The sequence below is a fragment of the Gardnerella lacydonensis genome (genome assembly GCF_048545055.1).
In the GTDB taxonomy this organism is placed as follows: domain Bacteria; phylum Actinomycetota; class Actinomycetes; order Actinomycetales; family Bifidobacteriaceae; genus Bifidobacterium; species Bifidobacterium vaginale_C.
In genome coordinates this window covers 1-51222 of record NZ_JBKQXT010000007.1, presented here as the reverse complement: position 1 = coordinate 51222, position 51222 = coordinate 1, and the positions used below count along the sequence as shown (strand labels likewise).

General features: G+C 42.7%; 40 protein-coding genes and 1 rRNA gene. 24 read left to right on the top strand and 17 right to left on the bottom strand.

The window, feature by feature from the left end; all coding sequences use genetic code 11:
• Positions 1-2 precede the first annotated feature (2 nt).
• The 6 genes from rrf (at position 3) to ACJV45_RS06500 (ending at position 4653) form a co-directional block, all read left to right on the top strand.
• Positions 3-119 (top strand): 5S ribosomal RNA (gene rrf / locus ACJV45_RS06525).
• Between the two features lie 658 nt (positions 120-777).
• Positions 778-1680, top strand: coding sequence for an efflux RND transporter periplasmic adaptor subunit (locus ACJV45_RS06520; RefSeq protein ID WP_016824033.1), 903 nt, complete (start codon positions 778-780; stop codon positions 1678-1680).
• Complete coding sequence (locus ACJV45_RS06515) at positions 1677-2387, top strand: ABC transporter ATP-binding protein (RefSeq protein ID WP_016824030.1); 711 nt, start codon at positions 1677-1679, stop codon at positions 2385-2387. The genes ACJV45_RS06520 and ACJV45_RS06515 overlap by 4 nt, the downstream gene beginning before the upstream one ends.
• Complete coding sequence (locus ACJV45_RS06510; RefSeq protein WP_353582452.1) at positions 2371-3582, top strand: ABC transporter permease; 1212 nt, start codon at positions 2371-2373, stop codon at positions 3580-3582. The genes ACJV45_RS06515 and ACJV45_RS06510 overlap by 17 nt, the downstream gene beginning before the upstream one ends.
• A gap of 27 nt (positions 3583-3609) precedes the next feature.
• Positions 3610-4134: a hypothetical protein gene (locus ACJV45_RS06505; RefSeq protein ID WP_353582451.1), complete on the top strand. Its 525-nt coding sequence runs from the start codon at positions 3610-3612 to the stop codon at positions 4132-4134.
• Positions 4135-4251: 117 nt separating this feature from the next.
• On the top strand, positions 4252-4653 hold the full coding sequence (locus ACJV45_RS06500; RefSeq protein WP_353582450.1) for an XRE family transcriptional regulator: 402 nt from the start codon (positions 4252-4254) through the stop codon (positions 4651-4653).
• Between the two features lie 181 nt (positions 4654-4834).
• On the opposite strand, the gene ACJV45_RS06495 is transcribed toward ACJV45_RS06500, so the two are convergent.
• The 5 genes from ACJV45_RS06495 to ACJV45_RS06475 all read right to left on the bottom strand — a co-directional run bounded on the left by ACJV45_RS06495 (position 4835) and on the right by ACJV45_RS06475 (position 10478).
• Entirely contained in the window at positions 4835-5206 is a 372-nt protein-coding gene (locus ACJV45_RS06495) for a hypothetical protein (RefSeq protein ID WP_004112863.1), read from the bottom strand.
• 161 nt (positions 5207-5367) lie between these two features.
• The gene (locus ACJV45_RS06490; RefSeq protein ID WP_353582449.1) at positions 5368-6528 is read right to left on the bottom strand and encodes a histidine kinase; all 1161 of its coding nucleotides are present in this window, start codon (positions 6526-6528) and stop codon (positions 5368-5370) included.
• Complete coding sequence (locus ACJV45_RS06485; RefSeq protein ID WP_353582448.1) at positions 6525-7196, bottom strand: response regulator transcription factor; 672 nt, start codon at positions 7194-7196, stop codon at positions 6525-6527. Before ACJV45_RS06485 ends, ACJV45_RS06490 begins: the two co-directional genes overlap by 4 nt.
• Before the next feature lie 257 nt (positions 7197-7453).
• The gene (locus tag ACJV45_RS06480) at positions 7454-8716 is read right to left on the bottom strand and encodes an MFS transporter (protein WP_415685380.1); all 1263 of its coding nucleotides are present in this window, start codon (positions 8714-8716) and stop codon (positions 7454-7456) included.
• Between the two features lie 331 nt (positions 8717-9047).
• Positions 9048-10478, bottom strand: coding sequence for an ATP-binding protein (locus ACJV45_RS06475; RefSeq protein WP_004123082.1), 1431 nt, complete (start codon positions 10476-10478; stop codon positions 9048-9050).
• Positions 10479-10943: 465 nt separating this feature from the next.
• Here ACJV45_RS06475 and ACJV45_RS06470 point away from each other — a divergent pair, with 465 nt between their 5' ends.
• The 6 genes from ACJV45_RS06470 (at position 10944) to ACJV45_RS06445 (ending at position 16861) form a co-directional block, all read left to right on the top strand.
• Entirely contained in the window at positions 10944-11069 is a 126-nt protein-coding gene (locus tag ACJV45_RS06470; protein ID WP_016824020.1) for a hypothetical protein, read from the top strand.
• Between the two features lie 206 nt (positions 11070-11275).
• The gene (locus tag ACJV45_RS06465) at positions 11276-12547 is read left to right on the top strand and encodes an ABC transporter substrate-binding protein (RefSeq protein ID WP_004123085.1); all 1272 of its coding nucleotides are present in this window, start codon (positions 11276-11278) and stop codon (positions 12545-12547) included.
• 84 nt (positions 12548-12631) lie between these two features.
• Positions 12632-13537, top strand: a complete 906-nt coding sequence (locus tag ACJV45_RS06460; protein WP_004112884.1) for a carbohydrate ABC transporter permease — start codon at positions 12632-12634, stop codon at positions 13535-13537.
• Entirely contained in the window at positions 13537-14358 is an 822-nt protein-coding gene (locus ACJV45_RS06455; protein WP_004112888.1) for a carbohydrate ABC transporter permease, read from the top strand. The genes ACJV45_RS06460 and ACJV45_RS06455 overlap by 1 nt, the downstream gene beginning before the upstream one ends.
• A gap of 32 nt (positions 14359-14390) precedes the next feature.
• Positions 14391-15767 carry a glycoside hydrolase family 13 protein gene (locus ACJV45_RS06450; protein ID WP_419397923.1) on the top strand — a complete coding sequence of 459 codons (1377 nt, stop codon included), beginning with the start codon at positions 14391-14393 and terminating at the stop codon, positions 15765-15767.
• Positions 15768-15799: 32 nt separating this feature from the next.
• The gene (locus ACJV45_RS06445; RefSeq protein WP_004123088.1) at positions 15800-16861 is read left to right on the top strand and encodes a LacI family DNA-binding transcriptional regulator; all 1062 of its coding nucleotides are present in this window, start codon (positions 15800-15802) and stop codon (positions 16859-16861) included.
• Positions 16862-17007: 146 nt separating this feature from the next.
• On the opposite strand, the gene ACJV45_RS06440 is transcribed toward ACJV45_RS06445, so the two are convergent.
• The gene (locus ACJV45_RS06440; protein ID WP_419397922.1) at positions 17008-18534 is read right to left on the bottom strand and encodes an aminotransferase class I/II-fold pyridoxal phosphate-dependent enzyme; all 1527 of its coding nucleotides are present in this window, start codon (positions 18532-18534) and stop codon (positions 17008-17010) included.
• Between the two features lie 483 nt (positions 18535-19017).
• Here ACJV45_RS06440 and ACJV45_RS06435 point away from each other — a divergent pair, with 483 nt between their 5' ends.
• A complete protein-coding gene (locus tag ACJV45_RS06435) occupies positions 19018-19284 on the top strand; it encodes a hypothetical protein (RefSeq protein WP_415685976.1) in 267 nt (88 codons plus the stop codon).
• Positions 19285-19331: 47 nt separating this feature from the next.
• Here ACJV45_RS06435 and ACJV45_RS06430 read toward each other — a convergent pair whose 3' ends face one another.
• Both ACJV45_RS06430 and ACJV45_RS06425 read right to left on the bottom strand, forming a co-directional pair.
• Positions 19332-20135 carry a nitroreductase family protein gene (locus ACJV45_RS06430; RefSeq protein WP_419397921.1) on the bottom strand — a complete coding sequence of 268 codons (804 nt, stop codon included), beginning with the start codon at positions 20133-20135 and terminating at the stop codon, positions 19332-19334.
• Positions 20136-20208: 73 nt separating this feature from the next.
• Positions 20209-20793, bottom strand: a complete 585-nt coding sequence (locus ACJV45_RS06425) for a hypothetical protein (protein ID WP_419397920.1) — start codon at positions 20791-20793, stop codon at positions 20209-20211.
• Positions 20794-20976: 183 nt separating this feature from the next.
• On the opposite strand from ACJV45_RS06425, the gene ACJV45_RS06420 reads away from it, so the two are divergent.
• Both ACJV45_RS06420 and ACJV45_RS06415 read left to right on the top strand, forming a co-directional pair.
• Complete coding sequence (locus tag ACJV45_RS06420) at positions 20977-21735, top strand: histidine phosphatase family protein (RefSeq protein WP_004138413.1); 759 nt, start codon at positions 20977-20979, stop codon at positions 21733-21735.
• A gap of 154 nt (positions 21736-21889) precedes the next feature.
• Positions 21890-23233, top strand: a complete 1344-nt coding sequence (locus ACJV45_RS06415) for an ABC transporter substrate-binding protein (RefSeq protein WP_004138370.1) — start codon at positions 21890-21892, stop codon at positions 23231-23233.
• A 250-nt stretch (positions 23234-23483) separates the two neighbouring features.
• Here the strand turns inward: ACJV45_RS06415 and ACJV45_RS06410 are convergent, their stop codons facing one another.
• A complete protein-coding gene (locus tag ACJV45_RS06410; RefSeq protein WP_419397919.1) occupies positions 23484-24503 on the bottom strand; it encodes a LacI family DNA-binding transcriptional regulator in 1020 nt (339 codons plus the stop codon).
• A gap of 352 nt (positions 24504-24855) precedes the next feature.
• Here ACJV45_RS06410 and ACJV45_RS06405 point away from each other — a divergent pair, with 352 nt between their 5' ends.
• The 3 genes from ACJV45_RS06405 (at position 24856) to ACJV45_RS06395 (ending at position 27302) form a co-directional block, all read left to right on the top strand.
• Positions 24856-25710: a carbohydrate ABC transporter permease gene (locus ACJV45_RS06405; protein ID WP_419397918.1), complete on the top strand. Its 855-nt coding sequence runs from the start codon at positions 24856-24858 to the stop codon at positions 25708-25710.
• Positions 25707-26540: a carbohydrate ABC transporter permease gene (locus ACJV45_RS06400; RefSeq protein ID WP_415681543.1), complete on the top strand. Its 834-nt coding sequence runs from the start codon at positions 25707-25709 to the stop codon at positions 26538-26540. Before ACJV45_RS06405 ends, ACJV45_RS06400 begins: the two co-directional genes overlap by 4 nt.
• A gap of 147 nt (positions 26541-26687) precedes the next feature.
• A complete protein-coding gene (locus ACJV45_RS06395; protein ID WP_419397917.1) occupies positions 26688-27302 on the top strand; it encodes a DUF624 domain-containing protein in 615 nt (204 codons plus the stop codon).
• A gap of 335 nt (positions 27303-27637) precedes the next feature.
• Here ACJV45_RS06395 and malQ read toward each other — a convergent pair whose 3' ends face one another.
• The 6 genes from malQ to ACJV45_RS06365 all read right to left on the bottom strand — a co-directional run bounded on the left by malQ (position 27638) and on the right by ACJV45_RS06365 (position 39308).
• Entirely contained in the window at positions 27638-29887 is a 2250-nt protein-coding gene (gene malQ / locus ACJV45_RS06390; protein WP_419397916.1) for a 4-alpha-glucanotransferase, read from the bottom strand.
• 266 nt (positions 29888-30153) lie between these two features.
• Positions 30154-33114, bottom strand: a complete 2961-nt coding sequence (locus ACJV45_RS06385) for a hypothetical protein (RefSeq protein WP_419397915.1) — start codon at positions 33112-33114, stop codon at positions 30154-30156.
• A 391-nt stretch (positions 33115-33505) separates the two neighbouring features.
• A complete protein-coding gene (pulA, locus tag ACJV45_RS06380; RefSeq protein ID WP_419397914.1) occupies positions 33506-35497 on the bottom strand; it encodes a type I pullulanase in 1992 nt (663 codons plus the stop codon).
• 104 nt (positions 35498-35601) lie between these two features.
• Entirely contained in the window at positions 35602-36522 is a 921-nt protein-coding gene (locus tag ACJV45_RS06375; protein WP_004113786.1) for a sugar ABC transporter permease, read from the bottom strand.
• A complete protein-coding gene (locus ACJV45_RS06370; RefSeq protein ID WP_020761214.1) occupies positions 36519-37919 on the bottom strand; it encodes a carbohydrate ABC transporter permease in 1401 nt (466 codons plus the stop codon). The genes ACJV45_RS06375 and ACJV45_RS06370 overlap by 4 nt, the downstream gene beginning before the upstream one ends.
• 159 nt (positions 37920-38078) lie before the next feature.
• Positions 38079-39308, bottom strand: a complete 1230-nt coding sequence (locus ACJV45_RS06365; RefSeq protein WP_004112943.1) for an extracellular solute-binding protein — start codon at positions 39306-39308, stop codon at positions 38079-38081.
• Between the two features lie 739 nt (positions 39309-40047).
• On the opposite strand from ACJV45_RS06365, the gene ACJV45_RS06360 reads away from it, so the two are divergent.
• Both ACJV45_RS06360 and ACJV45_RS06355 read left to right on the top strand, forming a co-directional pair.
• Positions 40048-41754 (top strand): alpha-amylase family glycosyl hydrolase, encoded by a 1707-nt coding sequence (locus ACJV45_RS06360; protein ID WP_419397913.1) that lies wholly within the window; start codon positions 40048-40050, stop codon positions 41752-41754.
• 481 nt (positions 41755-42235) lie between these two features.
• Positions 42236-43009: a TraX family protein gene (locus ACJV45_RS06355; protein WP_419397912.1), complete on the top strand. Its 774-nt coding sequence runs from the start codon at positions 42236-42238 to the stop codon at positions 43007-43009.
• Here the strand turns inward: ACJV45_RS06355 and ACJV45_RS06350 are convergent.
• Positions 42993-44009, bottom strand: coding sequence for a LacI family DNA-binding transcriptional regulator (locus tag ACJV45_RS06350; protein ID WP_004124119.1), 1017 nt, complete (start codon positions 44007-44009; stop codon positions 42993-42995). The genes ACJV45_RS06355 and ACJV45_RS06350 overlap by 17 nt on opposite strands.
• A 258-nt stretch (positions 44010-44267) precedes the next feature.
• On the opposite strand from ACJV45_RS06350, the gene ACJV45_RS06345 reads away from it, so the two are divergent.
• The 4 genes from ACJV45_RS06345 to ACJV45_RS06330 all read left to right on the top strand — a co-directional run bounded on the left by ACJV45_RS06345 (position 44268) and on the right by ACJV45_RS06330 (position 50325).
• Complete coding sequence (locus ACJV45_RS06345; RefSeq protein ID WP_419397911.1) at positions 44268-45656, top strand: extracellular solute-binding protein; 1389 nt, start codon at positions 44268-44270, stop codon at positions 45654-45656.
• Positions 45657-45726: 70 nt separating this feature from the next.
• Positions 45727-46662 carry a carbohydrate ABC transporter permease gene (locus tag ACJV45_RS06340; RefSeq protein WP_116692464.1) on the top strand — a complete coding sequence of 312 codons (936 nt, stop codon included), beginning with the start codon at positions 45727-45729 and terminating at the stop codon, positions 46660-46662.
• Positions 46659-47492, top strand: a complete 834-nt coding sequence (locus tag ACJV45_RS06335; RefSeq protein WP_004113800.1) for a carbohydrate ABC transporter permease — start codon at positions 46659-46661, stop codon at positions 47490-47492. Before ACJV45_RS06340 ends, ACJV45_RS06335 begins: the two co-directional genes overlap by 4 nt.
• Before the next feature lie 28 nt (positions 47493-47520).
• Complete coding sequence (locus tag ACJV45_RS06330) at positions 47521-50325, top strand: glycoside hydrolase family 31 protein (protein ID WP_419397910.1); 2805 nt, start codon at positions 47521-47523, stop codon at positions 50323-50325.
• Between the two features lie 598 nt (positions 50326-50923).
• On the opposite strand, the gene ACJV45_RS06325 is transcribed toward ACJV45_RS06330, so the two are convergent.
• The coding region (locus tag ACJV45_RS06325; protein WP_419397909.1) for a hypothetical protein at positions 50924-51222 on the bottom strand (299 nt) is incomplete at its 5' end.

Genomic DNA, 51222 nt, shown 5'->3' with positions numbered 1-51222 from the left:
TTTGCGGTGGTCATGGCTCAGGTGAGACGCCCGGTCCCATTCCGAACCCGGAAGCTAAGGCCTGACACGGTGAGGGTACTGCACTCGATAGGGTGTGGGAGACTAGCACGCTGCCGCATTATTCTTTGATTAGCGGGGAACTTGATTGTTCCCCGCTTTTTTGTTATTTAACATGTTTCATAGTTGAACACGTTCATATTCTTGTAGTGCGATTGTACTTGATTTACGACGTGTTATTCCTCACGGCTATTAGTAGCCCTGCGCTCCGACATGCCAGAGCGCTTAAAGCGTAGTGCGAAAGATATTTCCTTACTTATTGTTGCGCGAGGTTTGAGTATTTCTCTCCTCGCAACTCCCGTCGCTACGCTCCTCTTTTATTGCTCGTATAGAAATACATCAAACCTTCTGAATGTCTAGAACTTTTGCGTGTCTTTTATCACCGAGATTCTCGATTTTTCTTCTTCATTCGATGAATCACCATCAAAGATGCTGAGGTTCATCTCATTCAGTGCGAAAAATCTCGAATCTCTACCTATCATTCTCTGGTATTACACAAGCTTCAAGAATCATAAATAAAAATCATCATTTAGTGTGATGCAAACTCTTTACGGCGATTATAGGCTATTAACCAAAAGCTGAAATTCTAAATAAAGTGGTAATCATAAAAGCGTTAATTGCAGTATTACCGAGACCTTTATTTATTTTGGATTAGTTTGAGAGGCTTGTTTCGACGCATTCTATGCGTTTACGAGTTTGGTGAGTAAGGAGCTTTGTGTTATGCGTAAGTTTACGAAAGTATTCTTGTTAGCTGCTCTGCCAGCGTGTTTGCTTACTGCATGCGCTGGTAGAGCAGTTGATGATAGTCAACAGCAGGTATCACATGATTCAGTCCCACTTGTTTCAGTCAAAAAACAGCCTTTAACACAAGTTGTGTCGGGTAAAGCAACAATAGAACAATCGTCTACCTTTGTTATCGGTGCTATATGTAGGGGGAATTTTTCTCCATCGGTAAAGGCAGGAAGTGCTGTAAAAGCTGGAAGTATTTTAGGTTACAATGCTGGTAACAAGATTATTGCTCCCGTAGACGCGAAAGTTGTGTCAGTAGCTGAATCATCTGCGGACATGCCTAAATCTTTCCCGCTATTCACTCTTCAATATGAAGGTTTTTCAATAAGCCTTAACGCAAAAGCTTTACTTCGTTCTGCAGATATTGCAGATGTTAAAGGTCGCTTTCAAGTTGAAGATGGTGTTGGGCCAACCAATTGTTTGCAAATAGTACAAAGCGGTGGAAGTTCTACCGATGTTTCAGCCTCGGGTAGTAGCAAGAATGATAATGCTGATTCAACTCAAACAGATGAGTCGAGTATGCAAAGTACACCCAGTGTATCGTCAAAAGTTTTAACGTGTTTAATAGATAAAAGCACAGAAGTAGAATCAGGCCAAAATGCGACGCTTGTTTTTAATGGCAAGCATAAACAATCGGTTCTAACTCTGCCTGTTAGTGCGGTTTCTGGAAGAGTTCAAAAAGGCTTAGTCTCATACAAGAAAGGCGATAATTGGGAGCGTAAAGAAGTTGGTCTTGGAATCAGTGACGGCGCTAATATTGAAATTACGTCTGGCTTGCATGAGGGTGATGTTGTAGCAGGTGTTTCTCCTAATCTCATTCCAGGAGCGCAATGATTATGGGAGACAATCCTGTTCCACTGGTTGAACTACAAGACGTGTCAGCGCGTGTAAAACTAGGCAATGGCGAATGGCTTACCACTGTCAACTCTGCTTCTATGATACTTAACCAAGGTGAAACATACGCGGTAGTTGGCAGGTCTGGATCTGGCAAAACGAGTCTTATTTCTATTATTGGATTTTTGAATAAAAATTTTACTGGAAAATACTATTATTCTGGCAAGTCAATCCAAAAGTGTAGTGATACTACAGTATCGCATATGCGCGCTCGAAATATTGGTTTTGTTTTCCAAAACTATTCGCTTATTAAGCATTTAAGTATTAGAGAAAATGTTGAGTTGCCGCTTTTGTATGCAGGACTACAACAAAGCAAGCAGACAAGAAGAAAAACGATAGAAGAAGCATTATGTGCTGTTGGATTGCAAGATAAACTAAACGAATACCCTGGAAGGCTATCAGGCGGTGAACAGCAGAGAGTCGCAATAGCGCGTGCTCTCGTCACTAATCCCGAATTACTTATTTGCGATGAGCCAACTGGTGCTCTTGATAGTAGTACGGGAGAAAAAGTGCTTCAAGTGTTGCATGATCGTGTTCAAGAATCTGGAACAACATTACTATTAGTCACTCATGATATGAAAGTGGCTCGTTCTTGCTCTCACATTTTTACTATGGAAGGCGGTGTTCTTTATGATCATGCTGTTTAAAGATTTGCGCCTGTCTCCTATGAGATCCTTCCTCACAGGTTTTTCAATGTTTATTGGCATCGTTGCTGTTATTGCGTCAGTGCTTATCGGCACGGTTGGTAAGGACTATCTTATTGCAACTAACGAACAACTAAACGGTCGTAGACCAACATACGAGATTACTTTTTCAGCACAAAATTTTGACGAATATTCAGTATTTAACAAATTCTTAAATCGCATTGAATCCGCAAACCGTAACGCTAACGTTATGCTACAACCAAACACTGGACTACTGTTTAGCGCTTCTATGCCAGTCTCGAATAGTGTAAAAATAAGCAAAGAATATAAGACCAGCAATCTTCAATATGTTGACGCTGTTTACACTACGGCAGGATACAACAAAGTTTATAACTTACCTATTGTAAGTGGAAGATGGTTTAGTAATAGCGCTAAAAACAACGCATTAGAAATGGTAGTAAACCAATCTGCTAGCAAAAGATACAAGATTGGTGAAGTAGCATTTATTACTTCTCGCAAAACAACACAAATGAGTCCTATAAGGATTGTTGGAGTTGTGAACGATGGCGTAGACTCGGCAAAAGTATACGTGAATATTCTAGGCTTGTTACGTTATGCTCCAACTCTTTGGGAATATTCTGAAAAAGAAGCTCAAGGCTCAATCTACTGGTTGAATAAAGAAAATCGTTCTCAAAAATCAATTAAATCTTATGTTTCAGATGCTCTTTATGACTGTTGTGGTGGGCAAGTAAACGAAATTAGAAGACATGATAATAGTGATAATTACGAGAATGTGATAACAGTATTGCAATTAAGTTTTGCTATCGTAGCAGCATTATTGCTTTTTGTTTCAGCGTTAGGTTTAATCAATATTGGTTTAGCATCGTTGGAACAGCGCACACATGAACTGCTTATACGCAGAGCTTTAGGTGCTACTAGATGGTCGATTGCTTCACTCGTGTTAGGCAGTGCGATTATTTTAGCGTTGATAGTTTCTATTGCTGCCGTCGCTGTTTCTTTTGGTCTTGTGTCTATAGCATCAAGTTTTTGGGATGCAGCAAGCCCAGTTAGTCCGCCAGTTTACCCATATGAAGCCGCTATTGAAGCTGTTATTTCGGCTTTTATCACAGCACTTGCTGGAAGTGTGGTGCCGGCAATAAAAGCATCGCGCTTACAACCAGCATTAGCATTGCGTTAATTTTCAAAAAATAAGAAAGAAGGAATAATGAATAATCATACTATTGATAAAGCAACTCTTATTATTGGTGTGCTTAGTGCGCTTCTTATGTTTAATGCGTGTGGAGGAGTAGGCAACAATAATGCGAGCGGTATGGATGGCGCGCGCTCGCAAAATAGTTCGCCTAGAGAGATTGTTGATTTTGCTCATATAGAGAAGGAATATCAGGAATCTGTGGCAAAGCTTAGTTGGCCTAAAAAATATAAAGCTCCTGCAAACTTGGTTGGAGAAGAAAAAGACGGTCAGTTCCAGAGTGGATATGGCGATACGCAAGCATCTAATTATTATCAGTGTGCTTGGGAACGGCAATGGCTAGACACGTATGCTAGTGATGAGCAAGCGGCGAGTAAAGCTTTGCGTGAGCTTGAAAAAGTGCCTAGTATGCCGTTTATGGGTCCAGACCGTTGTGATGATGCAACGCGAAACTTTTTCAAAGAGCACATGCGCAAAGCAAAACTGGGAGATCCATCAGGATTCCAACAGGATGTGCAAACTAATTGTCCTGTGATGTAATTGCATTTGTATAGCTTTATTGTGCTGATTTTGTATGCAATGCCTATTTATTGAATTGATAAATAGGCATATACTTATACGTTTGAAGCGAAAAGAGTTGGAGAAAAGACTTAATCAATGAGTGCTACTGAGCATGATAATGCAACGACTTGTTTACAAATGGTGACCGTTATAGCTCGCAGATGCGATGGCTGGTGGGCTATAGAAGTGTCAGAAATACCAGGATTATTTACTCAAGTACGTAGACTTGATCAGGTTGCAGCAATGGTAAAAGACGCTGCTGCAACTTTAAATGTTAAAGTCAATGGCGTGAAAGTAACTCCGAAACTTAGTGAACAAGATGAGCTTATGCTTCAGCGCATGCTAGATGCAAAATCTGCAGCTATAAAAACTCAAGAAGAAGCGTCTATGCTTATGCGTGAAACGGTTCGCATACTAAGGAATCAGGGATTGACGGTTCGTGATGTTGCAGAGCTTACTGGGGTTACTCCGCAGAGAATAAGTTTGCTTAAAGCTTAGTAACTTAATGCAATATGGTTGAGATTATGTGCAAATAAATTGTTCAGTAACGTATAAACTCTATGCAAAATAAACCATTAACAGATAAATAGTCAAAGGCCAAGCCGTAGGATACATGGCTACAGCTTGACCTTTGAAAATTGTGATATGTTTTTATATTAAAATTCGCAGTCTAATGCTTTTACTTATTTTTGGCTATGCCAAGAGCTTTTGAACTTTCATCCTTATCAAGGCCTATAAATAGAAGCACAATTATACCAATAATCAGCGGAACATAACCGTATCCAGATCCGTGGATTATGCCGAATATTTCCATAAGCCCATTTGCTATTACAGCTAGTGAGGATACGATAAAATATAGTTGCGCGCACCACGGTTTTTTAATGAGAAACATGGTTGCAAGGCCAAATAATCCAGCGATAATTTGAGGCACTCCCCATAGATAATCATTACGCATTACAATCAGCGCAATTCCGCTAGCAAGAAATACGCCATTGGCTATTGTCCAAAATACGGACGGAATTTGTGCTTTTGTATCTTCTAAATTACTCATATTCTTCTCCTTCTAATACAAGAAAATAATTGTGTATATCAAACCTTTACAATTTATAAATTAATGGCGTGCTAAAAGGTAAACAATATCTTGTCTAGGAAAACCTTTACAAATAATTACTAACTAAAACTACTCAAGATTCATTAATCTTTTAAACTGAATCAGTAAAGTATACTATTTATATGGTTATGTTCATTTTTTAAAGGGATAACTGCATTACATTCCCAATACTTGCCAAAGGCTCGAAAATAAAGTGAACCGCCTAAATGCTTTAGGGTATCGCGATGAATCAGAAGCCCTTTTTGAGATACTGCGCGAATCGCATCTTTACTTTTCTCGCCCAAAAATCGGACATTAAACTGTTTTATAACAATTTGTTTTTCGCGTATCGAAATTCTGATGTAATAAACTAAAGAAGCATATTTTCGCATGTTCAAATATAGCTCTTCGATTAATTCAATAACTTCACAGATGATTTCATCTCTAATGTCTTCAGGAATATCGTTACTAGATATATTGCATATGGATCTTCCTTTTAATCCACATGATTCATTGATTGAGTCGTTCATTTGTAGCGTATCTTCAATGCGCTGAATGAACTCGCTTCGAGCATCATGCTTAGCAGTATTTCCACGTAGAATGTCGATAATATTATGACCTTCTTCAAAAGCCTGATCTGCCAAATCATTTATTTCTTCAATAGCTTCTCGTTGCTTTTTAGAAATAGACTTGTCAAGTAATGCTATTTTACTTTGTAGTGCAATATCTGCAATCTTATTAGTTAATTTATCGTGCATTCGCACAGCCAAATTAAGATTATTAATTGTTTGCTTGTCTTTTTCATAAAGAACCATTTTTTGGTGATAAATGCGCAAAATAATACCAGTGCAAACGCAAAATATATTTATTAAAAGGTAAGCAATAAGATACTTGAAAGACAAAGTTGATAGGTATCGGTATGCAACGTAGTGTAATGCATCTAGTACTAAGAATAAAGGTAATGTAAATTGAATCGGATATAAATACGAAATAAAAACAAATGATATGATGAGCCCGAAAGTTACTGGTGGAAGATTCAGACTAGGAATAACAAGAATGCTGAGGTGCACAAAAATATAGCACATGCTCATAAAATGCGGGAGCAAGCAAAGGAACAGATTCATAGCAGCAAGAATCATGTAAACTATAACAAGTTGTATTGTGCTATTGTCGCTATTTGAGTAAATATATGCATCCATTGCGCTCGACAAACATCCCAATAGTAAAAATGTTTTATTGTCAATAAGCTTTTCTCGCAAACGACGCATTAAGAAAATAATCATTGTGTATCATTTCCTAAATATTCATCATGCAGCCATGTGGTAATAAGTTGTGAACGATTTGTCACATTCAACTTTTTGAACACGCGACGAAGGATAGTTTCCACAGTACAAGTTTCAACAAATAAACGTTTAGCGATTTGCGCATTGGTCATGCCTTTACTGCACAACTTTACAATTTCAGTCTCATGATCCGTTAAAGCAAGGCGTCCCTTTTTTGGCTTATTTTGCAAACGTTGAAATGCTGTCATCGTGTCGTCAAAATGAAGATCACCTATTATTTGCGGCTTGAACGCTCCCTGGATAATACTGCTGAGCATGGCGCAAATAGTTTCGGGGTGGTTTTTCCCAACAATGCCTTGCGCGCCTGCTGCCGATGCTTTTAAGGCATAATCGTTGATAGGAAATGAAGTTATAGCAATTATTATTGGGAGCGAGTGTCTTCTTCGCAATTCGTATAATATTTTAATTCCCGAGACCCCAGACATATACATGTCAATTAGCAGCACGTCTGGGCATTGATTTTGACAAAACTGAATTGCTTGATCGGCACATGTTGACAACCAGCAAATATTGCAGGACGGAACAACCTGTTCAATATATGTTTTTAGGCCGTGTAGACAAAAACAATCATCGTCGACAATGCCAACAGTAATATGCTTTGCTATCATACTGCTCCTTTAGAAAAGCATTATTTAAGTAATAATAGTACTTGAATTTGTATGATGAATATCTTGTCTAGGAAAACCCTTACAAAGGGAATCTTATAAAGGTAGGCGCTGAGAGCTTATGGGGAGTTGCTCCGCAGCGAATAAGTTCGCTCAAATCTTAGTAACTTAATGCAATATGGTTGAGGCTTGGCGATGATGGGTGAAGAATGCCATGTGCATTTGTATGGCTTTATTGCGTTTTTGCACTAAATAGCTTGTTATATGCTTCTTTTTACCCATGTTGATGGTGTCCAATAATCTTTGGTAAGCATTGATGGGTATGCTTGTTTACGAGTTTGAATAATCCATAAGGCTATACCTGTTGAAACAAGTATTACGCCAGCTGCAATCATTATGAATAATGATGAATTTAGATTTCCCCATGCTAGTACGCTTGCATACCCCACGATAATGCCGCATTGCTCCATAATAGAAGTAAAAGTAGTAGTTGCGCCGAGAATGTGTGTTGGTATGCCGTCGAGAAGAGCTGTTTGCCCATAGACAATAGTTGCGTCAAAAATAATACCTGCAATGAAAGCAGAGCAAAGAAAAAGAGCAATCCAGTTATTAAGTGCGAAAATAAGTAAAGGAATAGAAAGGAATCCAGGTAATAAAATAGAGTATAAAATCTCATAATGAAGCACAATGTATTTGCATAATAGCGAACCTACGATCATGCCAATGTTAAATATGCTGACTATTGAGCCCCATGTGGATGCCGAATGAAAAAGTGTGAGACAATGGTGTGCTCCCATTAGTCTGAATGCAGCAAGCCATGATCCCGATTGTAATGCTGATACTACTCCTAAGACTATTAACCATGGTGTAGATTTCATATAGTGTAGAGAAGCTGCAAAACCAGCAGTTTTATTGCTTCCTGTCTTCGTATTGTTTGTGCTATTTTGTGCTTGCTGGTTTAGATTAACTAACAGTAGAGGTAGCGCTGCTAGTGTCATTACAATAGCAATGCTCGTAAAGAAAATGAGCGGATTGCATATATCAACAAATATGCCAGTGATTGCAGGTGCAGCAAGCCTGCTGAGATTAATCCACATGCGCATGCTTGCTAAAAATTTGGTTTTTTCGCCAGTAGGTACGCTATACGCCATCAATACTTTTTGATTAGGTGAAGAAAATGCAGTAAAGAACCCGAATATTATGCCGAGTAGCGTAACCATAATAGCAATAAGATTATGCTGTGCTACTAAAGCGAAACCATATCCAGCACACAACAAGGCAAAGCAGAACGTTAGCGCTATAAACAATCTAGTTGGTGGATATTTATCTGCGATAATGCCGCCAAGTGGTGCTGCTATGCAGGTCATAAGTGCTACCGATACCGCGTTAAGTGCTGCGTGAGATAAGTCGACATGTATTAAAAGATATAGACTCACGCCAAATCTACAGCTTGTTAAAAGAAAAGCATTAAGCGATAAAACGGCAATAATAAGAGTTGTGCGAATTCGTGCCGCAGCGTTCATTTCCTTCTCTTTTTTTTTTCTTTCATGTTATGGATGTCTTTCATATTCTGAATGATATATGCCTATTGATATACACCTTTTTCTGGACTGTGAGTGAAATTAGTGTTTTATTGCTGTGTTTTACTCTTAACTACTCTTAACTACTCTTAACTGTGCTGAGCCTTACTCTCGTATAGCTTTGTTGGGTTTTTGCTGTGTTTGTTACTGTGTTTTACTCTTAACTACTCTTAACTACTCTTAACTACTCTTAACTACTCTTAACTACTCTTAACTACTCTTAACTACTCTTAACTACTCTTAACTACTCTTAACTGTTTTCCCTGTGCTTGATTTAATCTTTTATGCGCGCATAATATTGCTTAGGGTCAAGTTTAGAGTTTCCATGCCACAGTAGAGCGTGTTTATTAGCAAGTCCACGTAATAATTTTCGCGCTGTAGCTTCACTCATATTAATAAGATTTGCAGCTGTTTTTACGGTAACTCGATCATTGCTATATGAATATGCGAGAATTTTTCGCTCATTCTCATTGAACTCGCCATTATTTAGTTTTTCCTCTAACTCATTTATATGATCGTCCATACGCATTTGACGCGAAGCATAGTTATTTTCTAACGTCAGCAATAAAGAGTAAGGATTTGGCTGGCTGTATTGAGGATCATTGAGATAAAATTCCGCCATTTCCTCATAAATTCTATTAATTCCTTCATTGAGTTCTCGAACCCAGCCGAAGTTAACTAATGCGCGAGCAATACGAGGATTCCTAGCGTAGCGCGTATGCCGCATATTCTCTAATGTTACAATATCTGGCAAGGAACCAGGACTGAATATCTCGAATCGATCGTCAAACATGCTGACGCGAATGTAATCGCCTCTTAATGAATAATCGCGATGTGCTACGGCGTTAACAATTCCTTCAAACCAGGCAAATTCTGGATATTCTGGTACGACTTTGAATCTTCCATCGTTTCCAAGATATTCAAATTCGCGCAATTGCGCTCGTATAGCTGTTTGTGATTGGCGAATAATTGTTGGAATCGGTCCGTCAAAGGTTTGATCTTTAACAATATTCATTCGTGCGCCAGTCTCACGGTGGGTTCCTTCATATCGCAAGAATCTCAGACGAGCTTGTGGGAAATAATAGCTTGGATTTTTGCCAAACATTAGAATTGATGCGGTAGTTAGTTGACCTTGATGCATAAATCCGCGAGCTTCTAATACTTGCTGATTGGGTAAATGTTCGCAATTAAGTTGTTTTTTATATTCATTCAACAGTTGTTCATCAAGATCTGCCAGGTTAGCATCTGGAATTAGATTATCCTCGAATAATCTTTCACCTTTAGCATACTCTAATTGCTTAATTTGAGAGTAATTTTGTTTGACGCTTTTATCTCCAATTCTTAAATAAACTTCTTCACTTCGATTTTTAATAAGTCTATTCTTTGAACAATCGATATGAATGATAAATAATGCATTTTTGCCATCTTCGGATTCATAGTCTAACTTACTGTAATCGATTGAAGGCTGACCAATGATATCTTGTTGGATTGCTAGTTCGTATTCGTCTAAAGAATGTGCCTCCGTATAATTTGTGCCAGATAATTTGCCATTATCCTCGATGCCGATAGCTAATGTGCCTCCGTCTGCGTTAGCAAAGGCAATGACGTGTTTTAGTATATCTTTAGGCTTTATGCGAGCACTTTTGCGATCAAAATACTGACCTTCTTTCAGGTCTTTAATCTCTTCAATCTTGTACTCTTCCATTGTTCCGCCTTAAATATCGAAGCATTACTGCGCGATTTTTATACGAATAATTCTTGTGATTACTATATCAAAAGAAGGATATAGAGAATGTTATTCTTTCAAGGATTTGACTGGAATGACATATGAGTAAATTAAGAGTATTTATAGCGCGCTATTAAGTACATTGTTGTTTTACTCCGAAACACCCTTAACTACTCCGAACTACTCCGAAGTGTGCTGGGCCCTACTCTTGTATAGCTTTGTTGTGTTTATTGCGGTGTTTTACTCCGAAATACTCCGAAGTACTCTTAACTACTCCGAAATGTACTTACTTTTGCGCTTTGTTGTTTGTGTCGTGATTTGCATCGCTGCGGCTTGCAGGCGCGGCAAGTAGATAACATGTAATTTTTAAGGGATTGACGTTTGTTTAACAATGTAGTAAATTGATTTACAAGAGTTTAGCATTGCAGTTCAAAGGAGACTGAAATGGAGAGAATACCTAAAGGCAAAAAGTTCCAATTTAAGGCATTGCTTGATGACAAACAGTGGGCATCTAAAGATAATGTCTTCGGAGTTGGAGGGGAGGAGGTAGAAACAAGCGTGCATTTTTAATTCGGTGTCTTCTGTGAATATGACATGTAGATTCGTATGATCCAGTGTTTGCAGCAATTAAAAACTGTTTGCTTGTTATGTAGTAATACAACAAAGAATAAAAAACTATGAGTTTGTTTTCTGATGCTTTAGAGAATAGTTCGTCATCCATTTTCTAAATGCAAAATGAGTGCAAGTTAACATATGCAGATAAAAAGAAGGTTACAATGAAGAAACTTACAAAAATATGTGCACTGATTGGTGCTGCTGCAATGATTATTAGCGTAAGTGCATGCGGTAGTGCAAAATCGTCTGACGCTAATGGTGCGACATCACTTACCATTTGGCATTATTGGGATGGTGCTAATGCCGATACCTTTGATGCAATGGTGAAGGATTTTAATGCTTCGCATAAAAATATTAAGATTAAGACTGCGAGCGTACCGAATTCTGATTTTATGACGAAGCTTCGTGCATCGGCTTCGTCGAAGAGCTTGCCGGATATTTCCATAAGTGATTTGGTTTGGGTGCCACAGATTGCAAAAATGGGCAATTTGACTGATCTTTCTAAGGTTATCAGCTCGAAAACGCTCGATGATGTGACTCCTGCATTGATTGACTATGGTCATATTGACGGCAAACAAGTTTCTGTGCCAGTTACTGCCAATAATCTTGCGTACATGTACAACAAGGACGTTTATAAAGAAGCTGGGTTAGATCCTAACAAACCACCACAAACATGGGATGAGTTGAAGAAAGTTGCCAAGACAATCAAGGAAAAGACAGGCAAGCCAGGGTATGATTTGCTTACTCAAGCAGGAGATAACGGCGAAGGTTTAACTTGGAACTTCCAGGTCAACTTGTGGCAAGCTGGCGGCGAATTCTTGACGAAGGATAATTCTAAGGCTGCATTCAATACGCCAGAAGGCAAGAAGGCTATGAACTTCTGGATGGATCTTATCAAGAGCGGCGTGAGCCCATATGCTAAGTGGGGCGAATTTGAAAAAGGCAAGGGTGGTTCTGCTCAGGAAGGTAGCTGGATGGTTGGCATCTGGGCGCCAGATCCACCATTTGATTTCGGTGTAGCGAAAGCTCCTCATCCAAAGGATGGCAAGGAAGCAACTAATCTCGGTGGTGAACAAGCAATCGTCTTCCATAATTCTGACGCTCGTGCCAAGGCTGCTGGCGAATTCTTGAACTGGTTCTTGCAGCCAGAACAGGTGATCAAGTGGTCGCAAAAGACTGGCATGCTTCCTGTAACGAAGAGTGTTGCAAAGTCTGATAAGTATTTGGATTGGGTTAAGAAGGAACAGCCTCGTTTAATTCCGTTTGTGGAACAAATGGATATTGCTCATACGCGTCCAAATACTCCATTGTATCCAAAGATTTCTTTTGAATTTGCAAAGGCTGTGGAGAAGGCTTTCGCTGGAGAGCAGAGTGTTGACGAAGCGCTTGCGAATGCTGAAAAGGCAGTAAACGACGTGATTGCCAAAGGCTGATTGCACAAATACTGTGCCGATAGCTGGGTCGAATGGAATAAAGTTGGCTCAGCTATCGGAGTTCTTTGCATCAAGGAGTATGTAATGAAAAAACGTCATTTTCTCAAGTCTGCGCACAGGCACTACCAGAAAGATCAGGTAATTTGTGCTGCGGTATTCTTGTTGCCAGCAGTGCTTATTATTGGTGGTTTCGTGCTGTACCCTGTGTTGTCTGCTGTATATATTTCACTAACATCGTGGGATGGGTTCTCTCCAGAAAAGAAATTTATTGGCTTGGGAAACTATGCTCGTCTTTTCCAAGATCCTGAGTTTTTCAACAGCTTAATGGTAACAATTATTTATGCTGCTGGTGTATGTGTATTAAGTGTGCTGACTGGATTGTTGCTCGCGCTTTTGCTTGATGCGCCTATACGAGGTAGGAGTATTTATCGTAGTATTTACTTCCTTCCAGTGGTTACATCTTCTGTGGCTGCAGCTATTGTGTGGAAATATATGCTCGATCCTTCTGGATTCGTGAACAGTGTGTTGATGAAATTCAATATACACGGACCAGATTGGTTACAAAATCGCTGGCTTGCGCTTATTGCATTAATTCTTTTGACCGTGTGGAAAAATATTGGTTTTAACGCTATTTTGTATTTAACTGCGTTACAAGCATTGCCAAAAAGCGTGTATGAAGCGGCTGCATTAGATGGAGCTACTGGGTGGCAAAAATTATGGAAGATTACTTTCCCATTGCTGTCTCCAATGACGTTTTTTGTAGTAGTTCAGGCATTAGTAACGAGCTTCCAATCTTTCGACCTTGCATACATGCTCACGGGTGGCGGTCCTCGCGGAGGCACGGAAGTGCTTGGCATGATGATGTATCGTGATGCGTTCAAGCTCGGTGATTTTGGCTATGGAACAGCAATAGCGTTCATTACGCTTGCGCTAGTGCTAGGCGTGACGATGATTCAATGGAAAGTTTCTGGAGCACAAGGAGAAGAATAATGAAGTCATCATTATGGTCGCGTTTGGCGCGTCATGCGATTCTGATTTTAGGTTCAGCAACAGTAATCATTCCATTTTTGTGGATGTTCACTACTTCTTTGCAAATGCGTGCTGAAACATACACGAATACTTCAATTTTTCCTACATCATGGCATTGGGAAAACTATATTCACGCTTGGCAAGCGGCGCCGTTTGCGCAATATTATTGGAATACGCTATTGATGACGGTAGGAATTGTTGTAGGACATTTAATATTTGATGCCTTTGCCGCCTACGCTTTTGCGCGATTAGAATTTCCTTTGAAGAAAACAATATTCATTCTGCTGCTTTCTGCATTGATGATTCCTAATTTTGTGATTGTTATTCCGTCTTATGAGATAGTCGCTAATTTAGGATGGGTCGATACGCTGTATGCTTTGATTGTTCCTAGACTTGCAGATGTGTTTGGCATTATTTTACTTCGCCAATATTTTGCAACAATTCCTCGAGAGCTTGATGAGGCAGCGCGCATTGATGGTTGTGGCAGGTTTGGAATATTCTTCAAAGTAATCGTTCCATTGTCGTCCCCAGCGTTTGCGACGCTTGGTATTTTTAGTTTTCTCTTTGCGTGGAATGATTTCCTTTGGCCGTTATTGGTTACGAATACGGATGAAACTCGTACAATTCAGATTGGTTTAGCATCCTTCGTAGGGCGTTACGGAACCTCTTGGAATTATTTGATGGCAGGAACTTTGACTGCAACAATACCAAGTATTATTGTGTTCCTTTTCTTCCAACGTGCGCTTGTTAGAGGAATTGCCAATACTGGTATGAAAGATTAGAAATTGTAGAAATATTAGGGATGGGGTTTATTATGTCTATACCACAGTGGTTGCCTGATGCAAGATTTTATCAGATTTTTCCTGATCGTTTCCATCGTTGTGAAGGCTACGGTATGCTAACTGAAGGTCATGTGCCGCTTGATCCATGGGATGCTGAGCCTACGCGTGAGAATTTCTTAGGTGGTAATATTGCTGGAATTACAGAAAAACTTGATTATATTCATGATTTAGGTTGCAACGCGCTCTATTTGAATCCAATTTTTTCTGCTGCAACAAATCATCGTTATGACGCAAACGATTATTTTAAAATCGATCCACTTTTAGGAACTCTTGAAGATTTCCATACATTGGTAGATGAAGCGCATAAGCGGAATATACGTATAGTACTAGATGCAGTTTTAAATCATTGTGGTAAAACTCATTGGATGTTTCAAGATGTTGTTAAAAATGAAGAGAATTCAGAATATGTTAATTATTTTTCAGTGAAAAACTTTCCAGTTAAGTCATTGCCTGTGCCTAATTATAAAACCTGTTCTGGTTGTGAATATCTACCGAAGTGGAATGTGTTTAATCCAAAGGTGCGTGAGCATCATTTTAATGTTGCGAGATATTGGATTGATCAAGGTATCGACGGTTATCGTCTTGACGTTCCATATTTTATTTATCCAGAATTTTGGCAGGATTTTAGGCAAGTTGTTAAAGAAAAAAATTCAGAATTATGTTTGATAGCTGAAGAATGGAGAGACCCTGCTCAATGGCTGCAAGGAGACACTACCGATAGCACAATGAATTATACTCTGCGTGATTTAGTTTTAGGTTTTACTGCGACAAAGCGATTCAATGTATACGATTTTGTTAACGGTATTAACCGTTTGCAGGAGCGCATACCGTATGGATATCACCATGGGATGATGAATTTGTTGGGTAGTCACGATACTGAGCGTGTTTTAACTGCGCATCAAAATAATACTGAGGATTGCATAACTGCCTACTGTTGCATGTTTGCCTGCGAAGGTGCTCCGATGATTTATTACGGTGATGAACTTGGTATGGTTGGCGATAATGATCCAGGGTGCCGTTCTGGCATGCAGTGGGATAGTCTTGATACAAATGCTGAAATATTCCGTACAATTGTTCAATTAAATGCATTGCGGCGTGATCATATTGCGTTGCGAAGAGGTACGCAAAGTTGTTACGCTGTTGATGGAGATACTGTCATTATTTCGCGAGAGCATAAGGAAGAATCTCTTTTGATGATTATTTCACGTAGTAATTTAGTAGAGTATAATTCATCGAAGCTACCTCAACAATTGCAAAATCATAATTGGCGAATTATAAATGGTGTAACTGTTGGAGATAGTTGGCGCCACAATAAAGATAATTCTATGATCGTATTGCAAGCTCAATAGTAAAAATAATGTAGAAGTAAGAAGTGTGAAGCATGGGAAAGAAAATTACAATGCAGGATATTGCTGATGCAGCGCGTGTCTCTAAATCTGCTGTCTCCTTTGCGTATAATACTCCTGATCGCTTATCGTCAGAAACTGTAGAACACATATTTTCAGTTGCAAAGGAACTAGGATATGTGCGTAATCCTGTTGCTTATATGCTGCGAACTCAAAAGACAAATAGTTTGGGATTGTTACTACCACAGCAATTAGGGCGAGTGTTAGAAAACCCATACTATTCAGAATTTATTCAGGGTATTGGGCAAATCTGTGAGCGAGAGGGATTGACGCTTCTTTTAGTGCCTCCACTTCGTAATTCTATGTTAAAAGCAATTCCTTATGCTGCCGTTGACGGTTTTATAGTAACTGGTTTAGAAGAAGATCGTGGTGAAGTTGAAGCTCTTATGCAGCAAGGAAAGCCATTTGTGATTGTTGACAGTGAAGTACATAGCCAGGCTCCGAGTATCAATATTGATGAGTCGCGCGCTATGAAAGAACTAACTGAGCATCTTATTTCATTGGGCCATCGCAATTTTGTGGTGATTTCTCCAGAATCAGGCAATGATGATGGGTATCTTTCTTGGCATGGAACAATTCGTCGCCGTATTGATGGTGTGATTTCTGCTTTAGAAGAGAATGGAATAGCCCCACTGGTCGATAAGAAAAATGTTATTGAGGTGCCATGTACTCGTACTGGAGGAGAAGAAGCTTTTGCACAAATAACTAAACAAAATAATTCTGTATTTCCAACTGCGTTCATCTGCTTTAGTGATGTTATTGCATTTGGAGTAATGGATGCTGCTAGACAGTCTGGTTTACAAATCCCACGTGATATTTCTGTTACAGGCTTTGACGACCTAGATGAGTCTGCATGTAGTAATCCACCGTTGACAACAGTTAAACAGCCTGTTACAACTAAAGGACGTTTAGCTGCTGAATATATAGTAGAGACTTTGAATGCTGGGTATGAACGAGCATCATCTCGTCACGTATGTCTACCTATTACTGTGCTGCTGCGTGAGTCAATTGGCCCAGCAGCATCTATACGAGAATAGGCTGCGTAGTAAATACTTTGATTCCTTCCTCCTATGAAAAATATAGTGCCACGTTAAGTTTTTTTTAGCGTGGCACTATGTGCATAATTTTTGTAATATGACCAGAATTAATAATAATTTTTTTGTTTATATAAAAATTATTTTTTTTACTGGCGATAGTAGGAGAGGAAGTTGGAGAGTTTGCTCATTGCGTCACGAAGCGTTTGCAAGCGCGGCAAGTAGACTACGCGGAAGTAGCCTGGAGTCTGCCAATTAAAGCCTTTTCCGTGCACAATCAGCAACTTCTGATCGCGTAGCAAATCAAGCGCAAACTGTTCGTCGTCGTGAATGTTGTAGCGAGCAGGATCGAGTTTTACAAACATGTAGAAAGCAGCGTCTGGTCGCTCAACGCTTACGCCATCCATCTCTTGAAGCGCGTTATAGCAGTACTCGCGCTGCTCATACACGCGTCCGCCTGGCTCCAAATACTTTTCAACGCTCTGGTATCCGCCCAAAGCAGTCTGAATAATCGACTGTGCAGGAACGTTCGAGCACAAGCGCATATTAGACAGCATGTTAAGCCCCATAATGTAGTCGCGAGCCTTGGATTTATCTCCCGAAAGGCTCATCCAACCAATACGGAAGCCAGCAATCATATGCGATTTAGAAAGTCCGCTAAAAGTTACGCAGAACACGTCTGGAGCAAGAGAAGCAATCGAAACATGTTTTTTGCCGTCCATAACAAGACGATCGTAAATTTCGTCCGCAAAAATAATCAAATTAAACTCGCGCGCAATCTTAACAATCTCTTCCAAAACTTCGCGACTATACAGTACGCCCGTAGGATTATTCGGGTTAATAATCACGATTGCTTTAGTGCGAGGTGTGATTTTAGAGCGAATATCGGCAATATCTGGGTACCAATGCGACTTTTCGTCACACATGTAGTGCACAGGAGTGCCGCCAGCCAAGCTCGCGCACGCAGTCCACAGAGGATAGTCTGGGCTTGGTATAAGAATCTCGTCGCCGCAATCAAGCAGCGCTTGCATAGAAAGGTTAATCAGCTCTGAAACGCCGTTTCCAGTGTAAATATCTTCCATTTGCACGCCTGGAATGCCCTTAAGCTGATCGTATTGCATAATCGCCTTGCGTGCGGAGAAAAGTCCGCGGCTATCCGAGTAGCCTTCGCAGTCAATAAGCTGCTGTTGCATGTCGTAAATCACTTCGTCTGGAGCGCGGAAGCCAAAAGGCGCAGGATTTCCAATGTTGAGCTTTAAAATATGCGTTCCGTTTGCTTCCATGCGGTTTGCTTCTTCTACAACAGGGCCGCGAACGTCGTAGAGCACGTGCTCAAGTTTGGTGGATTTGTTGAAGTTTCTATGCTTGAGTGTTTCGGAAAGCTCTTCCTCTGTAAGATGTGGCTGATTTAATTGTGATTCTTCTGCAGACTGGCAGTTTTGCGCGGTTTTCGCGCAAGAATGCCCACCTTTGATTCCGTAGTCGCTAATTTCAAGAATTTGTGCAAGCATATCTCGCACGTCTTTGCGAGGTTCAGTTTTACCGCTTAAATACTGGCTTAACTGGCTTTTGCCAAGCTTATGGCCGCTTTTTGCTGCAAGCTCGATTACATCAATCTGCTTGTATCCCTTGATTTTCATGGCCTTTTTAAGGTCGTTTGCAAAATTCTGTGCCATAATCCGTCTTTCTTTATGCCATCTTATAGAAGCTCATAAAATCAGCGTTCGTAAATTGAACAAACTGGCAACAAAGTTCAAAATATAAGCTAATAAATTGAACTTCGCAGTGATTAAAAGACAATTTTACGCGTAAAAATGCGTTTTGCAAGCCTAAAATTGAATTAATTTTGAATTTTGACCAAATTTTGGCTGAGCAATAATTAAGAATTGAACTAAAAAGACATTAAATTGAACTTATTTTGATTTGCTGGAATACGATTTTGCGCAAACCGCAATCTTGTAGCGTGTTTGTAGCACTGCTCGAACTGATAATCCGCGAGAGCACTCCTCCCGCGTTTGTTTTCCGAATTGGCTATTACGACAACAAATGCGGGAAGAAGCTGCTGACTTTGTGCCAAAAATGGGTCAAATTTTATATATTTTTGGTACATTTTTGATATATTTTCCACAAATAATTGCGCAGTTTGCTGTAGTGCTACCATGAGTTACATGTATTTCTTTACTCCGCGCAGATGTGAATCTACCCAAAAAATAATGTACGCCAATAAAGGGCAAGCTCTTATGGCAGCGGATAAAAGCCTTAGAGAGCGCGGAGCAAGATTATGGGTTTATAAATGCGATTATTGCGGAAGTTGGCATTTAACGCATTCAAATCCTGCAATTCGTAAGTATTGCGATATGCGCTCGCGGTTTGAAACAACCAAACCTAAGTCTAGAAAACGCGGATATAAGCCGCGTATACGCTAAATAATTGATGCTAAATAATTAACACTAAAAATCAGCAAATCAATAAATCAGTACTTAAAAGTAAATCCTTGCGCATTAAGCTGCGATTCGCAACTATGGTTTTTGGCGCCAGAATCTACAGCAAGCTTTGCGATTTGTGCGCTGAACGCGTCCACTGGCCTATCTGCATTACGTAAATCGTAGTATTTATGCACTCTTTCATCGAATTCTGCAAGTTTTTCAAGCAAAACGTCATCACTACTAGGGTATTCATTTTCAAAGAATTGCATGCTCGAGTCCATGCGCGGCTTTAGCTCTGGGCTTTGGTCTGGCTTGCCAATCGCAAGTCCAAGTACTGGATACGTGTATTTTGGCAACTTCAAAAGTTCAATTAAATCTGTAATGTTGTTCAAAATTGAACCAAGAATTACGCAACCGAGTCCAAGCGATTCTGCTGCTGTTTCCATAGCGTGCAATGCAAGAATTGCGTCATTTTGCGACTGTGAGAATCTGTAGCCTGTTTTAAGCGTAAAGTCGCTTCCGTCTGAATCAATGCCATTTTTGCGCGCTATAGCAGCATTTCTGTGCTGATCAATAACGAATACGTACAAAAGTGGCGCTGTGGCTATATAAGTTTGATTTCCAAGTTCGGAAAGCTTTTGTTTAAGATTTTTGCTAGTGATTTTAATAGACGACCAGTCGTTTAAAAACTGACTACAAGCTGCGCGCTGTGCTGCTGCTTCAAGAGTCTTGACAATTTGTGGGTCAATCGGCTCGTTTTTAAAAGCGCGTATAGATCTGCGATTAAGAAGCGTCTGAATTGTTTTATTTTCTTCAATCTGTTTATCGTTATTTTGCTGCAGCTCTGTCATTTTATTTCCTTAAAATTATGCTACTTAAAAATATTTATGCTATTTAGACTACTTAAAATACTTGTTTTTCTTGTTATTTTCTGCGACTTTGCCTTTTCTTAATTGCAGATAGTACAGCGCGATTTGTGTATCTACCAGCAACTGTTGTTAAGATTGCGCTAAAAATCGCAAGCCCGAGGTTCATGAGCAAAGAATCTTCTTGTTTATTGTCTTTACTGATTTTTTTATAGTCTTCTCTATTTACGTCTTTATTTTTGCTACTTTTATTTTTTCTGTATTCCTCAAATTGTTTATTTTGCGCGATTTTGTGCATTTTATTGTTTTTTACGTAATGCTTCCATATGATTTCTGCGACTTTACCTACGACCATTGTAACAATTGCAGGAATTGCAGATTTTGCAATCATATCTAACAAAGTGTCAGGATTTTTAAGTCTTTTTTGTCTTAATGCAATAGCTTTATCGTTAACCTTGTTTAAACGCTTAATTGTAAGATTTGAAGCGCTGCGGGTTGCGCTGTGAGACGCATTATGAGTCGCACAATAATCTGCATGTGCGTTGGAAGATTCGGTATAAAAGTGACCAGAAAAGTCTTGTCGTGAATTGTGCTGCGAATCATTCCGTGAATCATATCGTGAATCATTTTGGGTTAACGTCATATTTTTATGTTAATGGTAGCGAAATACCAATTAGTAATTGACATGTAAAAGTGTTATAAAAGTGTTATAAAAGCGAGCGAATATGGCAGTGGAGCCAGTTTGTAAGTAATGGGTTTAGATTTGCGCTAAGGCACCAAGCGTAGATTTTTGACTTGTTGGCGGTGCTTAAGGTGGAGTGGATTTATGCTGAACAGTATTGACGTTGACGTTAATGGTGGTTCATTTAGCGGAGATTCGTACGAGATTCAAGATGTTCCAGCAACTTGTGGCGGAGCTCCCGAGGGTAGACTTGTTCTTTTGCGTCACGGACAAACTGTTTGGAGCGAATCAGGTCAGCATACAGGTAGAACGGATATACCGCTTACTCAAATTGGTTGTTCGCAAGCAGTTTATGCTGGTGAGCGCATTCGACAAGCATTTCCTAAGGGTTTTGATGCGGATTGCCAGTTTGTAAGCCCTCTTGTTCGTGCTCGTCAAACAGCTCAACTGGCGGGTTTTACGTATTGCACGCCGTTAGAATACGCAGCTGAATGGGATTATGGGTGTGCAGAAGGGCGAACTAGAAAAGATGTCTCCGCGTTAAGCGGAGTAGAATCATGGGATGTTTGGCGAGATGGTCCTAAGGCTCTTCCAGAGTTTATGTCGGATTCTTGCGAAGAGTCTCTTCCGAGTGGTGAAACGGTGAAAGTCGTACGCTGCAATGGGGAAAGTCTGCAGGATGTTTCTGATCGAACGCAAAAAATAATCGACTCTGTTTTGCCAAAGCTTAAAAGCGGCAAGGATGTGATTATTGTTGCACACGCGCATGTTCTTAGAATTTTAGCTATGAGGTGGTTAGGCGTTGATGCGTCTCAAGCGCGGTTGCTGCGACTAGACACTGCTCATTACAGCGCTCTTGGAACTTATAAGGGAGATCGTGTAATCGTTCGCTGGAATTGTTGATTTGTGATTGTTGCAGATTATTCGACACGCCATCATATCAACACTGCTATCGTTTGCAATATCTTTGCATTTGAGGCATAATAAAAATTGTCGAAAAGGGCACCTAGGGGTGCGGCGGCTCATAGTAGGGTCGACGGCATAGGAGAAAGGTTCGATGATGAATCGTACAATTAAGTCAACAATTGCGCTTGTAGCTTGCTCCGCGATGGCATTCGGTGCGCTCGCTGCATGTGGTTCCAGCTCTTCGGATTCTTCCGACAAGGGTAAGGTTTACTTCCTTAACTTCAAGCCAGAATCTGCTGATCAGTGGAAGGAAGTTGCTAAGGAATATACCAAGAAGACTGGTATTCCTGTAAAGGTCCAGAACGCTGCTTCTGGTACATATGAGCAGTCTCTTAAGAGTGAAATCAGCAAGGGTGATGAAGCCCCTACACTCTTCCAGGTGAATGGTCCTGTTGGCTACGCAAGCTGGAAGGATTACACTGCAGATCTTAAGGATACCGAGCTTTACAAGCAGCTTCAAAACAAGGATATTGCTCTTAAGGATGGAGACAAGGTTGTTGGCGTTCCATACGCAATGGAAACTTACGGCTTGATTTACAACAAGTCTTTGTTAAAGAAGTACACGGAGCTTAAGGATGCTAAGGTAAAGTCTGCTGAAGAGATTAACTCCTTCGATAAGCTCAAGGCTGTTGCAGACGACATTCAGGCTCGTAAGGGTGAGCTTGGTGTTGATGGCGCATTCACTTCTGCTGGCTTCGATTCCAGCTCTGATTGGCGCTTTAAGACTCACCTTGCAAACATTCCTCTGTACTACGAGTTCAAGGCAGACAAGGTTACCAAGCAGCCAGCAAAGATTAAGGGTACGTTCCTTGATGGCTACAAGAAGATCTTTGATCTTTACATTACTGATTCCACCACTCCTGCAACTCAGCTCAGCTCTAAGACTGGCGAGGATGCAAACTCTGAGTTCTCGCTTGGCAAGGCTGTGTTCTATCAGAATGGTACTTGGGCTTGGACCGACTTGCAGAAGGCTGGTATGAAGGCTGAAGACCTTGGCATGCTCCCAATCTACATTGGCGCTAAGGGCGAAGAAAAGCAGGGCTTGGCTACTGGCTCCGAGAACTACTGGTGCATTAACGATAAGACTTCGGATGCCAACAAGAAGGCAACTAAGGACTTCTTGAAGTGGGTTCTTACCTCTGATTACGGCAAGGAAGCTATGTCTAAGAAGATGGGCTTCACCACTCCATTCAAGAGCTTTGCTGATATGAAGTCTGAGAATCCTTTGACTGCTGCTGCTGTTGAAGATGCTCAGTCTGGTAAGACTCCTGTAAGCTGGAACTTCACTATGATGCCATCTGACAACTGGAAGAACGATCTTGGCTCCGCTTTGCTTGAGTATGCTCAGGGCACTGGCAAGTGGGATAAGGTTAAGAGCGCCTTCGTTGACAATTGGGCTAAGGAAGTTGCTCAGACTCACGAAGATCAGGATTAATCTGAATATTGATTATTCGGCTTAAACTTGATTACAAATTAAAGTCATAATTTAAGAACATAATTTAAAATGATAATTTAAGATTGGGCTGTTGATGTAATTGCATTAGCACAGTGCATTAATAGCCTACTAAAAGAGCTTCAAGCCTTATCGGTTTGAAGCTCTTTTGTTTGAATTTAGGCTGACTGTTGTTTGAATTTAGTCTGATATTTAAATAGTATTTTAAGATTGCGTTTAGATGGTACTTGAACTAAGCTGCGTCAAGTTGAGATGTACTCGAACGCACAATTAGCTGTGCTGGAATCGTAATGTATCTGCGACTTTCATCTAAATAATCTCCATTAATTAAAGATAAAGTCATTTTTGCAATATCTACGGCCATGCTTACAGGGTCTTGTCTAATAGTTGTAAGTCCTGTTTCTCTAGCGTAGAAGCTGTCGTCAAAACCGATAATTGAAAGATCACCTGGAGTATTGTATCCACTTCTAGAAAGCTGGAACATTAAAGGTATTGCTATTCCGTCTTCTTGGCATGCAATTGCAGTAGGCATGCTACTGTTACTTAAAAGCGATGAAACTATTGAACTTATACGGTCTAAACCTTCTGGAGCTACGATTTCGGTAGGTGTAATATTGTTAATCTTGCATTCGTCAATAAACGAATGATAACGTTGTAAAACGCTGAAATGCAGGGAAACATCGCGATTTGTGCGAATATAAGCTATGTTTTTATGACCTAATCCAATAAGGTGGCGAGCCATAAGCCTCGCTCCTTGATCGTCGTCAATATTAATTGTTGCGTCAAAATCGCAGTCCATAGGATATAAGCAGTTTATGCCTAAAACCGGTACGCCAGTTGCCTTTAATGAAGCAACTTCCGACTTATTTACGTCAAATGAGCAAACTATTACAGCATCCGCATTTCTTCGAGTTGGTAGCATATCAAAGAATTCTGCGCGCTCTTGGCTGCTTGATATTTGGAAAATTGATAGATCGTAGCCTGCTGGGTGAAGAACCTGATTCAATCCTTGTATTATGGATGCGCTAAACCACAGACGAATGCTGTCGCTCATTAGTAGTGCAACTCTTAGAGTTCTACCAGATTTTAAAGCGGCTGCAGAACGAGATATTGAGAAGTTTAGTTTTTCTGCAATAGCCAACACTTTGTTGCGAGTTATTGCGGAAACTAAGTCTGGTCGTGTAAATGAGCGTGAAACAGTAGATACTGATACGTGAGCTTCGTTGGCAACATCTTGAATATTAGCCGGCATGTGAACTCCTTTATTCGCACAACATCAATATCTTCATCAATATTTTTTTATTAATGTCTTCATTAATATCACTCAAACATCTTCAACGATAGTATATGAGAAGCTCATACATCAATGCTCATTGCGCCCCCTATACACAAACGTTTGCAATAAAAATAATGATAGCAGATTTTGCTGCAAAATCGCCAAAAATAGGGATTTTCTTCACATTTGATTTTATTTTCATCGCGTAACGACATGCAAAAAAATGACAACGTTTGACATTGCTGTTGCATGTAGTAATATAAAAGTATTGGTTCGGGCGTCGACGCTCGTACAAGCGTTGTACTCAAGGAGGAGAAAGTGACGAGTCATGATTAATATGAGTGGAAAAGCAATACGCAAATGGTGGGCGTTATTCGCTTTGCCAACGTTTGCTGCTTTTGTAATCGGCTTTTTAGTGCCATTCGTGATGGGTGTGTATCTTAGCTTTACTAAGTTCCATACTGTTACGGACGGAAAGTTCGTGGGTGTTCGCAATTATCGCAAGGCTTTGCGCGACCCTCATTTTATTCATTCGTTGATTTTCACAACTGCTTTTACTGTTGTAACAACGGTTGTTATTAACGTTATTGCTTTTGCAATTGCGTACATGCTTACAAAGAAATTCAAAGGTTCAAACTTATTCCGTACAGTGTTCTTTATGCCAAATCTTATTGGTGGCATTGTTTTGGGCTATGTTTGGCAAGTAGTGCTTAATGGTATTTTAGGCTACTTTGGTCGTGCTATTACGTATTCTGCGACGTACGGATTCTGGGGCATGGTTCTTTTGATATGCTGGCAGCAAATCGGTTATATGATGATTATTTACATTGCTGGTTTGCAGGCGCTTCCAGGAGATGTTATTGAGGCGGCAGCTGTTGATGGCGCAAGCCCAACGCAAACGTTGTTTAAGATTACGATTCCTCTTATGATGCCGTCCATTACAGTGTGCACGTTCTTGACTGTTACAAACGGATTCAAGCTGTTCGATCAGAACTTGGCGTTGACTAATGGTGCTCCTTCCAGAAAGTCGGAGATGTTGGCATTGAACATTTTCAACACATTCTATGGAAGAATCAATGGTGAAGGCGTCGGTCAGGCAAAGGCAGTCATATTCTTCATCATTGTGGCTGTAATTGCTTTGATTCAGAACAGGTTGACAACGTCTAAGGAGGTGGCAGCATGAACGAGAAGACTAAGCATCCTGTGCTTTGGACCACGCTTTTTGCTGTAGTGAGTTTGTTGTGGATTTTCCCAATCGCGTTAGTGTTTATGAACTCCTTTAAGTCAAAGGTGTATATTGCTAGCGAACCATTTTCACTTACTCCAAAGTCGTTTATTGGTTTTGACAACTACGTTCTTGGCATTAATCGCACCAACTTGCTTATGAGCTTCTGGTGGACAATTGTTGTAACAGTTGGCTCCGTAATTTTGATTCTGCTTTGCACTTCTATGTGTGCTTGGTGGATTGTGCGAGTAAACAATTGGGCTGCAAAGTCGCTTTACGTGTTGTTCTTGTTCAATATGATTGTGCCATTCCAGATGGTTATGTTCACTCTTTCCAACATCACTACAAAGCTTGGATTGAACACCCCTTGGGGATTGTGGATTATCTACCTTGGTTTCGGCGCAGGTTTGGCTGTGTTTATTTTCACGGGCGTTGTGAAGGGTATTCCTCAGGAATTGGAAGAGTCCGCAATGATTGATGGTGCTTCAGTGCCTCGCATATTCTTCCAGATTATTGTTCCAATCATGAGACCTGCTATTATATCTGTGTCGATTTTGCAAACAATGTGGATTTGGAATGACTTCCTTCTTCCTTACCTCACTTTGGATTTGAACAAGTATAAGACTGTTTCAATTGCAGTTCAATATTTGAAGGGTGGTTATGGTTCCGTTGAAATGGGTGCCATGATGGGCTGCTTGGTTCTTGCCATTCTTCCAATTATTATCTTCTACCTCATCTGCCAGAAGTATATTATCAAAGGCGTTATGGCTGGTGCGGTAAAAGGCTGAGGTCTTTTCTCCTTCGGACCTCGGTTGCATGATGATGGTGGTTGCAGAACTTTGCTTCCACCATCATTTGTGTTTAAGTGTATTTTTTAGTGTATTGTTATTTTAGATTTGTTTTAGATTGCGTTTAACTATGCAGGAGTGGTTGTAATGATTTCTTTTGGCAGCCCCGATTCAAAGTTTGCTCAAGGAATGGAATCGTTTGCAGATGCAGTATGGCTTACCATTTTAATGATTATTACGAGTATTCCGATTATAACGATTGGCGCCTCTATTACAGCTGCTCATGAAACTGCTAGAAGGATTGAACGCGGAGAAGCGCACACAACTTCAATCTATTTTAAGTCTTTTAAAAATAATTTTGTTAAATCTACTATTATTTGGATAATTTTGCTTCCGATTCTTGTGGCAATTGTAGGGTCTTGGATTTTTCTGCAACTTACGCCACTTTTAATAATAAAGTTTGCGATCAGTATTTTATGGGTTTTGGTTGCTCAATGGGTGTTTGCTCTTCAAGCAAGATTTGAAAATTCTGTTGGTAGAACCTTGATTAATTCGTTGATTTTTAGCGTATCTTACATTGCAACCACTTTTATGGTGGTTTTACTTGACTCTGTATTTTTTGCGCTTGTCTATTTATCTTTAAAGTATTTTTTGCAGGGATTGCCATTGTTGATTTTGCTAGGATGGGGGTCTTTGATTATGCTCCACACTCCGCTGCTTGAACGCGTGTTTGCAAAATACGTTAAAACAAGTGGTAAGTGATTTGTGAATTGACATTAGTAACCCGAGAATTAGATGTAACCAAGTAATCGGGTATTCGGATAACTAGGTAATCTGGGGTAACTAGGTATCCGTGTATTCTGCAGAATAATCAATGAGGCGAACACCATCATGGATGCTCGCCTCATTTGGGACATCATTACAAGGTGCTTTAAATGTGCAACTATGCGCAAATCCTAACACCATGTCGGGGAGGGAAACAAGTTACTCTTAACAGATAACCATGCCCTTTCATTATACTCTAAATAGCTTTATTTATAAAGGTTTTCACCCTTTCTTTTTTGTTGTTTTTATTGTTATTTTGGCTTAAATTCTAATTATTTTTTGCCGTTCATAACAGCTGCCATAGAAAGCACTCTAGGTGACTTAAACACTTCGTCGGTATGAACAACATTGCCATCTTTGTCAGCAAGAGGAATACGCCAATTTGGATATTCTGTACTGGTTCCAGGCTGATTCTGCGAACGCTTTTCTCCAACTGCGTCAACAAGCGCCACTTGCAAAAGCAAAGATGGGGAAGTGCGCATAATCGCATGCATAGCCTCCACAATCTCTTGCACATGGTCTTCTACATGTTCGGCAGCATCCTTGCTAATCCATCCGCCTTCCAAAAGCATTTTCATCATGGCGTCTCGCTCGGCGCTAGCAGCCTTCTGGAAGCTTTCTACAGAATCGGTAAGCAAATGAAGCTCCTCGCGAAGCTTAACATGCTCAAAAGCAAGGTATCCAGCTGTAGGTGGCATGTCGTGAGTTGTAACAGATGCCAAAGCGTATTCGCGGTATGTAGAAGGGTTTGCAAATATAATCTGCTTTTTACCAGCCTTCTTAGCGGCTTTTTCGGCATCGTCGTTGTGAGTGAACCATTCAACAACAGTTCCAAGAATTCCATGCGAGGCAAGAACCTTAGAAACATATGCTGGAACAGTGCCCAAATCTTCGCCAATCACCAATCCGCCTGCGCGAGTTGCCTCAATGCTAAGCACAGCAAGCATAGCGTCCACGTTGTAGTACACGTAAGCACCGTTCTTAGCTCCTTGACCTTGCGGAATCCACCATAAGCGGAAAAGACCGAGCACGTGGTCAATTCGAACCGCGCCAGCATGCAAGAACACGTTGTGAACCATGTCTCGGTATGCAATGTAACCAGTTTCGTCTAGATAATTAGGGTCAAATGGAGGCTGACCCCAATCCTGACCTTGCTGGTTGTAGAAGTCTGGAGGTGCACCAACGCTAACGCCGTTAGCAAATCGTTCTGGGCTCCACCACACATCTGCGCCATAACCGTGAACACCAACAGCCATGTCTTGCATAAGACCAATCGCCATTCCAGCGGCTTTAGCTTCGGCATGGGCAGATGCAACCTGCTCGTCTGCAATCCACTGCAGCCAGCGGTGGAACTCCAACAAATCGGCGTGCTCGCGCTTAAGCGCGTCAATCTGAGGAGTGCCCTTGCCAGTGGTATCAAACCAAAGGTTATCTCCCCAAGGAGCGCCCCAAACTTCAAAGGCTACGCACCAAGTCGCAAAAGCGTCTAAGTCTTCTCCAGAACGCGCCTTAAATTCTGCGAAATCCTTCTCGCGCTCTGCGCTTCTAGGCTGCTCAAAAATCATCTTTAATGCTGGTAGTTTTGCGCTCCAAGCAGCGTTAATATCCATAGGATTTGGATCGTTGTTTTGCGCTTCAACCGACTCGTGCAGAGCTTCCACTTGTTCTCTCTGGCTATCGCTTAATTGCGCGTATTCTGGAATATCCTGTGGGCGAATATAAGTTACGTTTAAGAATCTGCGCGACTCAGGCAAATAAGGCGAAGGCTCTAAAGGTGCCACTGGTGCGCAGGCGTGAATTGGATTTATAAGCATGAAGTCGGCTTTGCCAATGCTACCCGCGTCTTTAAGCAGCCTACGCAAGTCGCCATAATCGCCAACTCCCCAAGATTCCTTTGATCGCACGGAGTAGAGCTGAGTCATGTAGCCCCAGCGATGGCGTTCCTGAACGCTTTGCGGAAGAGGGATTCTTGCTGGAGCGGAAATCAGTGTAACCTGAGCATGCAAGGCACATTCGTCATCTACAGTTGCTTTCAGAGTGTGGTAACCCATTGGCAAATCTTCTGGAAACTCCAGCAACAAATCGCCATCTTTGCTTGTCTTAAAGTTATTAAGAGGCTTATCAGGCGTATCCTCGTATTCTGTTCCGTCTTCTAAAGTCAGCGTTACATGAATCTTGCTTGGGTCGATTGCACTGCCGCCAGTGTGCACAGGCACTATTGTTTTTGTGCCATTAAAGCATACAACGGTTGGTGGCAGAAGTTCGTTATCTCGCTTTTCTTGCACTAGTTTTAGTGAGTTTGCAATATTTTCCTCTGTATCTGCTTGCCAACCTAGTGCATCTAGCACGCCAACAAGAGCTTCATCGGTAATTTCCGTATAGTCGCCTAGTTGGTCGATGTAGAAAGTTGCAACTCCGCAGGCTTTTGCTAGCTGAATTAGTGGACGATTGAGTCGTTCTGCGCTTTCTTCTACGGGCACAGGCGTGACAGCCTTTGTTTTGGCGTTGTCTGTTGTGCTCATGATGCTCCTTTGTTAATCAGTGGCACATGTAATCTCGTCGCATCGATGTTTGTTTGCAAACGATGTCGAAGAGTGCGATTTCTCAACACATCACTGGATTGAGGCACGCTCTAGCTAACCATTATATTAAGTATTGATATCGTTTGCAATATTGGCGATTTTAGTGGGATTTAACAAAAACCGCAGAAAGCTAAATGCCAACTGCGGTTTTGTTATTTGTTATTTGCGATTATTTGCGCATGTTCACTACTTGCGACTACTTGCGACTACTTGCGACGGATTCGCATAAAGTGCCAACCAGCGCCGATTGCTGCGATTCCAGCAGTTATGCTGCCAGCAACAGCTGCGATTAGCGTTGTGTTGTTGCCAGCGGCGTGCTCACCGTTGTTTGCGCCAGATGCCTGAGCGCTCTTATCGCTGCTATTGTCTTCGCTCTTTGAGTCTTCGTTCTTGGAGTCTTCGGATTCCTTCTGATTTTCATCTTTTGCGAAATCATTAGATGTGTTCTTGGACTCTTCGCTCTTTGTTGTGTTTGCGGAGCTTGCTGTAGGAGCAGCAGGAGCAGCAGATGCAGGAGCTGCAGCAGATGCTGCAGCACGAGGCGTGCGTGCAGGAGTCTCTGCGGTTGCTGGCGACTTAGCAGTAGCATTTTCTACGAGCTCTTCTGCAGCTTTCGCGGTATGTGTGGACTCCGTTTGTTTTGCTGGAACAGCACTGTGCTTAGGGGCATTCTGTGGTGCAGACTGTGGAGCAGAAGGAGCCGAAGCCTGTGGAGTGCTTGGTGCAGCGTTGTTCTGTGGCGCATTCTGTGGAGTGCTTGGAGCTGGAGCTGGCTGTGGCACGCTTGGAGCAGGAGCAGGAGCAGAAGGAGCTGCTTCCATAGAGCCTGCGCCTGGAACAACATTCAAATTGCCGCCGTTTTGCTGCGCGTGGCTTCCTGCAAAGTCTCCTCGAGAAGAGCTATTGCTATCTTGCGTGTTGTCCTCTGGCTTCGCGTTGTTTTCTGGCTTCTGATCCTGTGGATTTGAAGCCGCTGGAGGCGCTGGAGGTGTAAGCGGAGCGTGCGTTTCTGGCACTGCAGGATTTTGTGGATGATCCTGTGGAGTCTCTTGTGGAGTCTCTTGAGGCTGAGTCTGTGGAGCCTCTTGCGGCACGCTTGGAGCTGGATCAGGAGCTGGTGCAGAAGGAGCTTGTGGCTGAGCCTTCGGTTTCAAAGCTTCCTCAGCCTTCTGTTTTGCTGCAGTGAGACTCTTTTCCACATCGTTCAACGTTTGTGTTGATTTATCAAGTTCTTTAGATCGATGAGCAACTTCATTTATCATGAAAGCAAAAGCTGTTTCTATGGTTTGGGAGCTTGCAGCATACTTTGAAATAAGTGTACGCTTGGTCTCTTCAATCGAAGCTTTTAACTCTAAGATCTTTGCTTTAGTTGCTTCAACATTAGTTTTTGCATCATTTAGTTTTTGCTTTGCTGTTTCAGCAAGTTGTTTAGTCGTTTCAACATTAGTTTTAGCTTCTGATATTTCTTCATCGATTCGCTTCAGGTCTTCTTTAAGTTGATTAAGATTCTTTTCGGCGGTATCCTTATCTGTTTTAGCGTTTTCAAAATTAGCTTTTTCATCTTGAACTTTTTTCTCTGCTCTTAGTGCTTCTTCTGTTTTTGCTAGTAAGTTTTGAGCAGCTTTTTCTGCCTCCTCTTTAGCTTTTTCTGCTGCCTCTTTAGTGGTAGAAAAAGCTTTTTCGGCATCTTGTTTAGATTCGCGTAATTCGGCTATTGTTTTTTCGTATTCCTGTAACTTTAATTCTTTTTCTTTAATATCTTTAGCTAATTTTTCAGCCTCAGCCTTCTTTCTAGATGCAAGTTCTTTTGCTTCACCAGCTTCCAAAACAATCTTATTATTGTATTCCTTTTCAGAAGTTAACTCTTTAATTGCATCTGATATTTCATTAATAGCGTCATTGTTTTTGTTTGCTTCCGTCAAATCTTGCTGAGCTTTATTAGCTTTTGTTGTTTCTTCTTGAAGCGTACGGGTAGCATTGTCTAACTCTGATTTAAGTTTTTCTGCTGCATCGCTTTCGGTTAGTTTTTCTTGTCCTATTTTATTCATTTTTTCAGCATGCTCAGAGTTGCCAAGTTTAGAAGTGTCTTTTTCTAATTCCTGTAGCTGCTTTTCAAGAGTATTTACTTTTTCTTGCTGTAAATCATATTTACGTTTCTTTTCTTCTACATCCTTTTTAGCATTTGAAACAGATTCATTTGCTTGTTCAACATTTTTCTTCAACTCTGCGATTTTGCTGGAGTTTGTTTCTTTATTATTCTTAGCTTCTTTTAATTCTTCTGTTAATTTCTCAAGATTTGAATTGATTTTATTAAGATTAGTTTCAGCGTCTTTACCTTTGGCAGCGGTTTTTTCTGCTTTTTCAGCATCTGATTTTGCTTGTTCAACATTTTTTCTATCTTCAGCTAGCTCTGCTTCAAGATTAGATTTAGCCTTTTCTTCATTTGCTAAATCTTCTGCAGTATCTTCGTGGTCATCTTTTGCATCCTTAGCAAGTTCATCTTTTGCAGCTTTTTCTTCAGACCTAATCTTGTTTACTTGTTCAGCATTTTGCTTAGCCTCGTCAGCAACCTTCTTGGCTTTTTCTGCCTCTTCTACGGCTCTATTCTTCTCTTCAATGCGCTGCTCGACATTTGCTATATTCTGAGTCTCTGTTTCGATTTTCTTATTGATCTCAGCAATGCTATTTTCTGCATTATTTTTCTTTTCTACAACTTCATTAATTTTTCTTGCAGTATCTTCAGCTTCTTGTTTTGCTTCTTCTACAGCTTTATTTGCTTCATCATGCTTATTCTTAGCTTCTATTTGTAACTTCTTTGATTCTTCGACTTTTTGGAGTATTTCTGCATTTGCTGGAGTGTTATTCTTAGGTGTATCTGAACCTTGAACTGTTCCAGAATTTTCTTTCTCTTGCTTGCCAGCAGCAGCGTCGCCAGCAACAAGAGAATTAACGGTTTGTGGTGTAGAGCTTTGCGGATCTATAGTTACAACATTGCTAACAGCATTAAAACCAGTGTCGGATATGCTTTCAACACGTGCTGCTGGATGATTGGACGTATCTGTTGTAGTCGTTTCGGCTGCGTTGGCTGCGTTTGCAATGCTTATGCTTCCAATAAGAGCCAAAGAGCTTGCTCCCAAAGAGATGGCGGCTGCAATTTTAGCGTTCATATTTACCTCATTCTTCAAATCATTTAGGTTTGGGGGGTGGGGGTATTTGTTTAATTATCAAGTTGTAAGATCAAAGCGCTGACTGTTTATTACGTTTTGCGTCTCTGTCTTGTTTCTGAACTTTCTACTTTTCTACTCTGCATATTTTTCTACTCTGCATATACATAATAGGGGTATAAAGTATAAAAGTTATTCTAGCAGAATCACAGGAATAATTCGCTCACTTTGGCAAGTTATAAGGAACAATTAAGGAAATTACAAGGTTTTGACTTGAAATATTAGTATTCGACTATAAACCAAAAAATAATCCCGACTTTGTTCCCAAATCATAGGAATAAGGGAACAAAATCGGGATAAAATGCGAGTCGAGCGCGCTCAAGAACTCGAGCAATCAAGCGCGCTTGCGACTCAACACAACAAATGTACGCGGCGGCACATGAACCGCACGCTGAGCGCCATTATCATCGCACAGCATAGAAACGCAGCTGCCAGAGTCGTGCCCCGTCCACTTAGCAAAATACTCAGTGGAATCCAACACGCAGCGCCACGGGTTTGCAGATTTAGCAGGCAAATCAATTGTTGCAGACGCATCATTCATAGGGTTCACACACACAATCAAGTCGCTTCCAATCTGCTCCGCAAGAACAGTATTATCAGACGCAGTAAGCCTTGTGCGCTGAGCATCATAAAACTCCGCATTCTTAGCGCGAAGCGATATAAGCGCACTATACCACTCTACAAGCGGCTGGAATTGTTTAGTTCTAGACCAATCCAGCTGATTCATAAGCACACCGCGATTATAAGAATTATCGCAACCGTGCTTAGTGCGACCAAACTCTTCGCCGCCAAGCATAAATGGCATTCCAGCAGAGCACAAAATTATGCCAGCACTAAGAATGTTAGCGCTAAAAATGTCTGCAACGCTGTTTGGATCACTTGCGTCAAAATCGCAGCTAGACGCATTGTCACGCATAGAAATACACAGCTTATCCCACAAAGTCAAATCGTCGTGAGCAGAAACATACTGCACAATTTGACCAACACTCTTGCCAGCACAAGGCATACCACGCCAGCCATTAAACGCGTTTCGCACAGGATCCGCCGTCCAAAACTCATTGCCATTTACATAACCGCGGTCATGATGATCCATAACATTGCCCTTAAGCGTGTCACGAGACTCATCACTAAACCAGCCGATTCTAGAATCAAGGTGGCCGCGACCATTTTTATCTCCCATAGGACAATCATCAGATACAGCTGCAGCAGCCGCACCCCACGGCTCGCCATACATAAGAATATCTTTGCCGCCATCAAGCTTATCTAACTCGGCACGAATCATATTCAAAGTTTCCGTATCCGTTAAGCCCATAAGGTCAAACCTAAAGCCATCCACATGGTAGCAGCGCGCCCAATGCAAAATAGACTCAATCATAAAACGCCTAAACATAGGATGATCGGAAGCCATCTCGTTACCACAGCCAGAACCATTAGCAAAAGACCCATCAGACTTACGCCTGCAGAAATAGCCTGGGGCGACACTTTCAAACACATTCGACGCAGCCTCAAACATGTGGTTATAAACAACATCCATAACTACGCGTATACCATTCTTATGCAAAGCGCCAATCATAGCCTTGCACTCGCGTATTCTTGCCGTACCGTCGTATGGATTGCTAGAGTAAGCACCCTCCGGCACATTGTACGCATGTGGATCGTAGCCCCAATTGTAAAGCGAATCCACGCTCTCACCGTTTTTGCGAGCAGACGAAATCGCAACCTCATCCACAGTTGCAAAATCGTAGATTGGCATTAGTTGAACGTGAGTTACGCCAAGTTTTTTAAGATAGTCGATTCCAGTAGGGAAGTGCTTATCGCCACCTAAAGTCGTGTGCGAATCTGTAAAAGCAAGATACTGACCGCGGTGTTCTGGCTTAAATCCGCCATTAGGATTGCTGCTAAAGTCTTCAACATGCGTTTCCCAAACAACCGTCGCATGGCGCACAAACTCTGGCGACTTATCTTTGTGCCAGTCAGCTGGGCTAACGCGTTCCTCACTTACAACCATGCTGCGCTCGCCATTTACGCCACTAGCCACGCCCCACGGGTCACTTGTACGATTGACTTTTCCATCCGCAAAAGTCACCAGAAAATCGTAGTAAACGCCATCTAGCCTTTGCAATATTGACGTTCTCCATGCGCCATCGCGCAATGGCTTTAAATTACGTGTTTTGAACGGTTCGCTGTTGTTTCCTGTTTCAAAAAGTCTTAGCGTTACGCATGATGCGGTTGGCGCCCAAATTGTGAATGTTGTTGATTTTTCATTAAGCGAGCATCCAAGCTGACCCGAGTACACTGGCCATTGTGTTGAAGACGTGAACGTCATGTAATATATCCTTCTTTTAATTATTCAGAAGAAAATGAAGGCCGAAACGCTTTAAAACGCTCGGCCCCATTTTCAATTAAACCCCACAATTGATGTAGAGGTTACTATCCCTTAACAGAGCCAGACATCGACTCTTCATAGAATCGCTGCATGACAATAAACAGGATTGCAATCGGAATGGAAACGCACACAGCTCCAGCGGAGAATCGTGCGAACCAGTGATTGATGTATTCTCTCTGCAACATCTGGTACAAGCCCAAAGCCACAGTGTAATTATCTTGAGTACGGGCAATAGTCTTAACCAAAACGAAGTCAAGCCATGGACCCAAGAAGCTAACAATAGCTTGGAACACAATCATAGGCTTGCATATTGGAAGAATAATCTTCCAGAACACTTGCCAAGTTGTGCATCCGTCCAAATAAGCGGCTTCATCCAAAGACTTTGGAATGGTGTCCATATAGCCCTTCATAACGTAGAAGCCCATGCCACTACCAGCAGAGTAAACGATTATAAGGGAAATAAGAACAACAGAACCATTCGTTAAGCCAAAAGCCTTCAAAATGAAGTAGATAGCGATAACTGCCATGATGCCTGGGAACATACCAAGAATCAAAGCAATGTTCATAAATGTCTTACGACCGCGGAAACGCAAGCGAGACATGCAGAACGCTACTACAAGCACGAAGAACAGAGAGATAATGCACACGAAAATAGACACAATCAAGGTGTTTAAGAACATGCGTGGGAAGTCAAGAACTTCTCGCTCAGTAAACAGCTGAATGTAATTATTAAACGTGTACTTAGTTGGGAAGAACGTTGTCTGATATGGTGCAGTGTTCTGGTTAAAGCTTTCCAAGAACACCCATACGATTGGCGCAAGCCAAATCACAGCCATAACAATCAGGAACAGATGAGCTACAATGTCTCCGAATATGCGGCGGATACGCTGATCGCGCCAGAACGGGACACTACGTACACTATGCACAGTCTGTTCGCCTTGCATAAGATCCTTCTTATTACTCACCGGAATCCCTCCTCATTCTTGTAGGAGCCAGAGTTGCGGTATGTTATCAAAGCAACAATCGCAAGCACAATGAATGTCATAATGCCGATTACCGCGCCCATGCTGTAGTTATCTTTATCAACCGTAAGCTTGTACAGCCAGGTGATGAGCAAATCAGTCTTACCTGCAGAAGAACCAATTGGTGTTGGCTCGCCGCCAGACAAGAGGTAAATAACGTTGAAGTTATTAACGTTTCCAGTGAAGGTGGTGATCAGGTATGGAGTCATAACAAAGAAGATGTATGGCATAGTGACGTTCATGAAACGCTGCCACCAGCTTGCACCGTCAAGCTCTGCTGCTTCGTAAAGTTCAGCTGGAACGTTCTGCAAAATACCAGTGATCTGCATGATGGTGTAAGGAATACCAACCCAAAGGTTGATGAGAATAACCGTAACCCTTGCCCAAGTGGCATCCTGGAAGAACGGTAGTGGAGAATGAATCCATCCAGAAGAGATGAGAAGACGGTTAATAGCGCCATCTCTTTGCAGCATGCTGTGCATAACAAGCAAGGACACAAACTGTGGGACAGCAATGGTCAAAGAGAAGCAGATACGCCACAAGCTCTTAAGACGAGTGGTGCGCCTGTTAATAATCATTGCCATAAACATGCCGAAGAAGAAGTTCAAGAATGTAGCGAAGAAAGCCCAAACAAGGGTCCAAATCAAAACATCAAAGAAGATTCCAGCATTAATGGTTCCAGTTGTATTTCCAAGAATCTTAAAGAAGTTGTTTAAACCAACCCAATGGAACAGCAATGTGTGGTCACGATCATAGTTTGTGAATGCCATCGAAATCATGAACACCAATGGCAAAACCGTGAACAAAACAATTCCAGCGGTTGGAAGAGTCATAAAACCAACGTGCGCATGGCGATCGAGCAAAGACTCAACATCTTTAACAAAAGTAATAGGCTTTTCTCCGCGTGCCACAAAAGACTGAGCTTTGTATGCGCTACGCAAAGACAAAGTAGCTAAATAAATTAAAACAACAATTGCTGCAATGCTCATAACGCCATACAGCAAAATTTCAACAGAATTATCTCCAGCCACATAGTGCCAGAAGCCGTTAATCTTTACTCTACCCTGCTTCTTAGTACCAAGAGTACCGAATTTTGGTAGATATTCAGCGCCAGTTGTGGCCAAGAAGGCAAGAACTCCAGCCTCGCATAGAATGAATACGAGACCTTTCACGTACTGTTTGCGAACGAAGTTACCAAAACCGAAGATAATTATCGAAACCCAAGACAGTACGTCTGCGTGCTTTGCAGCCTCCTGTAATGAGTATTGCGAAGGGGCAATGTATTCGGCATCAGGTGCCTTCTTACGCTTCCCTCGCTTGGTGGATGTCGTGCCAGTCATGACATGCCTTTCGTAAAATTGTGGGGCTTTTTACAAGCAAAAGACGCCCCGCCCCGATTTTAAAATCCTTAGGGGAGCGGGGCGTCCTTGCCGTTGTTTTCTAAATATTATTCTCTTTTTGAAAGAATCTAAATTTAGAAAATAGTCGTAAGTTAATACTTACTTCTTGAGAGCTTCCTCGAAGCCCTTCTGGAAGTCTGCAACCTTTGCAGCAGCGTTACCATCATTGACTTCCTTGTTTGCCAATGCAGTACCGAAGGTCTTCATTGGATCCCAGAAGGCACCCATTTCTGGAACGGTTGGCTGCAAGACAGAAGTCTTAGCAATGGTGTTCATCTGAGCCACAGCGGCTGGGTTGTCCTTAACGAGATCAGCCAAAGACTTAGCAACTGGGATATCGCCGTGAAGCTTGTACATCTGCTCCTGGGATTCCTTAGAACCGAGGAATGCAGCGAACTTAGCGGCCATCTCTGGAGCCTTGGAGTTAGGGTTGTAAGCAACAGCCTTAGAGCCAGCGAAGGACTTCATCTGATGTTCGCCATCTTCAGACTTGAACTTTGGAAGCTGAGCAGCAGCGTAGTTGTCGCCCAAAGCCTTCTTTACGTCGCCAGCATCCCAAGAGCCGGAGAAGTAAGCGTCAACAGTGTGGTTCTTAATGCCAGACAAGCCAGCGCCGTCGCCATCCATTACGAAGTTCTTGTTCTGGATGAGCTTTGCAACATACTTAGTGATTTCGGCAGCCTTATCACCAATCTTGATGCCGGCCTTGCCATCGTTGCTCTTCTCGCCGAAGAGGGTCATGTTGCCATCGAGGTAGAAGCCTGGAAGGTACCAAGCGTTGCTGATATCGAAAGCAACCTTGCCCTTTTCGAGCATCTTATCGAGGGACTTAACGTCTTCGTCGGAGAACTTGGACTTATCGTAGTACATGAACCAAGTGTTGCCCATGTATGGAACGCCATACATCTTGCCATCCTGAGCAGTAATAGACTGGATGATGGTCTCATCGTTGTCTTCCTTAACCTGCTTAGCGGCATCATCGCTCAACTCGCCAATTGCGTTTGCCTTTACCAAGTCGCCGAGCTGATCGTTAGGGAACAGGTAAACATCGGCAGCAGCCTTAGCATCCTGCTTAACGGTCTTAGCAGCATCTGGTGGAGCAACAACAGCGTTCTTAAAAGTAACCTCTGGGTGATCCTTCTTGAAGGCTTTCTCCATAGCCTGAATCCAGCCGCCAGCCTTCTGATCTTCGGAAGAAGACCACACGGTGAGCTTTACTGGGTTTGCCTTGCTGCTGGAGCCAGCGTTGGTGCTAGAACCGCATGCAGCAAATCCAAACATTGTAGCGATTGCGAGGCCTGCGCCCAGCACTTTCTTCATATTCGTCATCCTTGACCTCCTATATCATGCCAGCTTGGCATGTTCTTTGGTGGCATAGTAACAGATTCCATGCGACGCAACATCGCGTTTTGCTGCGTTGAGCAGCGTCACATTTTTATTGAAATCCGTGTATAAGCACTGTGTAGTATACACGGATATAAAAGTGTTAGCAAATCATGTCGCAAGTGATTAGAAAAATTGTTTGTAAAGTGACTTTTTAGCTTTAGAAAATCGTATTTTATTCTATAACTCAGTAAATTTAACGGAATTTTATTTTGGTTGCGCTCCAACCTGTCTTCGCGTTTGTAGCGTAGCGCGCGAAGGCAATTTGGAGCGCTGAGCCGCTCAAGGCAGAAGCATTGCTTCTGCGCGGCGAAGACGTTCGCGCGCTTAGACCGTGCGAACGATTACCTGCCTTCGCGCTACGCTTTAAGCGAAAAGGCAGGTCGTCGCCCACGTTTGTTCCCCTTTTTGGTCAAATGGTAAACAAAAGCAGGAATACTTGCCCGTGTTTGTTTCCTTTTTTGGTCAAATGGTAAACAAGAGCAGGAACGCTTGCCCACGTTTGTTTCCATTTTTGGTGTTTTGGTAAACAAACGCGGGAAAATGAATAGTAAAATAGGATCAGACGAGTTAAAAGTCAAGGCAAGATAAAGGTCAAGTCGAAAAATAAAAGATAAGATAAGACAAGAGATAAGTCAAAATAAAAGACAGGTCACGCCAACAAAACCAACAAAACGGGGGAAATATGCAAAACGAACATGCGCAATGGCTGCGCGACGCCGTATTCTACGAAATCTACCCACAAAGCTTCTACGATTCAAACGGCGACGGAATCGGCGATATTCCAGGCATAATCGAAAAACTCGACTACGTAAAATCGCTTGGTTGCAATGCAATCTGGCTAAATCCTTGCTACGATTCGCCATTTAAAGACGCGGGCTACGACGTGCGCGACTACAAAAAAGTGGCAGCGCGCTACGGCACAAACGAGGATTTGCAGCGTCTTTTTAGCGAAGCACACAATCGCGGAATGCACATTTTGCTAGACCTTGTTCCAGGTCACACAAGCGAAGAGCACGAGTGGTTTAAGCAAAGCTCGCGCGCGCAAGAAAACGAGTTTAGCAAGCGATATATATGGACAGACAGTGCGTTTAGTGGCTATTCCATGCCGTTTATTGGCGGCGAAAGCGAGCGAGATGCCACGTATATTCTTAACTTCTTCAAATGCCAGCCAGCGCTAAATTACGGCTTTGCGCATAGGGATCGCGCGTGGCAATCCGCTCCAGATTCCAAGGAGGCGGCAGAAACTCGCGCTGCAATGGTTGATGTTATGCGATTCTGGCTTTCGCTTGGTGCAGACGGATTCCGCGTAGACATGGCGGATTCGCTTGTAAAAAACGACGACAACAATGGCGGAGGAAGCCTTGGCAAAGACAACACGATTCGCGCATGGCAAGAAATGCTGGGCGCTGTAAAAGCCGAGTATCCGCAGGCTGCTTTCGTTTCGGAGTGGGGCAGGCCTCGTCAGGCGCTGGCTGCTGGATTCGACATGGACTTTTATTTGAATTGGCGCTGGGATGGGAATCCTAACGGTTATGCGCGCTTAGCTAGAGATGTGGATAATGCGCTAGACAGCAATCCCGAGCACGACCACAGCTACTTTAATGCGCGTGGCGGCGGCAGTATTTGCCCATTTTTAGACGATTATTGCCCACAATACGAGGCTACTTGTAGCGATGGCTACTTTAGTTTTATAACGTGCAATCACGATACTCCGCGTTTGGCTCCGCGATTAAGCGAGCGAGAAAGGCGGATTGCGTTTGGCATGATTCTTACAATGCCAGGCGTGCCGTTTGTGTATTACGGCGACGAAATCGGCATGAAATACCGCGATATTCCTACAAAAGAAGGCGGTTATGCGCGCACGGGTACGCGTACGCCAATGCAGTGGGATGATTCCAAGAATTTTGGATTCTCCACGGCTGCAAAGTCGAAGTTGTATTTGCCTGTTGAGGCGCGCGCGGATGGAAGGACTTGCGCAAATTCGCGCAAGCAAGCCGTGCAAAGTGGCGAAATTCCAACAGTTTTGGGGCAGGAGCAGGATGGCGATTCGCTGCTTAACTGGGTGCGCGCGCTGATTGCTTTGCGCCACGAGTTTGAGGCGCTGCACGCGGATGCCACTTGGAGAGTGTTGCACGCGCCTGTGGATGGTCGCAGCTTTGCGTACGAGAGATGCGCGGCTGAGTCGGATGGGTCGGATGGTGAATCCTCTACAGAAAGAATTATTGTGGTTATGAATCCTGGATTAAACGAGGAGACGATTGCGCTTAGCGCGCTTGCAGGGATTACGACAGAGGCGATTTTGCAGCCGCGGATTTCGGTTGGAGCGGTTGCTTGCGACTCTTCCGCGCTTAAACTTGGCGCGCAGTCCTTTGCTCTGTTTGCTTTATAATCTACGCGCCGTAACGCGCGAATGACGACCTGCCCTCGAGCTTAGACCGCGCAAGTGATTTTCCTACTTGGTGTTGTGCGAGGTTTGAGTATTTCTCTCCTCGCAACTCCCGTCGCTATGCTCCTCTTTTATTGCTCGTATAGAAATACATCAAACCTTCTGAATATCTAAAACTTTTGCGTATCTTTCATCACCGAGATTCTCGATTTTTCTTGCTCTCTCGGCGATTCACCATCGGAGGACTGCGAATCGACTTGCATGAGCGCTTAAAGCGTAGCGCGCGAATGCACTTCGATTCGCTGAGCTTGCTCAAAGTTGAAAGCACAGTGTGCTTTCAACGCAAGCGAAGACGTGAGCGCGCTGTAACGCGCGAGCGATACACCTCGCTCGCGGCGAAAAATCTCGAATCTCTACCCAGCTTGGCGTAGTATACGTATTTATATACGTACTTAACGCCACGCGTGCGAGCAAGAGGTGAATTATGGACGCGCTAAAACCAAAGATCCGCGCAGACAAGAACATAAAAATGGGGATTACGCTCAAAAAGTTCAAGCTGCTCGGCGCTGTAATGATGATGCTCAGCGCGTTCGGTACAACCGTGATTCCGCACCTTTTTGGAGGCCTTTCTAACTCCAACATGTGGAGTCTCACCGCTGCAGTAGTGTGCGAAGTTATAAGCTGGTCGGCTCTGCCGTGGTACGCGTGGCTGCTCGTTCGCGGATATCAAAACACGCATAACCTCAACCTTTACACGCTCCGGCTACTTATATTGGCTCTTATTTGCGAAGTTCCGTACGACTTTACAACCTTTGGTTGCGCTTTCGATATGCGCTCGCAAAACTCAGTGTTTGGGCTTGTTATTGCGCTTTTTGTGCTTTCGGGAATCGACATGGTTCGCGCGCGTTTTAAGGGCGCGCAAAAAGTGGCGTCAATTGTAGTGATCTTGGTTGCAGGAATATTGTGGAATCTTTTCGGGAAAGTCGGCTTTAGGCAGAATATTTTTTGGGGTGGAGCTTTACTTTTAGGATTCGTTCTCATTTTTAGGTTCCTAGAAAACCACGAGATTCGCATGGAGCTGATTGCTGGCGCTTTCGGCGCTATGTCGCTTTTGGCGCCAGGCGTTGGCGTGGCTGTGCTGCACTACCGCAGTCCGTATGGCGATGGCCCTAAGCAAACTAAGCAATTCCGCTGGCTTATGTATGCGTGGTATCCGCTTATGCTTGTAATCGCAAGCGCATTCACGATTTTGCTTTAGGCGCAGCCGTAGAATTTCTTATAATAAGTTGCACTGGAGCTGTAAGATGTCTTCGCGCTACAGCTTTACCTTCTATAAGGGATATCGCAATGTTTCCAGCTTGTTCTGCCATTGTTTTAGGATTTTGACGGATTGTGGTTAGTCCAGCCTCTTTTGCATAAGTGCCATTGTCGAATCCTATAATCGATAAATCTTCAGGCACGCGAATTCCTAATTTTTGTAATCTAAACAAGAACGGCATTGCTGTTGAATCCTGGTGGAAGCATATTGCAGTAGGAGGATTTTCTTGTGTAAAAAGCTCAGAAAGAGTGGCATCTATAGGGTCATCTTTTATGTCTATTGGCAGTACTTTCCCTTGCATTCCATCAATATTGTTGCACACGTTTTCAAAGCTTGTGATTCTTCTTGACGAGCTAAAGCGGAAAGATGAACAAAAATGCTCATACACGTATAAAAGACGCTTATGTCCTAATGTTGCTAAGTGTTGAATCGCAAGTTTTATGCCCAGAGCATCGTCGATTCCGATTGATGCAGAGAGCACTTTAGAAGCTGTGCAGTTTATTCCGACAATTGGTACGTTTATGCGTTGTAATTGTTCAGCCTCATTGCTGCTTATGTCAAATGACGATACGATTATTGCGTCTGTGTTTGCACGTAAAGGCAGTTCTTTAAAGAAGTTTTTTCTTTGTTCAACTCCTTCTAAAAGGTGTATTACAAGGTCGTAGCCATTTTTGTTAAGTACGCTATTTAATCCTTCTATAATTGCCGAGCTAAACCATTCGATTTTGCTGCTTCCGATTAGTAGAGTTATGCGATACGATTTGCCTGTTTTAAGCTCTCCGGCGGTTCTAGAAACAGTGAAATCCATTTGTTCAGCTGCGCGCATGACTTTGGCGCGTGTAGATGCGGAGACTTTTTCTGGGTGTGCGAATGTTCTGGAGACTGTTGCAATCGACACTCCTGCAAGTGTTGCTACATCGCAAATACTAGTTTTTGACAAGTCGCACCTCTTTTAAGCGTTTTAGCTGCAGAGTTTTTAACTGCATCTCTTGTAATCACCCTGCTTCTAGTCATCATAAATGAAAAGGTTTACATTTTTAGACACGCCGCCTAAAAAGTATTTATTCGTGCAAAACTAGCTTAGTATTAAGGATTCAAAATGAAAACCTTTACATTTACATTTTTAATGTTTGACCGAGTCAAACTTAAAGCAATATTATAAAATTACCCATCAATTTCACGAGGAAGTGGAGTAACAATGAAGATTAAAAAAATATGCATATCCTGTATAGCAGTTTTGGGCATGATTTCTACGCTTGCCGCATGTGGGAATAATGGTGCAGCAGGAGTAACAGATACAAAGAAAGACAAAGGCCTAGCTGTTATGGGTCAAGCTTTAAATTATGACCCAAATCATTTAGTAAATCAAGGAAAGCCAATCCAGCTTGAGTATTGGAGCTGGGGAGACGCGTCCACTGATCCAATTTACGACATGATTAAGGATTATCAAAAGATTTATCCAAATGTAAAGTTTAAGACTAAGAACGTTGCTTGGGATGATTACTGGACAAAGCTTCCGCTTGCTCTAAAGGGAACAAAGGGCCCAGCTTTGTTCAATATTCACAACTCCAAAGATGAGCTTATTCGCCCATATGCTGCCGATTACAAGATTGACAAGGCTGCTATGGAATCGGATTACGCAACGGCGAGTGCGCATGAAGATGATAAAGGTAATGTAAAGTACATTGATTCCGTAATCAATACGGGAAACATTTACTACAACAAGAAGCTTTGGAAGGAAGCTGGCTTAACCGAGGCAGATATTCCTACTACTTGGGATGAGTTGCGCGAAGTGGCAAAGAAACTCACTAAGTGGAACGGTTCCAAGATGGAACAGTCTGGATTTAACGTGAACGGCGATGCTTATGCTGCAATCAATCAAGGATTGAACTATCAGCGTGGTGAACTTGCTTTTGATGAAAGTGGCAAGAAGCCTAATTTTGACAACAAAGTCACGCGTGAAAACATGAAGTTCTTGAAGAATTTGTACGACAAAGACAAGGTCATTTCTACCGACTTTGGCACGGATTACACGCAAAGCTTTGGAAACGGCCAATCTGGAATGGTTTATGCCTGGGGATGGCTCGAAGGTGTGCTAAAAGAAAAGTACCCAAATATTGAATATGGAGTCTTCCCAACTCCAACATTTACAAAAGAAAAGCCATTTGCGTACGATCGCTACAATGGAGAATCCACTCCAGGAATTAACGCTCACCAGTCAAAAGATCAGCAAGAGGTTGCTCAAGATTTTATTAAGTTCATTCTCGCTAACGATGCGTTTATTCGCTCGGCAGTAAAGCATTTGAACTCGTTCCCAGCAAAGAAGTCTTTGCAAAACGATCCTGAGATTCTAAAGGCTCCAGTAATGGCTGCGATTCAGCCGCGTGCAGATCGCCTAATCTGGCCAGGAATCACGCCTTCTACCGTGGAAACAAGTAGCAAGGCTGCTTTCCAGAACGTTATGCAAAATGGTGAGTCTATTGATGATGCAATCAAAGAGGCTCAAGCAACAATGGTTAAAGATATGAAGAATTCTAAGTTTACGTCTGCAGAAAGTAAGTATGAGTTCTTCAAAGAGCACAAGTAAAAACAAAGCAGATTAGTTAACTAGTTGTAAATCGTAATCACTGTGCTCAGTAGGTAAGGCAAGGAAAATCATGAAACAAGTTAATCAGGATTCTCATTTGAGCAAAATGAGAAAACATAATGGTGGTATGTCAAAAATAAGCACTGCTCTTTCTCGAACCTTCTCCTTTCGGAATATAGCAGTAGTGTTTCTGATTGTTTATTTTGTGATTTTTCTTGCCTATCCAATATATAAGGCTTTTGCAGGCAGCTTCCATGAATGGAATCCGCTTGTTGGAACATACAATTGGGTTGGGCTGGATAATTTTAAGCAGATTTTAGTAGATAAGTTATTCTGGAAGTCCATTGCAAACACCGCAATCTTTACGTTTGTATCTGTTGTATTCCGCGTTATTCTTGGCATTGGTTTTGCAATGTTGTTAAGCTCCAAGCTTGTTAAGTGCAAAGATACTCTGCGAGGTCTTTTCTACATGCCAACAATTACGCCGTTGGTGGCAGTGAGCTTTGTGTGGATGTGGATGTTTGACCCGCAGTTTGGAATGATCGATAGGGTTACAGGCTTAAATATCAACTGGTTGCACAGTTCCACTTGGGCTATGCCAGCAATCATAATAATGACAATTTGGAAAGACTTTGGCTACGCAACGGTATTATATTTGGCTGGACTAATGAATCTGCCAAAAGATGTTTACGAAGCGGCAGAAATAGACGGCGCTAATAGCGTGCAAAAATTCTTTAGAATAACAGTTCCATTGCTAAAGCCAACAACACTTTTTATAGTAATCACATCTATGATTGGTTATATTCAAGCGTATGTTCAGATTCTTGTTATGACCAATGGTGGTCCAGGAACATCAACGTACACAATCAGCTACCTAATTTTTGATCAAGCGTTCCAAAAGTATAACTTTGGAATAGCATCTGCAATGAGCGTTGTTCTATTTATAATCACTGGAATCCTAACATTCATAATGTTTAAAGCGTCTAAGGATAGTGAGTTAGTATGAAAAAACAAAATCTTAAAAAGAGCATTATTGGATGGTTTCTAACAATATTCCTATTCTTATTGTCTTTCTTAACAATCGTGCCATTTATTTGGATGTTTGTATCTTCCTTTGCTCCAAACAGCGACATTGTGCGCATAGATGGTGGGCTGTTCCCAAAGCCAAGCACATTTGGTAATTACGTTGGGATTCAAGAGAAATTCGACTTTTTGAGGCTATTCTTTAACTCATTGTTTATATCGGTAGTTAAAACGGTAATAGCCATTTACACGAGTGCCGTTCTTGGATATGTGTTTGCAAAAATGAGATTCCGTGGCAGAAATCTGCTTTTTGGAATAGTAATAAGCACGATGATGGTACCGTGGGCAGTAACAATTATTCCTCAATACGACATGATGACTAGCTTTGGTTGGCAAGACACGTATCGTGCACTTATAGTTCCAGGCTTAATAAGCGCATTTGGAATCTTCTTATTCCGACAATCAATAAGCGGAATATCCGACGAATTGATTGAAGCAGCAAAACTAGATGGAGCTTCGGATTCTAGAATATTCCACAGAATAATTCTGCCAATGAGCCACAATACTATTGCTGCGCTCGCAATCTTTACGTTCTTGTGGAATTGGGAAGACTATTTGTGGCCATTCCTTATGATTACAGACGAGAAAAAGCAGCTTCTTGCAGTTGGATTGAAGACGTTTAGCGGAAGATTCGGAACTGACTACGGCGGTTTGTTTGCTGCGGCATCGCTTGCTATTATTCCTGTAGTAGTAGTGTACTTGGTTTTCCAGAAGCAGTTTATTGCTGGAATTTCAACTGGTAGTGGCAAGTAGAAAAGATAAGTAGAAAAGGGCAAGTCGAATGACTTTACAAGATGCGCGTGAAGCGCGGGGGACACATGGTGTGCAAGACGCACAAAATATCCAAGACGCGCACATTTTTTACGATTACGCCAAAAATCCGCTAGCTAAGGCAAAAGAATCACAGGTTATAAGCGGCAAAAATTGGCGAATTACGTTAATCACGGATTCGCTTGTGCGCCTTGAGTGGAGCGAAAACGGCGGATTTGTAGACGCGCCTACGCAAACAGTTGTAAGACGAAACTTCGAGAGCAACGCGCAGATTGCCGCGGAAAAATCGCCAGCAACCGAAGATGAGGCATCTCGCGCTGTTAATCCAAAATCTGTTAATCCAAAATATAGTGTAAAAAATTTGGAAAATGGCTGGATAGAAGTCGAAACCGAAAAACTACTGATTACGTACAACCAGCAGCCGTTTAGCAAAGAGGGCTTGAGCATTGTTGTGCGCGGAGTGCCTGGGTCGCAATTCAACACGTGGCATTACGGCGACGAATGCCACGGCAATTTGCTCGGCACGGCGCGAACAGTGGACGAGGCGGATGGAGCCGTAAAGCTTGGAACGGGCGTAATATCTCGCGACGGGTGGGCCGTTTTAGACGATTCGCGCTCGGCACAAATCGCGTACGCGGCTGCTGTTGATGGAAAAGAAAACCCATACGGTGCATGGGTGGAGCCGCGCGCAAAGGCGAATGACAATGTGTCTGGAGAAAATTCTAAAGACCTATACTTCTTTGGCTACGGTCACAACTATATAGGCGCAATTCGCGACTTTTACAAGCTTACGGGCGCGCAGCCGCTTCTTCCGCGATTCGCGCTAAGCAACTGGTGGAGCAGGTACTACAGGTATAGCCAAGACGAATATTTGCAGCTGATGAGCCGATTTAAGCGCGAAGGTATACCGTTCTCCACGGCCGTAATCGACATGGATTGGCACGTAACGGATGTGGACCCAAAGTATGGTTCGGGATGGACAGGCTATACGTGGAATCGCGATTTGTTCCCGGATCATCGCGCGTTTTTGCGCCGACTTGCCAGCGAAGGACTTGCCGTAACGCTTAATTTGCATCCGCGAGACGGCGTGCGCGCGTTTGAAGAAGACTATGCGCAAGTTGCGCGCGATATGGGGATTGACCCACAAAGTGGCAAGGCGGTTGAGTTTGACCTTACAAATCCGCGCTTTTTGCGAGCATACCTAAACCTGCATCGGCGCATGGAGGGCGAGGGCGTTAGGTTCTGGTGGATTGACTGGCAGCAGGGCGGAGTTACAAAGCAGGCTGGATTGGATCCGCTTTGGATGCTTAACCACGTGCATTACCAGGATTCGGGGCGCGGCGGTGCGTGGCCGCTAACGTTCTCGCGCTACGCGGGGCCTGGTTCGCACCGATACCCAGTGGGATTCTCGGGAGATAGCGTAACAACGTGGGATTCGCTGGCTTTCCAAACCTACTTTACGGCCACAGCTTCCAACATTGGATACGGCTGGTGGAGCCACGATATTGGCGGCCACATGCTTGGCGTGCGATGCGATGAGCTGGAGGCGCGCTGGTACGCTTTCGGCGCGTTTAGTCCGATTAATCGCCTTCACTCCAGCTGCTCGCCGTTTGCTGGCAAAGAGCCGTGGAACTTCCCAGCCGAGACGCGCAATGCGATGGTTAAAATGCTGCGACTTCGCGCGCAATTGCTGCCTTATTTATATACGATGAATTATCGCGCGGCAGTTGATGGCAGGCCAATCGTAGAGCCAATGTATTGGCAATCGCCAGAAACGCTTGCAGCATACGAGATGCCGAACGAGTACCGTTTTGGTAGCCAGCTTGTGGTTGCGCCAATCGTTAGCAAGGGGTGCTCGCAGGTTGAGCGCGGTTGCACTTCCGTTTGGCTGCCAGAAGGCGATTGGTACGATTTCTTTGACGGAAGGCGCTATGTTTCGCGCGGCTGTGCTGGTCGCAGATTTGAGGTTTGGCGAGGAATCGACCGCGTGCCAGCGTTTGCGCGCGCTGGGGCTATTGTGCCAATGCAAGTTTTGCCAAGCGAAGCGGATTGCGCAAGTAGCGAGCAGGCGGCAGCTGCTGTTAATAGCGTTGAAAATCCGCGATCTTTGCGCGTTCTTGCATTCCCAGGGGATTGCGGCGAGTTTGTTATGCGCGAAGATAACGGCCGCTTTGAAGACGCGTGCGCTGGGAAAACTGCCGATACGCGCATGGAGCTTATTTGGCGAGACGGCAACGCGTCTACGCAATTTGTGATTAACGCTGCAACGGGTTGCGCTAGTGCCGTTTCTGCGCTGCCTTCCAAGCGCGATTGGAGCGTGGTGTTTAGAGGCGTGGCTTGCCCAGACTCTGACAAAATCCGCGTTTTTGTTGGGGAAAATCAGCTTGAATCTAAGGCTGTAGAAGTTTCATATGAAGGCGAAGAGGGCGACTTAAGTCTTACTGTTTCTGTGTGCGATGTGCCTGTTGGCGATTGCGTGCGAGTGATTGTGGATGGCGGACTGTGCATTGCGCAAGACCCTAAGATTGGCGATTGCTACAGGCTGCTTTTACAAGCGCAAATGCCGTACCGCGGCAAGGAGATTGCTTTTGACGCGATTCGCCAGGCTGGTGGTAGTGCGAGTGCTATAAGTGAGCTTTGCGCGCTTGAGTACACTAGCGAGAGCGAGTTTGAGCGACATCAGCAAAGCGTTGACTTGACTAACGCGCATGCGCCGCAGCACCCAGAGGTTGCTAAGTGGGCGCAATGGAAGTGCACGTTGCCTGATTCGGTTAAGCGCGCGCTTGAGGAGATTTTAATTCGCAGCGCGATGTAACTGAGCTTTATTGTTGCGCGATTCTCCTATTTGCTGTGTATGAGGGCTGGGTGTTTCTTGTCTCACAACGCTCCGCCTATTGCGTGTAGTATGGTGTTGCGGTTGTTCCGATTTGGTTTTGATTTTGTTTTTTGGTTGAAGTTTGTTTGTAGTGGTTGATCATTTGGATTATTTGGTATCGGCTGCCGCTCTTATACTGTTCGACCAAGAATCACCCAGCCCTCTTACGTGCTTGAACAATTGCGTAGCGTTTATCACCGAGATTCTCGATTTTTCTTGCTACTTCAGCGAATCACCATCAAAGATGCTGAGGTTCGCTTCATCCGCTGCGAAAAATCTCGAATCTCTACCTAGCTTGCGCTACGGCAGGTTGTCGTTCGCGCGGTCTAAGCGCGCTATTCCTCACGGCTATTAGTAGCCGTTCGGCTGATTTGGCGCATAAAGTCCACTGGACTTTATGCCTTAAGCCAAATCACGCTTTGAAGGAGCTTGAAATGCGTTATGCAATTTCAAGCTCAGTCAAAGCGCTTTGCAGCGCAGAAGCAGTGCTTCTGCCTTGAGCTGCTCAGCGCGCCAAATTGCCTTCGCGCGCTACGCTTTAAGCGCTACGGCAGGTTGGCGCGCACTGCAGAGGGTCTAAAAATGTGATTTGTATCATATACAAATGTTTAGATGAGTGAGCTAAAAATGGAGGTTGACTCGCCAGAATCGCAAGAATTTTTGAAAAAAATATCTCGCAAAAACCCTTGAAATAAAAGGCTTGGGGGGGGGGGGGGTTAGTTCCCCCAAAAGCTATAAAAATTTGTTTCATGTCTATTATACCCATCTGACGCTGCCGACGAATTAGATGGTGTAGTTCTTGGTGCTCGCCGTGTCTTTCAAAAACAACAGAACGTA

What these genes read in the sequence shown, in the direction of transcription:
- ACJV45_RS06450 (WP_419397923.1), top strand. Translation starts at nt 14,391, where the DNA reads ATGTCTATACCACAGTGGTTGCCTGATGCAAGATTTTATCAGATTTTT.
- pulA (WP_419397914.1), bottom strand. Translation starts at nt 35,497, where the DNA reads ATGACGTTCACGTCTTCAACACAATGGCCAGTGTACTCGGGTCAGCTT.
- ACJV45_RS06385 (WP_419397915.1), bottom strand. Translation starts at nt 33,114, where the DNA reads ATGAACGCTAAAATTGCAGCCGCCATCTCTTTGGGAGCAAGCTCTTTG.
- ACJV45_RS06370 (WP_020761214.1), bottom strand. Translation starts at nt 37,919, where the DNA reads ATGACTGGCACGACATCCACCAAGCGAGGGAAGCGTAAGAAGGCACCT.
- ACJV45_RS06475 (WP_004123082.1), bottom strand. Translation starts at nt 10,478, where the DNA reads ATGGAAGAGTACAAGATTGAAGAGATTAAAGACCTGAAAGAAGGTCAG.
- ACJV45_RS06435 (WP_415685976.1), top strand. Translation starts at nt 19,018, where the DNA reads ATGAGTTACATGTATTTCTTTACTCCGCGCAGATGTGAATCTACCCAA.
- ACJV45_RS06430 (WP_419397921.1), bottom strand. Translation starts at nt 20,135, where the DNA reads ATGACAGAGCTGCAGCAAAATAACGATAAACAGATTGAAGAAAATAAA.
- ACJV45_RS06410 (WP_419397919.1), bottom strand. Translation starts at nt 24,503, where the DNA reads ATGCCGGCTAATATTCAAGATGTTGCCAACGAAGCTCACGTATCAGTA.
- ACJV45_RS06460 (WP_004112884.1), top strand. Translation starts at nt 12,632, where the DNA reads ATGAAAAAACGTCATTTTCTCAAGTCTGCGCACAGGCACTACCAGAAA.
- ACJV45_RS06440 (WP_419397922.1), bottom strand. Translation starts at nt 18,534, where the DNA reads ATGGCACAGAATTTTGCAAACGACCTTAAAAAGGCCATGAAAATCAAG.
- ACJV45_RS06490 (WP_353582449.1), bottom strand. Translation starts at nt 6,528, where the DNA reads ATGATTATTTTCTTAATGCGTCGTTTGCGAGAAAAGCTTATTGACAAT.
- ACJV45_RS06520 (WP_016824033.1), top strand. Translation starts at nt 778, where the DNA reads ATGCGTAAGTTTACGAAAGTATTCTTGTTAGCTGCTCTGCCAGCGTGT.
- ACJV45_RS06400 (WP_415681543.1), top strand. Translation starts at nt 25,707, where the DNA reads ATGAACGAGAAGACTAAGCATCCTGTGCTTTGGACCACGCTTTTTGCT.
- ACJV45_RS06365 (WP_004112943.1), bottom strand. Translation starts at nt 39,308, where the DNA reads ATGACGAATATGAAGAAAGTGCTGGGCGCAGGCCTCGCAATCGCTACA.
- ACJV45_RS06495 (WP_004112863.1), bottom strand. Translation starts at nt 5,206, where the DNA reads ATGAGTAATTTAGAAGATACAAAAGCACAAATTCCGTCCGTATTTTGG.
- ACJV45_RS06480 (WP_415685380.1), bottom strand. Translation starts at nt 8,716, where the DNA reads ATGAACGCTGCGGCACGAATTCGCACAACTCTTATTATTGCCGTTTTA.
- ACJV45_RS06455 (WP_004112888.1), top strand. Translation starts at nt 13,537, where the DNA reads ATGAAGTCATCATTATGGTCGCGTTTGGCGCGTCATGCGATTCTGATT.
- ACJV45_RS06470 (WP_016824020.1), top strand. Translation starts at nt 10,944, where the DNA reads ATGGAGAGAATACCTAAAGGCAAAAAGTTCCAATTTAAGGCATTGCTT.
- ACJV45_RS06485 (WP_353582448.1), bottom strand. Translation starts at nt 7,196, where the DNA reads ATGATAGCAAAGCATATTACTGTTGGCATTGTCGACGATGATTGTTTT.
- ACJV45_RS06415 (WP_004138370.1), top strand. Translation starts at nt 21,890, where the DNA reads ATGATGAATCGTACAATTAAGTCAACAATTGCGCTTGTAGCTTGCTCC.
- ACJV45_RS06335 (WP_004113800.1), top strand. Translation starts at nt 46,659, where the DNA reads ATGAAAAAACAAAATCTTAAAAAGAGCATTATTGGATGGTTTCTAACA.
- ACJV45_RS06515 (WP_016824030.1), top strand. Translation starts at nt 1,677, where the DNA reads ATGATTATGGGAGACAATCCTGTTCCACTGGTTGAACTACAAGACGTG.
- ACJV45_RS06465 (WP_004123085.1), top strand. Translation starts at nt 11,276, where the DNA reads ATGAAGAAACTTACAAAAATATGTGCACTGATTGGTGCTGCTGCAATG.
- ACJV45_RS06405 (WP_419397918.1), top strand. Translation starts at nt 24,856, where the DNA reads ATGATTAATATGAGTGGAAAAGCAATACGCAAATGGTGGGCGTTATTC.
- malQ (WP_419397916.1), bottom strand. Translation starts at nt 29,887, where the DNA reads ATGAGCACAACAGACAACGCCAAAACAAAGGCTGTCACGCCTGTGCCC.
- ACJV45_RS06420 (WP_004138413.1), top strand. Translation starts at nt 20,977, where the DNA reads ATGCTGAACAGTATTGACGTTGACGTTAATGGTGGTTCATTTAGCGGA.
- ACJV45_RS06445 (WP_004123088.1), top strand. Translation starts at nt 15,800, where the DNA reads ATGGGAAAGAAAATTACAATGCAGGATATTGCTGATGCAGCGCGTGTC.
- ACJV45_RS06340 (WP_116692464.1), top strand. Translation starts at nt 45,727, where the DNA reads ATGAAACAAGTTAATCAGGATTCTCATTTGAGCAAAATGAGAAAACAT.
- ACJV45_RS06500 (WP_353582450.1), top strand. Translation starts at nt 4,252, where the DNA reads ATGAGTGCTACTGAGCATGATAATGCAACGACTTGTTTACAAATGGTG.
- ACJV45_RS06360 (WP_419397913.1), top strand. Translation starts at nt 40,048, where the DNA reads ATGCAAAACGAACATGCGCAATGGCTGCGCGACGCCGTATTCTACGAA.
- ACJV45_RS06355 (WP_419397912.1), top strand. Translation starts at nt 42,236, where the DNA reads ATGGACGCGCTAAAACCAAAGATCCGCGCAGACAAGAACATAAAAATG.
- ACJV45_RS06395 (WP_419397917.1), top strand. Translation starts at nt 26,688, where the DNA reads ATGATTTCTTTTGGCAGCCCCGATTCAAAGTTTGCTCAAGGAATGGAA.
- ACJV45_RS06505 (WP_353582451.1), top strand. Translation starts at nt 3,610, where the DNA reads ATGAATAATCATACTATTGATAAAGCAACTCTTATTATTGGTGTGCTT.
- ACJV45_RS06330 (WP_419397910.1), top strand. Translation starts at nt 47,521, where the DNA reads ATGACTTTACAAGATGCGCGTGAAGCGCGGGGGACACATGGTGTGCAA.
- ACJV45_RS06345 (WP_419397911.1), top strand. Translation starts at nt 44,268, where the DNA reads ATGAAGATTAAAAAAATATGCATATCCTGTATAGCAGTTTTGGGCATG.
- ACJV45_RS06425 (WP_419397920.1), bottom strand. Translation starts at nt 20,793, where the DNA reads ATGACGTTAACCCAAAATGATTCACGATATGATTCACGGAATGATTCG.
- ACJV45_RS06510 (WP_353582452.1), top strand. Translation starts at nt 2,371, where the DNA reads ATGATCATGCTGTTTAAAGATTTGCGCCTGTCTCCTATGAGATCCTTC.